Annotated in this window: 53 protein-coding genes and 5 pseudogenes (1 of these 58 running past the window's edge); 40 read left to right on the top strand and 18 right to left on the bottom strand. The window is 45.6% G+C overall.

The window, feature by feature from the left end; genetic code table 11:
- The 16 genes and pseudogenes from MBEAL2_RS16190 to MBEAL2_RS16115 form a co-directional block, all read left to right on the top strand.
- Window positions 1–1,247, top strand: partial view of a methyl-accepting chemotaxis protein gene (locus MBEAL2_RS16190; protein WP_047153310.1) — the 3' portion only. It extends 481 nt beyond the left edge of the window; 1,247 of the gene's 1,728 nt are visible here — the last part of the coding sequence; the start codon falls outside the window, past its left edge; its stop codon occupies window positions 1,245–1,247.
- A 104-nt stretch (window positions 1,248–1,351) separates the two neighbouring features.
- Window positions 1,352–2,458, top strand: a complete 1,107-nt coding sequence (gene ychF, locus MBEAL2_RS16185) for a redox-regulated ATPase YchF (protein WP_047153309.1) — start codon at window positions 1,352–1,354, stop codon at window positions 2,456–2,458.
- Between the two features lie 197 nt (window positions 2,459–2,655).
- The gene (gene rpsF, locus MBEAL2_RS16180) at window positions 2,656–2,946 is read left to right on the top strand and encodes a 30S ribosomal protein S6 (RefSeq protein ID WP_047153308.1); all 291 of its coding nucleotides are present in this window, start codon (window positions 2,656–2,658) and stop codon (window positions 2,944–2,946) included.
- A gap of 26 nt (window positions 2,947–2,972) precedes the next feature.
- Window positions 2,973–3,461: a single-stranded DNA-binding protein gene (locus MBEAL2_RS16175; RefSeq protein WP_047153307.1), complete on the top strand. Its 489-nt coding sequence runs from the start codon at window positions 2,973–2,975 to the stop codon at window positions 3,459–3,461.
- 32 nt (window positions 3,462–3,493) lie between these two features.
- The gene (rpsR, locus tag MBEAL2_RS16170; RefSeq protein ID WP_047153306.1) at window positions 3,494–3,724 is read left to right on the top strand and encodes a 30S ribosomal protein S18; all 231 of its coding nucleotides are present in this window, start codon (window positions 3,494–3,496) and stop codon (window positions 3,722–3,724) included.
- Window positions 3,725–3,944: 220 nt separating this feature from the next.
- Window positions 3,945–4,889, top strand: a complete 945-nt coding sequence (locus MBEAL2_RS16165) for a YybS family protein (RefSeq protein ID WP_161798220.1) — start codon at window positions 3,945–3,947, stop codon at window positions 4,887–4,889.
- 11 nt (window positions 4,890–4,900) lie between these two features.
- Window positions 4,901–6,853, top strand: a pseudogene (locus tag MBEAL2_RS16160) (DHH family phosphoesterase).
- Between the two features lies 1 nt (window position 6,854).
- Window positions 6,855–7,298 carry a 50S ribosomal protein L9 gene (gene rplI / locus MBEAL2_RS16155; protein ID WP_047153304.1) on the top strand — a complete coding sequence of 148 codons (444 nt, stop codon included), beginning with the start codon at window positions 6,855–6,857 and terminating at the stop codon, window positions 7,296–7,298.
- Between the two features lie 15 nt (window positions 7,299–7,313).
- On the top strand, window positions 7,314–8,660 hold the full coding sequence (gene dnaB / locus MBEAL2_RS16150) for a replicative DNA helicase (protein WP_047153303.1): 1,347 nt from the start codon (window positions 7,314–7,316) through the stop codon (window positions 8,658–8,660).
- A 170-nt stretch (window positions 8,661–8,830) separates the two neighbouring features.
- A pseudogene (locus MBEAL2_RS16145) lies at window positions 8,831–10,119 on the top strand (adenylosuccinate synthase).
- Window positions 10,120–10,236: 117 nt separating this feature from the next.
- Window positions 10,237–11,199: a M23 family metallopeptidase gene (locus MBEAL2_RS29360; protein WP_052947762.1), complete on the top strand. Its 963-nt coding sequence runs from the start codon at window positions 10,237–10,239 to the stop codon at window positions 11,197–11,199.
- Between the two features lie 64 nt (window positions 11,200–11,263).
- The gene (gene yycF, locus MBEAL2_RS16135; protein WP_047153302.1) at window positions 11,264–11,977 is read left to right on the top strand and encodes a response regulator YycF; all 714 of its coding nucleotides are present in this window, start codon (window positions 11,264–11,266) and stop codon (window positions 11,975–11,977) included.
- A 4-nt stretch (window positions 11,978–11,981) separates the two neighbouring features.
- A complete protein-coding gene (walK, locus tag MBEAL2_RS16130; RefSeq protein ID WP_047153301.1) occupies window positions 11,982–13,796 on the top strand; it encodes a cell wall metabolism sensor histidine kinase WalK in 1,815 nt (604 codons plus the stop codon).
- On the top strand, window positions 13,789–15,150 hold the full coding sequence (locus tag MBEAL2_RS16125; protein WP_047153300.1) for a YycH family regulatory protein: 1,362 nt from the start codon (window positions 13,789–13,791) through the stop codon (window positions 15,148–15,150). Before walK ends, MBEAL2_RS16125 begins: the two co-directional genes overlap by 8 nt.
- Complete coding sequence (locus MBEAL2_RS16120; RefSeq protein WP_047153299.1) at window positions 15,137–15,928, top strand: two-component system regulatory protein YycI; 792 nt, start codon at window positions 15,137–15,139, stop codon at window positions 15,926–15,928. The genes MBEAL2_RS16125 and MBEAL2_RS16120 overlap by 14 nt, the downstream gene beginning before the upstream one ends.
- Window positions 15,929–15,986: 58 nt before the next feature.
- On the top strand, window positions 15,987–16,784 hold the full coding sequence (locus MBEAL2_RS16115) for an MBL fold metallo-hydrolase (RefSeq protein WP_047153298.1): 798 nt from the start codon (window positions 15,987–15,989) through the stop codon (window positions 16,782–16,784).
- Here MBEAL2_RS16115 and MBEAL2_RS16110 read toward each other — a convergent pair.
- On the bottom strand, window positions 16,771–16,968 hold the full coding sequence (locus MBEAL2_RS16110; RefSeq protein ID WP_047153297.1) for a hypothetical protein: 198 nt from the start codon (window positions 16,966–16,968) through the stop codon (window positions 16,771–16,773). The genes MBEAL2_RS16115 and MBEAL2_RS16110 overlap by 14 nt on opposite strands.
- 187 nt (window positions 16,969–17,155) lie before the next feature.
- Here MBEAL2_RS16110 and MBEAL2_RS16105 point away from each other — a divergent pair, with 187 nt between their 5' ends.
- The 7 genes from MBEAL2_RS16105 to MBEAL2_RS16075 all read left to right on the top strand — a co-directional run bounded on the left by MBEAL2_RS16105 (window position 17,156) and on the right by MBEAL2_RS16075 (window position 23,084).
- A complete protein-coding gene (locus MBEAL2_RS16105; protein ID WP_047153296.1) occupies window positions 17,156–18,400 on the top strand; it encodes a S1C family serine protease in 1,245 nt (414 codons plus the stop codon).
- Between the two features lie 79 nt (window positions 18,401–18,479).
- On the top strand, window positions 18,480–18,692 hold the full coding sequence (locus MBEAL2_RS16100; protein ID WP_047153295.1) for a CxxH/CxxC protein: 213 nt from the start codon (window positions 18,480–18,482) through the stop codon (window positions 18,690–18,692).
- 264 nt (window positions 18,693–18,956) lie between these two features.
- Entirely contained in the window at window positions 18,957–19,436 is a 480-nt protein-coding gene (gene rlmH / locus MBEAL2_RS16095) for a 23S rRNA (pseudouridine(1915)-N(3))-methyltransferase RlmH (RefSeq protein WP_047153294.1), read from the top strand.
- 253 nt (window positions 19,437–19,689) lie between these two features.
- Entirely contained in the window at window positions 19,690–20,553 is an 864-nt protein-coding gene (locus MBEAL2_RS16090; RefSeq protein WP_047153293.1) for a DHH family phosphoesterase, read from the top strand.
- Window positions 20,554–20,557: 4 nt separating this feature from the next.
- Window positions 20,558–21,439: a HipA domain-containing protein gene (locus tag MBEAL2_RS16085; protein WP_047153292.1), complete on the top strand. Its 882-nt coding sequence runs from the start codon at window positions 20,558–20,560 to the stop codon at window positions 21,437–21,439.
- Window positions 21,426–22,166 carry an HIRAN domain-containing protein gene (locus MBEAL2_RS16080; protein ID WP_047153291.1) on the top strand — a complete coding sequence of 247 codons (741 nt, stop codon included), beginning with the start codon at window positions 21,426–21,428 and terminating at the stop codon, window positions 22,164–22,166. Before MBEAL2_RS16085 ends, MBEAL2_RS16080 begins: the two co-directional genes overlap by 14 nt.
- A gap of 318 nt (window positions 22,167–22,484) precedes the next feature.
- Window positions 22,485–23,084 carry an SET domain-containing protein gene (locus MBEAL2_RS16075; RefSeq protein ID WP_047153290.1) on the top strand — a complete coding sequence of 200 codons (600 nt, stop codon included), beginning with the start codon at window positions 22,485–22,487 and terminating at the stop codon, window positions 23,082–23,084.
- 64 nt (window positions 23,085–23,148) lie between these two features.
- On the opposite strand, the gene MBEAL2_RS16070 is transcribed toward MBEAL2_RS16075, so the two are convergent.
- The 10 genes and pseudogenes from MBEAL2_RS16070 to MBEAL2_RS16035 all read right to left on the bottom strand — a co-directional run bounded on the left by MBEAL2_RS16070 (window position 23,149) and on the right by MBEAL2_RS16035 (window position 30,835).
- The gene (locus tag MBEAL2_RS16070) at window positions 23,149–24,315 is read right to left on the bottom strand and encodes an NADH:flavin oxidoreductase (protein ID WP_269082483.1); all 1,167 of its coding nucleotides are present in this window, start codon (window positions 24,313–24,315) and stop codon (window positions 23,149–23,151) included.
- Window positions 24,316–24,321: 6 nt separating this feature from the next.
- Entirely contained in the window at window positions 24,322–24,924 is a 603-nt protein-coding gene (locus MBEAL2_RS16065; protein ID WP_082129971.1) for a DsbA family oxidoreductase, read from the bottom strand.
- A 41-nt stretch (window positions 24,925–24,965) separates the two neighbouring features.
- Complete coding sequence (locus MBEAL2_RS16060; RefSeq protein ID WP_047153289.1) at window positions 24,966–25,637, bottom strand: GNAT family N-acetyltransferase; 672 nt, start codon at window positions 25,635–25,637, stop codon at window positions 24,966–24,968.
- 17 nt (window positions 25,638–25,654) lie between these two features.
- Window positions 25,655–26,329, bottom strand: coding sequence for a GNAT family N-acetyltransferase (locus tag MBEAL2_RS16055; protein ID WP_047153288.1), 675 nt, complete (start codon window positions 26,327–26,329; stop codon window positions 25,655–25,657).
- Window positions 26,330–26,363: 34 nt separating this feature from the next.
- Window positions 26,364–27,221: a carbon-nitrogen hydrolase family protein gene (locus MBEAL2_RS16050; RefSeq protein ID WP_047153287.1), complete on the bottom strand. Its 858-nt coding sequence runs from the start codon at window positions 27,219–27,221 to the stop codon at window positions 26,364–26,366.
- Window positions 27,222–27,472: 251 nt separating this feature from the next.
- Window positions 27,473–28,852 (bottom strand): sugar phosphate nucleotidyltransferase, encoded by a 1,380-nt coding sequence (locus MBEAL2_RS16045; RefSeq protein WP_047153286.1) that lies wholly within the window; start codon window positions 28,850–28,852, stop codon window positions 27,473–27,475.
- Between the two features lie 23 nt (window positions 28,853–28,875).
- A complete protein-coding gene (locus MBEAL2_RS32970; RefSeq protein ID WP_369405507.1) occupies window positions 28,876–29,187 on the bottom strand; it encodes a hypothetical protein in 312 nt (103 codons plus the stop codon).
- 65 nt (window positions 29,188–29,252) lie between these two features.
- Window positions 29,253–29,456 (bottom strand): hypothetical protein, encoded by a 204-nt coding sequence (locus tag MBEAL2_RS32965; RefSeq protein WP_236692907.1) that lies wholly within the window; start codon window positions 29,454–29,456, stop codon window positions 29,253–29,255.
- 41 nt (window positions 29,457–29,497) lie between these two features.
- Window positions 29,498–29,998: a hypothetical protein gene (locus MBEAL2_RS32960; protein WP_236692905.1), complete on the bottom strand. Its 501-nt coding sequence runs from the start codon at window positions 29,996–29,998 to the stop codon at window positions 29,498–29,500.
- A pseudogene (locus tag MBEAL2_RS16035) lies at window positions 29,995–30,835 on the bottom strand (DUF6492 family protein). Before MBEAL2_RS16035 ends, MBEAL2_RS32960 begins: the two are co-directional and overlap by 4 nt.
- A 359-nt stretch (window positions 30,836–31,194) precedes the next feature.
- Between MBEAL2_RS16035 and MBEAL2_RS16030 the strand changes: the two are divergent.
- Window positions 31,195–31,767: a TetR/AcrR family transcriptional regulator gene (locus MBEAL2_RS16030; protein ID WP_047153285.1), complete on the top strand. Its 573-nt coding sequence runs from the start codon at window positions 31,195–31,197 to the stop codon at window positions 31,765–31,767.
- A gap of 48 nt (window positions 31,768–31,815) precedes the next feature.
- Window positions 31,816–32,756, top strand: a pseudogene (locus tag MBEAL2_RS16025) (SDR family NAD(P)-dependent oxidoreductase).
- Window positions 32,757–32,846: 90 nt separating this feature from the next.
- Here MBEAL2_RS16025 and MBEAL2_RS16020 read toward each other — a convergent pair.
- Complete coding sequence (locus tag MBEAL2_RS16020; protein WP_047153284.1) at window positions 32,847–33,044, bottom strand: YwbE family protein; 198 nt, start codon at window positions 33,042–33,044, stop codon at window positions 32,847–32,849.
- 328 nt (window positions 33,045–33,372) lie between these two features.
- Between MBEAL2_RS16020 and MBEAL2_RS16015 the strand changes: the two genes are divergently transcribed.
- The 6 genes from MBEAL2_RS16015 (at window position 33,373) to cyoD (ending at window position 39,834) form a co-directional block, all read left to right on the top strand.
- The gene (locus tag MBEAL2_RS16015; protein ID WP_047153283.1) at window positions 33,373–34,566 is read left to right on the top strand and encodes a glycine C-acetyltransferase; all 1,194 of its coding nucleotides are present in this window, start codon (window positions 33,373–33,375) and stop codon (window positions 34,564–34,566) included.
- Window positions 34,567–34,578: 12 nt separating this feature from the next.
- On the top strand, window positions 34,579–35,541 hold the full coding sequence (locus MBEAL2_RS16010; RefSeq protein WP_047153282.1) for an L-threonine 3-dehydrogenase: 963 nt from the start codon (window positions 34,579–34,581) through the stop codon (window positions 35,539–35,541).
- A gap of 455 nt (window positions 35,542–35,996) precedes the next feature.
- A complete protein-coding gene (locus tag MBEAL2_RS16005) occupies window positions 35,997–36,932 on the top strand; it encodes a COX aromatic rich motif-containing protein (RefSeq protein ID WP_047153337.1) in 936 nt (311 codons plus the stop codon).
- A 22-nt stretch (window positions 36,933–36,954) separates the two neighbouring features.
- Complete coding sequence (gene qoxB, locus MBEAL2_RS16000; protein WP_047153281.1) at window positions 36,955–38,925, top strand: cytochrome aa3 quinol oxidase subunit I; 1,971 nt, start codon at window positions 36,955–36,957, stop codon at window positions 38,923–38,925.
- A complete protein-coding gene (cyoC, locus tag MBEAL2_RS15995; RefSeq protein WP_047153280.1) occupies window positions 38,925–39,518 on the top strand; it encodes a cytochrome o ubiquinol oxidase subunit III in 594 nt (197 codons plus the stop codon). Before qoxB ends, cyoC begins: the two co-directional genes overlap by 1 nt.
- Before the next feature lies 1 nt (window position 39,519).
- Window positions 39,520–39,834: a cytochrome o ubiquinol oxidase subunit IV gene (cyoD, locus tag MBEAL2_RS15990; protein WP_047153279.1), complete on the top strand. Its 315-nt coding sequence runs from the start codon at window positions 39,520–39,522 to the stop codon at window positions 39,832–39,834.
- Window positions 39,835–39,884: 50 nt separating this feature from the next.
- Here cyoD and MBEAL2_RS15985 read toward each other — a convergent pair whose 3' ends face one another.
- Window positions 39,885–40,505, bottom strand: a complete 621-nt coding sequence (locus MBEAL2_RS15985; protein ID WP_047153278.1) for a DUF3298 and DUF4163 domain-containing protein — start codon at window positions 40,503–40,505, stop codon at window positions 39,885–39,887.
- Window positions 40,506–40,703: 198 nt separating this feature from the next.
- Here MBEAL2_RS15985 and MBEAL2_RS15980 point away from each other — a divergent pair, with 198 nt between their 5' ends.
- On the top strand, window positions 40,704–42,158 hold the full coding sequence (locus MBEAL2_RS15980) for an aminotransferase class V-fold PLP-dependent enzyme (protein WP_047153336.1): 1,455 nt from the start codon (window positions 40,704–40,706) through the stop codon (window positions 42,156–42,158).
- A gap of 93 nt (window positions 42,159–42,251) precedes the next feature.
- Here the strand turns inward: MBEAL2_RS15980 and MBEAL2_RS15975 are convergent.
- A pseudogene (locus MBEAL2_RS15975) lies at window positions 42,252–42,770 on the bottom strand (SecY-interacting protein Syd).
- Window positions 42,771–43,136: 366 nt separating this feature from the next.
- On the opposite strand from MBEAL2_RS15975, the gene nfi reads away from it, so the two are divergent.
- Window positions 43,137–43,811: a deoxyribonuclease V gene (nfi, locus tag MBEAL2_RS15970; protein WP_047153277.1), complete on the top strand. Its 675-nt coding sequence runs from the start codon at window positions 43,137–43,139 to the stop codon at window positions 43,809–43,811.
- A gap of 25 nt (window positions 43,812–43,836) precedes the next feature.
- Here nfi and MBEAL2_RS15965 read toward each other — a convergent pair whose 3' ends face one another.
- From MBEAL2_RS15965 to MBEAL2_RS15955, 3 genes are read right to left on the bottom strand one after another with little or no spacing between them, the layout of a single operon-like run.
- Entirely contained in the window at window positions 43,837–44,262 is a 426-nt protein-coding gene (locus tag MBEAL2_RS15965; protein WP_052947761.1) for a toxin-antitoxin system YwqK family antitoxin, read from the bottom strand.
- Window positions 44,252–45,415, bottom strand: coding sequence for a YwqJ-related putative deaminase (locus MBEAL2_RS30305; RefSeq protein ID WP_152667813.1), 1,164 nt, complete (start codon window positions 45,413–45,415; stop codon window positions 44,252–44,254). The genes MBEAL2_RS15965 and MBEAL2_RS30305 overlap by 11 nt, the downstream gene beginning before the upstream one ends.
- A gap of 14 nt (window positions 45,416–45,429) precedes the next feature.
- Window positions 45,430–45,798, bottom strand: a complete 369-nt coding sequence (locus MBEAL2_RS15955) for a hypothetical protein (protein ID WP_047153275.1) — start codon at window positions 45,796–45,798, stop codon at window positions 45,430–45,432.
- Between the two features lie 308 nt (window positions 45,799–46,106).
- Between MBEAL2_RS15955 and MBEAL2_RS15950 the strand changes: the two genes are divergently transcribed.
- The 7 genes from MBEAL2_RS15950 (at window position 46,107) to MBEAL2_RS15920 (ending at window position 57,487) form a co-directional block, all read left to right on the top strand.
- Entirely contained in the window at window positions 46,107–46,871 is a 765-nt protein-coding gene (locus tag MBEAL2_RS15950; RefSeq protein WP_047153274.1) for a vWA domain-containing protein, read from the top strand.
- 17 nt (window positions 46,872–46,888) lie between these two features.
- Window positions 46,889–47,689, top strand: a complete 801-nt coding sequence (locus MBEAL2_RS15945) for a hypothetical protein (RefSeq protein WP_052947760.1) — start codon at window positions 46,889–46,891, stop codon at window positions 47,687–47,689.
- A 19-nt stretch (window positions 47,690–47,708) separates the two neighbouring features.
- Window positions 47,709–48,077, top strand: coding sequence for an EsaB/YukD family protein (locus tag MBEAL2_RS15940; RefSeq protein ID WP_047153273.1), 369 nt, complete (start codon window positions 47,709–47,711; stop codon window positions 48,075–48,077).
- A gap of 25 nt (window positions 48,078–48,102) precedes the next feature.
- Entirely contained in the window at window positions 48,103–52,116 is a 4,014-nt protein-coding gene (gene essC / locus MBEAL2_RS15935; RefSeq protein WP_047153272.1) for a type VII secretion protein EssC, read from the top strand.
- A gap of 144 nt (window positions 52,117–52,260) precedes the next feature.
- Window positions 52,261–52,533 carry a WXG100 family type VII secretion target gene (locus MBEAL2_RS15930; RefSeq protein WP_047153271.1) on the top strand — a complete coding sequence of 91 codons (273 nt, stop codon included), beginning with the start codon at window positions 52,261–52,263 and terminating at the stop codon, window positions 52,531–52,533.
- A 102-nt stretch (window positions 52,534–52,635) separates the two neighbouring features.
- The gene (locus MBEAL2_RS29355; RefSeq protein ID WP_052947759.1) at window positions 52,636–55,299 is read left to right on the top strand and encodes a tetratricopeptide repeat protein; all 2,664 of its coding nucleotides are present in this window, start codon (window positions 52,636–52,638) and stop codon (window positions 55,297–55,299) included.
- 25 nt (window positions 55,300–55,324) lie between these two features.
- Complete coding sequence (locus MBEAL2_RS15920) at window positions 55,325–57,487, top strand: hypothetical protein (protein WP_047153270.1); 2,163 nt, start codon at window positions 55,325–55,327, stop codon at window positions 57,485–57,487.
- On the opposite strand, the gene MBEAL2_RS32955 is transcribed toward MBEAL2_RS15920, so the two are convergent.
- Window positions 57,478–57,671: hypothetical protein (locus MBEAL2_RS32955; RefSeq protein ID WP_047153269.1), on the bottom strand; the 194-nt coding region annotated here is incomplete at its 5' end. The genes MBEAL2_RS15920 and MBEAL2_RS32955 overlap by 10 nt on opposite strands.

The raw sequence follows: 57,671 nt of genomic DNA, 5'->3' as shown, positions 1-57,671 counted from the left end.
GCGCGATTCTTGCGATTGACATGGACGCCGAATTTATTAAAAAGCTGGAACAATTTATATTCGGCGGGTCGGTTTTTCTCATTTTTTTAAACATGGCGATTGGCTGGTTGATTTCTTCTTTTATCGCAAAAAAAATAACAAAGCCGATTGTTTCTTTAGCGGAGCATGCCAGGCAGCTAACGTCCGGTGATTTAACGAATGAAATTACAAATCCGGGCACAGATGAAATTGGGATGCTGGCCGGTGGGTTTGAACAGCTGAGACAAAAGCTTATCAACGTTATCCAGCAAATGAACCAGAGTTCTCATCTGGTCGGTAATGCCGGTAAAGAGTTATTGCTTGCTTCCCAGCAGGTGGCAGACGAATCAAAGCACATTTCGCTTGCTGCCTCGGAGGTGGCTGCCGGCCAGGAAAACAGGACAGGGTACATAAAAGAAGTATCCGATTTGTTCACGAAAACAGCAGAGGCTGTGGCTAAGGTGGATGGGAAAATAAAAGAAATCGCCTTATCCTCTGGACATTCGCGTGAATTATCGCAAAGAGGAAATGAGCAGGTAAAGGAAATTTCTACACAGATGGACAGAATTTTAAGCCGCGGCGCGGAAGCATCCGAGCAGCTGAAACAGCTCGGTGTTCGTTCTCAGGAAATCGCCGAGGTGATTCATATTATCAAACAAATTGCCTCGCAGATTAACCTTCTGTCACTCAATGCATCCATTGAGGCGGCAAGGGCCGGAGACGCGGGAAGAGGATTTGCTGTTGTTGCCCAGGAAATCCAGCGTTTAGCCGGACAGACGAATCATTCGGTTGGAAATATTATAGAAAGTGTTCAGGCTATACAACAAGCATCGAATAACGCAATTCAAAGCAATGAAGTAAGTTTTCAGGAAGTAGTGAGGGGATCTGAGCTCGTTGAAATCAACGGCCAGATTTTTGAAGAAATTTATCAGGCGGTATCCGATGTCGCAAGCGGAACAACAAGCATTGAAAAAGAAGCGGAGGGAATGACGGATCGAACAAACCAGGTTCTTGGCTCGATCCAGCAAATTACCGCCATCTCTGTACAGGAAGTAGCTTCTGTACAGGAAGTTTCCGTATCGGTCGCCCAGCAGAGCCACTCTATCGAGCAGTTAAAAACGTTAAGTGAGAACTTGAACCGCCTTTATGAGAACCTGGAATCTTCGATATTAGTATTTACGCTCCCCCAGGCGGAAAAGATGGATAGTACGAATGAGAACACCGTGTAGCCGCGGTGTTTTTTTATGGAAAATGAATTTATTTTTTCCGTGCTGCTTGTCATGCTATAATGGTGAAAGTGTTTTTGAAATTAATGTAAGGAGTGTTTACATATATGGCTAATTCTTGTGGAATTGTAGGGCTTCCAAACGTAGGGAAATCCACTCTTTTTAACGCGATTACCCAGGCGGGGGCTGAATCAGCGAACTATCCGTTCTGTACAATTGAACCAAATGTAGGGGTCGTAGAAGTCCCGGATTCCCGCCTGGATAAATTAACCGAACTTGTGGTGCCGAAAAAAACCGTACCGACCGCTTTCCAATTCGTTGATATTGCGGGCCTTGTACGTGGCGCCAGCAAGGGTGAAGGGCTCGGAAACCAGTTTCTTTCCCACATCCGTGAAGTCGATGCGATCGCCCATGTAGTGCGCTGCTTCGAAGATGAGAATATCACGCACGTAGAAGGAAAAATCGATCCGATTAACGACATTACAACAATTAACCTTGAATTGATTCTGGCAGATTTGGAATCTGTGGAACGCCGGATTGAGCGTCTCGGAAGAAAGGTGAAATCAGGGGACAAAGAAAGCAAGGCAGAATACGATGTTCTTCTTCGTGTAAAAGAAGCACTGGAAAATGAAAAACCCGCACGCAGCCTGGGGTTTTCAGAAGATGAATTAAAACTTGTAAAGCACTTCCATCTGCTTACGATGAAGCCGGTTTTATATGTTACAAACGTAAGCGAGGATGGAATTCATCAAGCGGAGAACGGGGAAAACCCGTACGTGGAGAAAGTAAAAGGGTTTGCGGCCGGAGAAGGTTCAAGCGTTGTCATTATCTCGGCCAAAGTAGAATCGGAAATCGCTGAAATGGATGCAGAAGATAAGGCCATGTTCCTTGAAGAGCTTGGGCTTGAAGAATCCGGACTCGATAAGCTCATCCGTGCAGCTTATTCGCTGCTTGGCCTTATCACATATTTTACAGCCGGTGTTCAGGAAGTGCGGGCGTGGACCATTCGCCGCGGCACAAAGGCGCCGCAGGCGGCGGCGGTTATTCATAATGATTTTGAGCGTGGATTTATCCGGGCTGAAGTCGTAGCCTACGATGATTTAGTTGAAGCGGGATCAATGGCAATCGCCAAAGAAAATGGAAAGTTTCGTCTGGAAGGTAAAGAGTATGTAGTGGCCGATGGAGACGTTATGCACTTCCGTTTTAATGTGTAAAATAATGGTAGACAACTTCAGTTTTTTAATGGTAATATTTGGTTGTAGCGAATGAACAAGTTCATTTCATTAAAAAGCTTGCGTTCAAATTAATTATTTAGTATTATTATGAAATGCGAGTTTATAAGTGTCATACGTGAGACGGGCTCGCTCCTTGCCCCACATGGGGCCGCTTAGACCAGAAGGAGGTGAAAGGTATGCGCAAATACGAAGTAATGTACATTTTACGCCCAGACCTTCAAGAAGAGGCTACTAAGGCCGATGTTGAACGTTTTTCTACTGTAATCACTGAGAACGGTGGAGAAATGGAAAAGGTTAACGAAGTGGGTAAGAAACGTTTGGCATATGAAATCGATGACCATCGCGAAGGTTTCTATGTACTGATGAATTTCCAATCCGAGCCGCAGGCTGTTAATGAGATGGAACGTCTGATGAAAATTAGCGACGATGTCATTCGTTACTTAGTTGTTCGTGAAGACGAAAAATAAGTCCGATTGATTGGGGAGGGGTTATCGTGCTTAATCGTGCGGTATTGTTAGGTCGTTTAACGAAAGATCCGGAGCTTCGCTATACACAGAGTGGGACAGCTGTTACTACTTTTACGCTGGCAATTGACCGTAGAGTACCGAACCAGCAGGGCGAGCGGGAAGCTGATTTTATTTCCATCGTAGTTTGGAGCAAATTAGCCGAGCTTTGCGCGCAGTACCTGAAGAAGGGACAGCAAGCTGCTGTGGAAGGGCGCATTCAAACTCGTAGTTACGATAATAAAGAAGGGCGCAAGGTATATGTAACGGAAATTGTCGCGGAAAATGTTCAGTTCCTCGGCGGTGGACAGGGACAAGGCCAGGGAGCCGGCGGACATTCCGGCGGATTTGAATCCCAGCAGCCATCTTCCTTCGGTGCCGGTGGCGGTGGACGCTCCCGTGATGCGTTTAATGATGACAACCCCTTTGCCAATGACCAGAAGCCGATTGATATTTCGGATGATGATTTACCATTTTAATTACGCTAACGGTATAAAAGGAGGGGACATTCATGGCACAACGTCGTGGACGCGGCAAACGCCGTAAAGTGTGTTACTTTACTTCCAATAAAATCACACACATTGACTATAAAGACATTGATTTGCTTAAGAAGTTCGTGAGCGAGCGCGGTAAGATTTTACCTCGCCGTGTAACAGGTACTTCTGCGAAATATCAACGTCAATTGACAGTTGCGATTAAACGCGCTCGTCAAATTGCTTTGTTACCATATGTAACTGAGTAATCGATTGGATAATAGGAAGAGATGGAAGGAATTTTCTTTCCATCTCTTTTTTCTTTAGATGAATGGAGATTCGTATTTGCCACTTTATCATTATTTATGATAAATTTAGTTAGATTTAAAGAGTTTGGACGTCTATTTTTTTCTTGTCTATTTATTTAGGAGAAATGAGGTAAATGCTCTTATGCAGAATCGAATAAGGGGAATGGTGGAAGGAGCATTCATGAGTGCAATTTTTCTTGTGCTTTTCCTGCTTGCCTTCTATACACCGCTGGGAGCCCTTGCGGTGTTCGCTCTGCCGGTTCCTTTTACGATATATGGGTACCGCCACAGTATAAGGCTTGGAATCATGGCCCTGGCCGTAGCTGTTCTGCTTGTTTTTATTTTTGCAAATATCACCGGACTGATAGTCGCCTTGCCAAGCGCGGTGCTTGGACTTGCTATGGGAGCCGGCTACCGCCTCCGGAAATCAATCAGGCAGGTTATTGTTAGAGGAACACTCGTGTCCCTTGTTTTTCTTTTTTTGAGTATTGGATTTTCTATTTACGTTTTCCATGTGAACCCGGTTGATGTAATTAATAAGATATTCGTAAGCGTAATTGGACAGGTGCAGTCACAGGTAGATGCGATGATACAACATCCGCCTGCCGGGCAGGGAAGTGCAGAGAGTGTCCAAAAGCTGGAGCAAACACGGCAGATGCTGAGTAAGGCAAAAGAGCAAGTCCCTTTAATGACGGCCGTCATTTTACCGGCATCGCTTATCCTTTCCGCTCTTGTTTCCGCTTTGTTAAACCATGCGATTTCCAGGCGTGTATTAAAAAGAATGGGTACGCAGATCGAGGCGCTGCCTGCTCTCCATCATTTGCGCTTTCCGCGTTCAATTTTGTATTATTATCTTATTGTACTTGTATTAGTAATGATTCCGGATGTTAGCCATTATCGATTCTTATATATGATTGCGATGAATGGCAATGTCCTGCTGCAAACCCTATTATTTATTCAGGGACTTGGGGTTATCGCCTACCTGATTCATGTGCGCGGGTGGAATAAAGCGCTGTTAATCGGGGCGGTAATTTTATTTCTTATTCCGTCGTTTACCTATATACTAATAATAGTCGGGATGGTGGATATAGGGTTTGATTTGCGGAGTCGATTTTTTCAAAAATAGGAGCTGAGTATATGCCCAAGTTCCTGATAAGGCGCTGGTTTGGAGCTCACATTTTCGTATCTTTTGCCTTTATGTTTCTGACAGCCGCACTGCTGGCTTTCTTCTTGCACTGGTCTTTTGCAGTTGCAGGCGTACTTGTTTTGTCTGTGGCCACATATTTAACGATTCGTAATGAACATCTGCTTCGTGATGAACTTGAAGCGTATGTCCAAACACTTACCCATCGGATTAAAAGAGCGAGCGATGAAGTAATCAATGAAATGCCGATCGGTATCATTCTTACGAATGAAGCAAAAACGATAGAATGGCACAATCCGTATCTTCAGACGATCACAAAGAGAGACAATCTCATTGGAGAGGGGCTGCTTGATGTATTCCCCCCTCTTGCTGATATTAAAGAGGATCAGCAAAAAGCTGAAATCACTTATAGAAAGCATATTTATGAGGTTGTTATCCGCCCGGAAGAGCGCTTGCTCTACCTCACCGATATAACGGCATACAAAGAACTCCAAATGCATTACAACCAGGAGAAACTTGTTCTTGCGATTGTCCATCTGGATAACCTTGATGAAATTGCCCAGGGCATGGACGAACAAAGCAGGAGCCTGCTTCTTACAAATGTAGCGGGAGCCATTACAAAATGGGCGAATGAATATGATATTTATTTGCGCCGTTTTACAGGAGACAAGTTTCTGGCTGTATTTGATCAGGGCACACTCCAGCAGCTTGAATCCAATCGTTTTGATATTCTCGACGTCGTGCGTGAGATGACGGGAAAAAACAAAGTTCCTCTTACATTGAGCATCGGTGTCGGTGCGGGCGTCGATTCCTTCATCGAACTTGGTGAAATGGCGCAATCGAGCTTGATATCACGCTTGGACGCGGTGGAGATCAGGCTGCCGTTAAGTTCAAAGAGAAGCTGACATTCTATGGAGGAAAGTCAAACGCCGTAGAGAAGCGGAATCGAGTGCGTGCCCGTGTAATCTCCCATGCGCTTCGCGATTTAATGCTTGAGAGTGATCAAGTCTTGATTATGGGGCATAAAATGCCGGATATGGATGCGATCGGTGCGGCTATCGGGGTACTGAAGGCTGTTCACGCCGCGGAAAAGCAAGGGTATATCGTGCTGGATGACAGCAACCCTGCAATCGAAAGGCTTATGCAGGAAGTGGAAGAGCATGAGTATTTAGGAGACTATTTCATTACAAGTGATGAGGCGACCCAGATGGTGACCCGCAGAACGCTGCTTGTAGTTGTGGATACTCACCGGCCTTCTATGGTGATTGAACCGCGCCTTTTGAACTTAACGAGCAAGGTTGTTCTTATCGACCACCACAGGCGCTCGGAAGAATTTATTGCCGATCCTGTGCTTATTTATCTTGAACCGTATGCTTCTTCTACGTCAGAACTCGTTACCGAACTTCTGCAGTATCAGGGGGATAATCTCTCGATGGACGTTCTGGAGGCAACCGCACTGTTGGCGGGAATCGTTGTTGACACAAAAAGCTTCGCGTTCCGTACCGGTTCACGGACATTTGAGGCTGCCTCCTTCTGCGAAGGAAGGGAGCGGATACGGCACTTGTGCAGATTTTGCTGAAAGAGGATCTGGCGCAGTATATTCGCCGTTCCGAAATTGTTCGCCACACCGAGATTATAGGGGGCTCGATAGCTGTAGCCGCAGGCCGTGAAAACGAACGGTACGGCCAGCTTCTCATCGCACAGGCGGCGGATACGCTTCTTACAATGGCAGAGATTGAGGCCTCGTTCGTTGTTTGTCGCAGACGGATGATGTGGTTGCGATAAGTGCCAGATCGCTCGGAGAATTTAACGTACAGATTATTATGGAAAAAATGGGCGGCGGCGGACACCTTAACAATGCTGCAACGCAGCTGAAAAATACGACGGTCGCTGAAGCGCTTGAACAGTTAAAAGAAGTATTGAAAAATTCCAGGGGAGGGAACTGAGATGAAAGTCATTTTTCAGCAAGATGTAAAAGGACAGGGTAAGAAAGGTGAAATCAAAGAAGTTTCCGAAGGATATGCCCGTAATTTTCTTTTGAAGAAAGGCCTTGCGAAAGTCGCGACAGAAGGAAATGTAAAAATGCAGTCCGCGCATGAACAGAGTGAGCAAAAACGCAAGGAGCAGGAGATTGAAGAGGCTAAGGCACTTGCAAAGGTGATGGAGGAAACCACCATCACGATTAAGGCAAAATCCGGTGAAGGCGGACGGCTGTTTGGCGGCGTAAGCTCTAAGCAAATCGCGGAAGAACTGAAAAAAGCGAATTTCAAGGTGGATAAGCGGAAAATTCAATTGCCTGACCCCATTCGCACACTCGGTTATACGAATGTACCGATTAAATTACATCAGGAAGTCACAGCGACGCTAAAGGTGCACGTCGTTGAAGAATAGAATTGAGGGATAGCTATGAGTGATATTTTCCTCGATCGAGTTCCACCCCAAAATGTCGAGGCCGAACAGGCCGTTTTGGGGGCTATTTTTTTAGAGCGGGAAGCATTGATTACAACGACGGATATTTTGACGCCTGAGGATTTTTATCGGACGTCCCACCAGCGTATTTTTCACGTTATGGTCGATCTGGGTGAGCGGGGTGAGCCGGTAGACCTTGTTACTGTGACGGCGGAGCTGGAGAATCGCAGGCAGCTGGAGGAAGTGGGCGGTGTATCATACCTGACCGACCTGGCAACCTCGGTGCCGACAGCCTCCAATGTGGAGTATTACGCCCGGATTGTCGAAGAGAAAGCGACGCTGCGCCGGCTTATTCGTGCAGCAACCAAAATTGCAGCGGACGGTTACACAGCGGGGGAAGACATTCCCGGTATTCTAAATGACGCGGAAAAAAGCATTATGCAGATTTCGCAGCGCCAGCGCACCTCGAGTTTCCAGCACATTAAAGACGTGTTGGTGGATACGTATGAACATATTGAAGCGCTGGCCTCCAACAAAGGGGAGATTACCGGGGTACCTACCGGGTATCCGGACCTCGACAAGATGACGGCCGGATTGAAGCCGTCTGAGCTCATTATTCTTGCCGCACGTCCGGCGGTAGGGAAAACAGCGTTTGCCTTGAATGTAGCCCAGAATGTGGCGGCTCGTGCCGGAGCGCCTGTTGCTATCTTCAGCCTGGAGATGTCGGCGACACAGCTTGTCCAGCGTATGATTTGTGCAGAAGGGAACATTGACGCCCAACGTATGCGGACAGGCTACTTTGCTGATGATGACTGGCACAAGCTGACGATGGCGATTGGAACGCTATCCAATGCACCGATTTATATTGATGATACGCCGGGAATTACGATTAGTGAGATTCGTTCGAAATGCCGTCGTCTGAAGACGGAAGCGGGTTTGGGTCTCATTATGATTGACTATCTGCAGCTCATCACAGGCCGCAAGGGGGGCGGGGATAACCGCCAACAGGAAATTTCGGAGATTTCCCGTACGCTTAAGCTGATTGCCCGTGAGCTTGAATGCCCGGTTATTGCGCTCTCGCAGCTCAGCCGTGCCGTAGAGTCGCGCCAGGACAAGCGCCCGATGCTTTCAGATATCAGAGAAAGCGGAAGCATTGAGCAGGATGCGGACATGGTAGCGTTCCTGTACCGCGATGATTACTACGATAAAGAGACCGAAAAAAAGAACATCATCGAAGTCATCATCGGGAAACAGCGGAGCGGCCCGACAGGCACTGTCGAACTGGCTTTTCTTAAGGAGTACAACAAGTTTGTGAGCCTAAGCCACCAGCAGGATCCATCGTAATGTATATTATTCGAATAAATCTCTATCCTACAGGATAGGGATTTTTTTATGAAAAAGCCGCATTCTCGAACAAACGATGTGTATACCAGTTAAATGTTCGTGTTTTTATTGACATAGCGAATTGCGGTTGCTACACTTAGTATGTTAAAAAAGTAGGAGGTGCCCAGCCGATGTCAACTGTAGTAGTAGTAGGATCCCAGTGGGGAGATGAAGGTAAAGGAAAGGTTACCGATTTTCTTGCGGAGAAGGCTGAAGTCGTAGCACGCTATCAGGGTGGAAACAATGCCGGTCATACGATCGTGTTTGGCGGGACAAAATATAAATTACATTTAATTCCTTCGGGGATTTTTTACAAAGAAAAAATATGCGTAATCGGGAATGGGATGGTTGTAGACCCGAAAGCACTTCTGACTGAACTTGATTATTTACATAGCCATAACGTAACGACAGATAACCTGCGCATTAGCGATCGTGTCCATCTTATTCTGCCGTATCACATTAGGTTGACAGTGCGGAAGAGGCGAAGAAGGGCGACAACAAGATTGGAACGACACTCAAAGGAATCGGTCCTGCTTACATGGACAAGGCAGCTCGTGTCGGTATCCGCATGGCTGACTTAATGGATAGAGATGAATTTGAGAAGAAGCTTCGCCGCAATGTGGAAGAAAAGAACCGCCTGTTAGAGAAGTTTTATGAAGCCGAAGGGGTAAATGTCGACGAAATTCTTGAGGAGTACCTCTCGTATGTCGAGCGCATCCGCCCTTATGTAACGGATACATCTGTTGTATTGAATGACGCGATTGACAGCGGGCGCCGGGTTCTTTTTGAAGGGGCGCAGGGGGTTATGCTTGATATCGATCAGGGAACTTACCCGTTCGTAACCTCTTCCAACCCGGTTGCCGGCGGTGTTTCTATCGGTTCAGGAGTAGGACCGACGAAAATCCACCACGTAGTAGGGGTAGCCAAAGCGTATACATCACGGGTGGGAGATGGCCCATTCCCGACAGAATTGCACGATGAGATCGGGCACCATATCCGTGAGACAGGAAAAGAATACGGAACAACAACCGGCCGCCCGCGCCGTGTAGGCTGGTTCGACAGCGTGGTTGTGCGCCATGCACGCCGTGTAAGCGGCATTACCGCTCTTTCTCTTAACTCGCTTGACGTATTAACAGGGCTGGAAACAGTGAAGATTTGTTCGGCTTACCGTTATCAGGGGGAAGTCATTGAACATTACCCTGCTAATCTAAACGTCCTGGCTGAGTGTGAACCGATTTATGAAGAGCTTCCAGGCTGGACGGAGGATATTACAGGTATCCGTTCACTCGACGGGCTCCCGGAAAATGCGCGCCACTATGTAGAGCGTGTAACGCAATTAACAGGCATTCCGCTATCCATGTTCTCTGTGGGACCAGACCGAAATCAGACGAATGTTGTACGCAGCGTATACGCACTGTAACATATAGGAAATAAAATGAAAGGTTCCTCTTCCTGCTCAGGAAGGGGGGCCTTCTTTGCTGCAGAGGTATAAAAACTTCCATTTCATTTAAAACTGTAAACATAAAGGGAGGGAATTATGCTAACTGAAAGAATGGCGTCATGGGCGAAGAGAAGAGTTGTACTCGGTATTCTAGTGGGTTTATTTGCTGTGAGTGGGGTAGCGGCCGCTGGTTACTTTCATCAATCTTATAATCAAACGGCCTACCATGTGTACATAAACAATAAAGAAATAGGCATCATACATAATCCGGATACGGTTCGTCAATGGCTTGCTAATAAAATGGACCGGGAAAGGAAGAAATTTCCCGGCCAGTCGCTGCAGCTTAATAAGAAGGTAACCTTTAAGAAGGCGGATGGGGACAGGGCAGCATACAACGAGGAAAAAACGCTGCAGCAGCTTGAGCGTGAAATCAGCATAAAATCGAGCGCAGCCAGGTTAGTCGTTGGCAAAAAAGTAATTGTGTACGGTAAAGATAAACAGTCGATTGAGCAGGCGCTGAAGCAACTAAAAGTAAGGCATGTAAAAGAGACGGTAAAGGTAGAGGCGGCTGTCGTCTCCCCTGCGGCTGTCTTTCCCGATGGGCAACTGGTAAACCTGCTGCGCAAGAGAGTAACGGCTTTGGCTGCTGAAGAAGCGATCAGTGTCATGAAAGGCAAGTCTTCCCGGGGTGACGGACAGTTTGAGATGCCGGCGGCCGGCCAATTAAGCTCCTATTTTGGAGAACGGTGGGGACGTTTGCATGCCGGCATCGACATTGCGGCTGCTGTTGATACGCCTGTCTATTCAGCGGACAATGGCCGGGTTATCTTTGCCGGGCAAAAGGCCGGATATGGAAACTGCATCATCGTTGACCATGGCAATGGCTATGAAACACTGTATGGGCACCTAAACGCTTTTGTTGCCTCAAACGGCGATATAGTAGAAAAAGGAGAGGAAATTGCAAAGACGGGGAATACGGGAAGATCCACCGGGCCACACCTCCACTTTGAAATTCGCAAAGACGGTGAACCGGTGAATCCGCTGTCCTATATACATTAAAGAAACGGTGAGAGGGTAGTCCTCCCACCGTTTTTTCTTTATACTTTGGTAAAGAGGTGGAGCAATGAAATATAAAATACTCGTAGTTGACGATGAACGGCCTATCGCCGATATATTGCAGTTTACCCTTGAGAAAGAAGGATACGAAGTCATTTGTGCCTATGACGGAGAAGAGGCAATCAAACTGGCGGAGAAACAATCGCCGGATTTAATCCTGCTTGATATTATGCTTCCGGGAAAAGACGGAATGGAGGTGTGCCGTACCATTCGAAACACTTCCGAAGTGCCGATTATTATGCTTACCGCCAAGGATAGCGAGCTGGACAAAGTGCTTGGGCTTGAACTTGGTGCGGATGATTACGTAACAAAACCGTTTAGCAGCCGGGAACTGGCCGCACGGGTAAAAGCCAACCTCCGCAGACAGAAGGTAAACCGTTCGGAAACAAGTACAGCAGTTTCGCCTTCCACACAGCTTGTTATCGGCCACCTGATTATCGATACACGTTCCTACAGCGTAGAAAAGAACGGGCAGCAGATTGATATTACGCATCGGGAATTTGCTTTATTGCATTACCTGGCCCAGCACCGGGGGCAGGTAATGACGCGTGACGACCTGCTCCAGGCGGTATGGGGATTTGATTATTTCGGCGACGCGCGTACCGTGGATGTTACAGTACGGCGCCTGCGGGAAAAAATTGAGGACGATCCGGGTGTACCCCAGTATATCATTACGCGCCGCGGCCTGGGATATGTCATGAAAAACCCGCTGGAGGAGTAAGAGAATGAGGGGCCTCCGTATTTTTCAAACGGTTCAGTGGAAGGTCGTGACCTTGTACCTTCTGCTTATCCTCATTGCCATGCAGGTCATCGGTGCTTACTTTATTCGCTCCGCCGAGTCCTATTATGTAAATAACTTCACGGAAACGCTGAACACACAGGCAAACCTTCTGGCGGTCAATCTGGAGAAATACCTGGAGGCGGATACGTTTCCAAAGGAAGATATCGATAATCTAATCCGTAATCTGTTTGCGCTCCGCAATGCAGATGTGCAGCTCATCGACCAGAATGGAGTCGTATTAACGACAACTGAAGAGAATAAAGCGTTTATCGGGCAGAAGAATACCCGGGCTGAGATTAACATGGCGCTTCTTGGTACGCGAAACGAATCGATCCAGTACAATCCGGAGACACACCAGCGGGTCAAGGTACTCGCGGTTCCAATTAAAAAAGGCACAAAAATCCTCGGTGTCCTCTATTTTGTTGCTTCCATGGAAGAGGTGTACCAGACGATGCGCCAGATTAACAGCATCCTTGCTACCGGCACGGGAATTGCCCTCCTGCTAACCGCAGGTCTAGGAATTGTACTGGCACGGACCATTACAACGCCGGTAAAAGAAATTACGCGCCAGGCGACAGCGATGGCCAATGGAGATTTTAGCAGGCAGGTACGCATCTATTCGGAGGACGAAATCGGGCAGCTGGGGGAAACGTTCAATGAACTGGCGCGACGGTTAAAACAAGCGCTGTCCCAGACGGAGAAGGAGAAAGAGAAACTCTCTTCGATCCTTGCCAACATGAGCGATGGCGTGATCGCTTCGGACGGCGAACAGAACATTATCCTGATTAACAGGCCGGCACAACGAATTCTCGGTGTAAGCTACAAAAATGTGCTTGGCAAAAATCTGTATGAGGTGCTCGCCATTCCGGGAAACGGGGAGGAACAGGATTCGTTATTTGAAGGGACAGGCTCCTTGCTTATGGACATGAGCGTAGAGGGGGAAGAGCGGCTCATTCGTTTTACCTTTACCTCGCTTCAGAACCGGGAAGAGGGGAAGAATTCCGGTATTATCGCTGTTCTGCAGGACGTTACAGAACAGGCGGAACTCGACCGGGAACGCCGCGAATTTGTCGCCAACGTTTCCCATGAATTGAGGACGCCCCTTACGACACTGAAAAGCTATCTCGAGGCACTGGAGGAAGGCGTTGTGGACGACCCGGAAACTTCCCGCCGTTTTCTTCGCGTGCTGTCGAATGAAACGGATCGAATGACACGGCTTGTTAACGATTTGTTGCAGCTCTCGCGGTACGATGCCGGGCAGCATATGCTGGACCACCGTGCCGTCAACTTGAACCGGCTGCTCCATGATTTGCTGGAGCGCTTCGCCGTAAAAAGCCGGCAGGAAAAAATTGAACTTGAACTCCAGCTCCCTGAGCCGTCGGATTCTCTTCTGGCCTGGGCGGACCGGGATGCGATCATTCAAGTGCTTGATAACTTGATGTCCAATGCGATGAAATATTCAAATGAAGGAACAACGATAACCGTACAGGCTTATCGCCAGGCCGAATGGATATGTATTGAAGTAATGGATGAAGGAATGGGCATTCGCAAGCGGGATTTAGAGCGGATTTTTGAACGGTTTTACCGGGTTGATAAGGCGCGCAGCCGGAGCATGGGTGGGACAGGGCTCGGCCTTTCCATTGCGCGGCAGATTATTCTGGCCCACGGGGGAACCATTGAAATCGAAAGCGAGTGGCAAAAGGGTACAAAGGTAAGTTTTACCCTCCCTGCCTGTGAGGAGATACAAGCGGATGATTGAGAGGGTAAAAACATTTCTCCTGCTAATTCTTATCATGCTCAGCCTTATTCTTTCAGGCTTTCTCTGGTACAGTACGCCCCGGCTTGAGAACCTGAACTCTTCGGACTATGTGGCTCCCCAGCCGCGCGGTCATAGGTATGAGCTGGCGGACGTAGTGCGCCCGGCGGCTGTATTTCTTCATTCCGGTGATAGCCGCCACTGGGAAATTAAAGCGGATACAGAAGCGTCTAAAAAAATCATGCCTGCGGTTAATAAATGGTATTTTTATGACGTAACGGAACAAGCCTGGGACAAGGAGGATTGGAACCAGCTTGTTAATAAAAGAAAAGGAATTGAGGTTGCATACAATGACGCCGTCCCATGGGATATTTTTAGTGAAATGTTTACCGTCCGCGGGCGGACCAGTGTAGGGTTTTCGTCTGTTGATCGCATATGGGTGTATGTGAACAAAGAAGAGAATACGTGCTACGCCCTTTTGTTGTCAGGGAAGGAGCACCGCGTGCTTCGCGCCCGCGTTTCCGTCTCTCCTATGGAAGTCGATTCCTTCTATCTTGCACCTGCAATGATTGTGCATCTCCCTGAGCAGATAGTAGTCCGCTCCTCCCTTCCGCTCTACTTGCCAAAAAACAGGGGGGATATGATTCGATACCGGTACTTTTACCAGCTGCTTACTGTACAACAGGCAATCGAGACGGTGTTTGTCGATCCGAATCTCACACGACAGGTAACAGAGAGGGACGGAACGATTATTTATACAGATGGCAGCAAGGCGGTATCGATTCCGCCCCACCGGCAATATGTGTCTTATAATAATCCCGTGCATGAGTGGGAGTCCGTAGATTCGGAACGGGCGGATTATGAGTCGGTAAACGCCGCCATTTCCTTCGTTAACCTGCACGGGGGATGGAATGGAACGTACAGCTTAGAATCACTTGAATCCGTCCATCCGGGGCGTCCTGAGCCTGCCACCTATCGTTTTCGCCAGTATATAGGTCCATACCCTTTGTTCGGTGAAAAAGACGGCCAGCATATCGTTTCCGTTCGAATGGCTGGCGGGGCTGTTTCAGGATTCCAGTGCCCGCTGCTTCAATTGGACACGTATTTTGAGCGGACCCCGGTAAAGGTAATGTCGGGGGCAGACCTTATAGGGTGGCTGAAGCGTGAAAATATAAATCTGGCCGGGATTAAAGCCATCCGGATCGGCTTACACAGCCGGATTATTTATGATTTCGTTGAAATGGTCCCTGTTTGGGAGATTCAGCTTGCAGACAGGCCGGTAATGTATATAAATGCTGAAGTAAAGGAAACGGGAAAGACAGCAGGGACAGGGGGACGTACGGTTGGATTGGAGTAGAGCCAAAACGATATTAATTGTGACCTTCTTGCTCCTCGATGTCTTCCTTGGCTATCAAACGATAAGCAGCCGAAACCGTGATGTCGAAATCGTTCCACAGGGGGAATTGATTCCGTCCGGGTTTGAGGAACTGCTGCAGACGAGGCAGATTACGCTGGAGGCGGAAGTGCCGAAAGAAACGCCGGAAATGCACTACATTAACGTGCGCTTCACGAATTTTTCCAATCAACTGGATAAGTTTGCCGGTCAGGCCGTTGAGCAGCGTGGGATGGGAATTATTGTCCAGCTGACAGAACCTGTAGCTGCTTCAGAAAATCGGGGGGATCTGGTGAAAAACATCGAGCGCTATGTGGCTTTTGCCCAGCAGTACGCATTTGATGAGCAGCGGAGCACAGCCGGAATCGGAAGGTATGTTCAGATCTATCAACAGTACCCTCTCTTCAGCGCCCCGCTTGATATTGTAACAAGCGAAAAGAAAATCAGAGGGTACCATCAAATCCATGTGCAGGTCATTAATCAGGGAATCGGACGCAAAGTCATTTCTGCGTTAACCGCGGTGCGAACGCTGCTGGACAACGGCTATATTCGCTATGGGGAGAAAATCTCCGGCATTTCGATCGGCTACTATGGGCACATGTATGATGCAGATATTCAGGTGCTCGCTCCGGTTTGGCGCGTGATCCATACGGGAAGCATCCATTATGTTAATGGAATCACAGGCGCAATTGAACAAGCCGTCCCACTTGATAAAAATAAGAATTTCACTAATAATAAATGATGTGGATAAATGACTTTTCTCTTTTTTAGAGGAAGAAGTAAGGAGCGTAATATAAGGAATGAAATTCAGCGTGCTTGCCAGCGGAAGTACAGGCAATTCGTTTTATATTGAGTCAAAGAACAATAAACTGTTAGTAGACGCAGGCTTAAGTGGTAAACAAGTAGAAAAGCTGCTGGAGGAGGCGGGCCGAACAGCGGCCGACCTCGATGCCATTCTCATTACGCACGAGCACTCCGACCATATTAAAGGAGTGGGCGTGTTAGCCAGGCGCTACCAGCTGCCGGTATATGCCAATGCAAAAACGTGGGAGGAGCTGGACCGCCAGCTCGGTAAAATCACAGAGGAGCAGCGAATGATTATGGAGGCGGGTGATGTCGTCCAGTTTGCGGATATGACGGTAGAATCATATGGAACTTCACATGATGCGGCCGAGCCGATGGGCTTCTGCTTTTATGAAGATGACATGAAGGTGAGCCTCACGACGGATCTCGGATATGTGAGCCAGCGAATTAAGGAGACAGTTAAAGATTCGGATGCATATGTGTTTGAATCGAATCACGATGTAGAAATGCTGCGCATGGGAAGCTATCCGTGGAATACGAAGCGCAGAATTCTGAGTGATGTCGGCCACCTGTCCAACGAAGCGGCAGGAGAAGCGCTCTGCGATATCCTTGGTGGAAAAGGAGAGACCATTTACCTTGCCCATCTCAGTAAAGAAAATAATATGACAGAGCTGGCGCGCCTTACGGTTAAGAACATTTTGCAGGACCACGGGCTGCAGGAAGGGGAAGATATCCACCTCATGGATACTTCACCTGTGCGCCCGACAGAGATGAAAGAGATTATTCGAAAATAGGATAAAGTTCGGTCTCCAGCTCTTTTGTTTTCTCCAGAATTTCTTTTCGTGTGACGAGGCCTTTCTCAACAAGGACCTCTACAATCGCTGTAATGACGAGTGTGTTCTTGTAATCAACTTCTTTCATGCTGGCGATTTGGGCAATGACATTCACATCATCGAATGGGGAAAAGCGGCGGGTCATATTTTTACCATCCTTTCCTGTATTTTTTGTTAGCTTTTCAGAAAATCTAAGAGATAATAGTAGTATTACCGGAATGCTAGAATTTCAGACCGTGGCGGCGGCGAGCCTGCTCCCTCCACTGTGTCCTTTTCTCATGAACAAAGCAAAGAGTTGCAGCTTTTTATTTTGCAAGGAAAGGAGCAATAATATGGGATACTATGATGATGAATATGACGATTCCAGAAATAAAAGAAGAAGAGGCGGCGGGTCGCATTTCCTGACCGCGTTAATCTCAGCCATTATTGGCGGACTTGTTGTGATGATGGCGGTTCCGACCATGCTGAAGTCGGGATACCTGCCCGGATGGTCGAATAATGCTGTTCCAGCAAGCCAGGCAGGACAATTGCAACCGCAGCCATCTGCGAGCGGAGGGCCTACGGCAAACTATTCCGTGGATGTAAATTCAGGGATTGTAAAAGCGGTAAGCAAGGTGGAGAACGCCGTTGTTGGTGTCATTAACATCCAACAGCAGCAGGACTTCTTTGGCGGCGGCAGCGGCCAGATGGGAGAAGTCGGAACAGGTTCCGGTATTGTGTTCCGCAAAGCAGGGGATAAAGCGTATATCGTAACGAACAACCACGTGATTGAAGGAGCACAGGAAGTTGAAGTGTCTCTTACTTCAGGTGAGAAAAATATCAAAGCGAAAGTTGTAGGCGCAGATGCCCTGACCGACCTTGCCGTTCTTGAAATTGATGCAAGCAAGGTAAAGAGCGTTGCCGAGTTTGGAAGTTCTTCCACTCTTAAGGTAGGGGAACCAGCCATTGCGATTGGAAATCCGCTTGGCCTTAATTTTTCCCGTACAGTAACACAGGGAATTATTAGTTCTACGGAAAGAACGATGCCGGTCGATATTAACAACGACGGCCAGGAGGACTATGAAACAACAGTTCTTCAGACCGACGCGGCGATTAACCCGGGGAATAGCGGGGGTGCACTCGTAAACATTGCTGGCCAGGTCATCGGTATTAACAGTTTGAAAATTTCCAAGGAAGGCGTAGAGGGCCTTGGCTTTGCGATTCCGATTGACGACGCAAATAAAGTAATAAACGATTTAATTCAATATAAGTCTGTTCAACGTCCGAAGCTAGGTATTGATCCGGTTGATTTACAGTCTATCTCCACCCGCTACTGGAAGGATCCACTGAACCTGCCGGATAGCGTGACGAGCGGGGTGGTGGTCCGTTCAGCTACAAGCATGGATCCGGCGGACCGGGCAGGCATTAAAAAGTACGATGTCATCGTAAAGCTAGATAACCAAACGATTGAGAATTCCGCGCAGCTGCGGAAATATCTGTATAAGAAGCGTGTTGGTGACACATTACAGGTTACCTTCTACCATACGGGCCAGTTGAAAACAGTGAACGTTGTACTTGCGAAGCAAGATGTGAAATAAAATCTGTGGAAAAGCCGGGGCTGATGCTACCGGCTTTTCCTGTGTGGAATACAATGGATGAATCGGGAGGAAATAAATAATGGATACTACAAAAAAAGAGTACATTGAGAATGGAGGAACGCGCATGCATGTTTGCTGCAGTGAGCACCTTGAGATAGCCATTGATGATTTTGTGGATGAGTTTGAAGACGCGCCGGATTTATACATGCTGCAGAATGTTTCGTTTACCGAGTGGTCGGCGCCTGAACACTGTGAATATTGTGGACTGAAAGCAGAATATCTTGTTGTGTAATTATGTTTTTCACACAGTGGATAACGTTTTCTAAGCAGCAGAGTTGTTGATTGTGAATAACTTGGGGGTAAATGTGGGCAATTACCCCTGTCAATAGGAGCCCGGAAAATTTACATTGTGGACAACCCTTGGTATAACTAAGTTTTTTGCGAAAAAAAAGAAAAATATATTCACAGGATAGTTATCCACAAATTGTGGACAAAATCGAAGAAACCGGGGATAAGTAGACGGAAGAGTGCGAAAAAATAGGAGAGAATCCCAGTTATGCACATTGGTATTGTTGCTGTCGGTAAACTAAAAGAGAAGTATTTGAAGATGGGGATAGATGAATATTCAAAGCGGCTATCCGCTTACGCGAAGATAGATGTGATTGAAATACCGGACGAGAAAGCGCCGGAGAACTTGAGTCCGGCTGATATGCTGCGGGTGAAGGAGAAGGAGGGGGAGCGGATTCTTTCTTCTCTTAAGCCGGATCAGCATGTGGTGGCACTGGCGATTGAAGGGGAGATGTGGTCTTCGGAGAAGCTGGCGAAGCAGCTTGACCAGTGGGCGACGTATGGAAAGAGTTCGATTGCTTTTGTGATTGGCGGGTCGCTCGGGCTGTCGGATGCGGTGATGAGGCGGGCGAATGATAAGCTGTCGTTTTCGAAGATGACGTTTCCGCACCAGTTGATGCGGCTGATGCTGCTGGAGCAGGTGTATCGTGGGTTTCGGATTAACCGGGGGGAACCTTATCACAAATGAACAGGTCAAACAGTAAAATTTTTTAGGAGGTGTAACCCTCCTTTTTTAATTTATATATAAGCATTTACAGCAACTCCCCCTTTTAGGTGGAAGTTTTAATTAATTATCAGTCCAACATTATAATATATACTTCAAAGTTTCGTAACTATTCAGCTTGCTCATGGTTACGTTTTTTCTTGATAAGTTTTAATATCCTTATATTTAGTAAATGATATAATTAAATTAGTCTATATTTTGAATAGGGGGGAGCATAATGGATTATATACTTATCACTCATAATGATTTAGATGGGACGGTACCTGTAATATTAGCTAAAATTGCTATCCCCAATGTTACCTATTTTCAATGTTCATATGAAGAAGTAAATAATACAGTCCAGTCAATTATAGAAAGGGATAAAACAACTTTTCTATTTATTGTTGATATTAGTATTAATGCAATCATTGCTGAGAAGTTGAATAATCGAGGAAATGTAGTTTTACTCGATCATCATAAGACATCTACATGGTTAGCTCAATATAACTGGGCTAGGATAGATATAACGAAATCAGCTTCCTTTATTTTTTATGAATTTTTAAAGAGTAATTTTCCTAATTGTAGTATTGAGAAATATAGTTCTTTGGTTGAAAGAACAAATGATTATGATCTTTGGATACATCAATATAAAGAATCAATGGATTTGAATGAATTTCTTTCTATAGTGGGTCATGATTTATTTATAAAAAGATTTTTGAAAGACAGTTCTATAAACTTTACACAGGAAGAAAAGTTAATACTAGAAACTGAACAAAGAAGAAAAATTAGTTATTTTGAAGAAGTTACAAATAAGACAAAAACCTTTACCGAAAACGGATATAAATATGGAGTTTGTTTTTCGGATAGGTATCATTCGGAATTAGGAAACACTTTACTTGAGAATTTACAAATTGATTATGTTTATATAGTGGATTTTTTGCATAATAAAGTATCTTTGAGAAGCAAAGGTGAAATAGATGTTTCTCAAATTGCACTGAAGCATAATGGTGGCGGTCATAAAAATGCTTCTGGTTTTCCTTTGAAAAAAGAAATTGTTGATGATTTAATTAATAATTTAATTAATCCTTTTAGAAAGAAATGATGGAATGTCAAATTACGATATTATAGATGTTTCCCAATGGGAGAGAGATGTTAATACTGGTAAAGGTACAAAAGAGAAAAGAATGTTAGTTCAACCACATTCAAGAAGGTTAGTTATGTTTAAAGAGCCAGCAGAAGGTTCAGGAGATGTATGGTCGGAAAAAATTGCTTCTGAAATCGGTAAGGCTTGTGGATTTAATGTTCATGAAGTAGAAATTGGGGTTGCTAATGGTGTTTACGGTGCTTTAGCATATTGGTTTTTGGGACGTGGAGATGAACTTCTAGAAGGTGTAGATTTAATTAAAGAGGAAGGACATGAATTTGATGAGTGGAAAAGAACTGGTTATAACCTCCAATTGATACAAGGTGTTTTAACAAACCATATCGAGGATCCGGTAGAGAAATTTCTGGAGATAGTTGTTTTTGATGCCCTGATAGGAAATACGGACAGGCATTCGCAAAATTGGGGCGTAGTTAAGTTAGCCGACGGGACAAAAGTTTTAGCCCCTGCATATGATAATAGTTCTAGTCTTGGCAGAGAATTTAATTCTAATCTCAATAAAGTTACAGCTAGATTAAAAGACAAAAATTTATTTGTTGAATATTGCCATGCAAAAAAGGGATCATATCTAATAGGTTGGAACGAACAACAAAGGATTCCGCATTTAGACTATATCAAATTACTTCACGAGGTTTATCCCGAAGTTGTAAAGAAGCATGTAGATAGATTGATTGTATTAAAACCTAGCACTATTAAGACAATTATAGAAAAGATACCAAATGAAGTAATGTCAGACACACTTAAAGAGTTTGTGAATAAGTTCCTTAATTATAGAGTGGATTATATTTTAAAACTGATAAATAGGAGTAATTATGGTACCGAATAGAAATTATAAACTATGGCTCATTTGGAAAGACATTGTGACTCGTGAAAGATTTGTGGTTGGGATTCTTGAATGGAAACAAGATGCTTATTTTTTTAGATATTTGGATAATGAGGGAAAAAACAATTTGAATGAAGCAATCAAACAAGGGTTTATGCTATTGCCAGCTTTCCCTGAAAGAGATAAGGAATATGTATCAGAAAAGTTATTTCAGACTTTCTTGAACAGATTACCTAACCGTAAGAGAAAAGATGTTCAAAGATTTTTTATTGAACAAAATTTACCTGTGGATTGCAGTGATTTTGATTTTTTAAAGGAAACAGGCGGAAGGTTACCAACAGATACATTAGAATTTGTAGAGCCATTAGTTTTTCAGACAGAAGAAGAGTTTGAAATTGATTTCTACGTAGCTGGAACCAGGTATTATTCTATTGACGAAGCTGAGATGGAATTAACTCCTGGATCAAAGTTATTATTTAGATTAGAACCGGAGAATGAGTTTGACCCGCATGCAATTGAAATTTTCACCTTGAGTAATAAGAAACTAGGCTATGTTCCTGTATTTTATAGTCGATATTTAGATTTATTAGTTAAAAACAAACAATATACAGCTACAGTACTGATGTTTAATTCTGAAGCCGATTATAATGAAAAACTGAAAGTAAGTGTTAAGGGGAAATCTAACCTTTCGGAAATTATTGAAACCCTAAATGGTTTAGTTAATTTGTAGAAAAATATATATTAAATCAATTCAGTAATAAAGTTAGTAGCAAAATAATCCTGTTCTAATATTGAAATCTAAGTTTCTTCTTCAAAAAAGCAGGGGCTATTCCCATGCTTTATATTATGATATAAACCTTGTTTTCAAATAGGATTATGTAGTAGGACAACAATTTTCTCGGCCTCCGGGTTTATAAGGCTAATAGGCTTTAAATAGTTGTAGCATATTTAGTTAGGAACACGAATACACTGATTATTTATCAACTTAACAGGCGCAGCTGCATAATTTAATATGGATACTTCCAATGCAGAATGGGGAATGACCATCATGATACATCCATATACAGAGTTGCGCTATATAGATAAGCAAGTCGGTTTTGGCGTCTTTGCGACTAAATTTATCCCAAAAGGAACCATTATTTGGGTATTGGATGAATTGGATCAAATCCTGGATCCATCCTATGTTGCTGCCCTGGATGAGCACAGACGCAGTTTGGTAACGAAATATTCTTACCGCAACCAGGACGGTAACTATATACTTTGCTGGGACCTTGGACGGTTTGTGAACCACAGTTTTGATGCCAATTGCATTGGCACCGCATATGAACTGGAAATTGCTGTCCGGGATATTTACCCGGGTGAACAGCTAACGGATGATTATGGTTCTTTAAACCTTGATGAACCTTTTGATTGTATTCCCGAGGAAGGAACGAAACGGACGCGTGTGAATCCTGATGATCTGCTTTATTATTATAAGGAATGGGATAAAAAGGTCCTTCAGGCGTTTAAATACTTCAACCAGGTAGAACAGCCTCTGGAGCATCTCATTCGGCCTGAATACAAAGGCAAAGTAAAGATGGCTGCAGAACAGGGAATATTAATTGATTCCATCAAATCGATTTACTACGACCGTTCCTCAAACGAGTAGCTAAACAACAAGAAAAAGGTGCCCGGCGTAAAACCACCGGAACACCCGCATAACAAGCTTACATCTAACAAATACCGTCAACCCCGCAGGCCATACCTTCAGTAAAGTTAATCTCCACCTTGGGAATCTCTTGCTCCTTTATATTGGCCTTCGGCTCCAGAACCTTAGGGTCAAACTCTTGCAAAGGCCCACCTTTCACCACACGCTGAGGCCAATCATGATTGGCAAGGGCTCCCTTACCTAGAGTAATCAAGTCGGCTTCCCCGGATTTCAACAACCGCTCCGCTTTTTCAGGATCCTCAAGATTTCCGTTTGCGATAACAGGAACAGAGCCGTATTTCTTGGCGAGTGCCGCAAGAGTAAGCTCCGTTCCTTCAAACGCTGGCCGGGTCGCATCATACTCCGTTACATGGATATAATCGAGACCGGCTTTTGACAGGCTGGAGAAGATAATCTCGGCATCTTTCTCAGCTCCCGCCCATTTATGCTTGTAATCGCTCACTTTTCCTTGGGAGATGCGGATTCCCACCACAAAATCAGATCCAACGGCCTCGCGGACAGCCTGTGCTACTTCAATCAGGATACGAGCGCGGTTCTCTGTAGATCCTCCGTACTCATCGGTGCGTTGATTTAAGTAATCTGTTAGAAATTCATCAAGCAAATAACCATTGGCCCCGTGAATTTCTACGCCATCAAACCCTGCATCCTTCGCCAGTTTGGCTGCATTAGCGAAACCCCGGATGACATCTTGAATGTCTTCTTTTGTCATCTCTTTTGGCGTGTCAAATGGGCCTTCTCCGCCGTAAGCCGGAACTTTCTCGCCTTTTACACGCACGGCTGAGGGTCCAATCGACCCGTTTTTGTAGGGATTTTCCTGCTGTTGGGCGCCCGCATGCATCAACTGGACAATAATCTTTGACCCTGCTTGATGGACGGCATCGGTTACCCTTTTCCAGGCTGTGGCATGTTTCTCATTCGCAATCCCCGACTGATTGAGATACCCAGGGCTGTATGCTTCATCAGGATAGGCACCTTCCGTAATGAGGAAGCCGAAACCGCCTTTCGCAAAGCTCTCATAGTATCTCAACATCAATTCTGTTGCCTGGCCGTCATCTGATGCGCTTACTCTGGTCATCGGCGCTAAACCGATGCGGTTTTTTAGTTTCATATTGCCAATCTGGATTTCAGACAGGAGGGTTGGGAACTTTTGAGATTCGGCTGGTGTTGTCAATTTTGGTCACTCCTTTATTCTAAGATGCTCGTTAATGACTCGCTCCAGGGTTTCTTTCGAATACAACCCGGGCAGCACTTCATCCTCAATAATAAAAGTAGGGACAGCCGTAATGTTGGCTTCCTCATAGGCGTGTTGTACTGCTCTCTCGTGTGCCTCTTTATATTTCCTCGTTTCCAGTGCTTTTTTAAAGGCTTTGGTATCCAGTCCTATTTGTCCTGCCAATTCCGTTAAAACATCGATATCTCCAATGTCCAGCTCATCCTGAAAGAAAGCCGTAAACATACGATGATTATACTCATCAGCTTTTCCATGTTCTTTCGCAAACTGGAATCCTTCAAAGGCAAGATGGGTATGGGGCTGTGGTGAAACCCTGGGCAGAACCATCTTTACCCCGAATCGTTCAGCCATCGGGTACACCGAACGTTCCCAGGTAGTTTGAAGGTAATCCTCTTCAGGCTTAAGGGTCGGGGTAGGATAAGGACGCAATTCAAACGGCATCCATTCTACCTTTACATCTTTACCCTGTATCGCTTCTTGTAGCGGACCCTCCGCTAAAAAGCAGTAGGGTCAAACATAATCTGAATAAACTTTAATAGTAACCGCCATCTTTTTCTTCTCCTTTCATTTTTCCTTATCGTAGTATTTCCCTAAATAGGCAGCAGCGCTGCATTTTCTTTCGATTCTAGGTTTTCAATCATTTCATACCATGATTTAGGCTTGTTTGATAAAACGGAATAATAGCGCCGCAAAAACTTCACAACCAGATCGGCTTGCAATTGATGCTCGTTGCCATTCATCGGCAGAAAGCAAAGGTCCAGCCCTGTTACGGCTTCTCCATCATTGTTCCAGGACGGGTGAACATAAGGGAAGTCAATCCGCTTATACCCAAGGTGCGACAATACCTCACGGCGAACATACGGATCCATCGGCTTAACCCCGCCAAATTCATAATGATCGACTCGATACGGATCATAAATTTCAGCAAACATACCGTGCAGTTGCTTGCCATTCGCTGCAGCGAGGGAATTTAAATCTTCCAATCTTTTCTGGGCTAGAAACCGGCCGATACCAAGCCCTTCCCGGCCAATAATCGTAAAATCTGTCATGGCGACATTAAAATCTTCATAATAACGGTATTCGGTTGTTCCTACGACCTCTCCATCATGAACAGCCACAAACACGCGAATTCCCGGATCCTCCAGCGGATCTTTCCAGAGATCGAATTCCAATACTTCCTCAGGCGGGAATACGTTTTGCATCAATTGGTGCATTTTTTTAAACAAAGGATCTTCAATGCTGGTAATTCTGCGATATTCCATTTTCCCCATTCTCCTCGCTATGATTTTACTGTACCAAAAGGATTTGTCCATTCCATAAGTGCCCCGTAATTGCACGATTCTTCATCCGCTAAATAATGAGCCACCACCTGAACAGGGGTACGGCCACAGCGCAGCAGAAAGGTGATGACAGGGTCTTTTAGTTCGCCTTTTACTACAGCACCTAGATATTGTTCAGCTGTCATTTCATTCGCTTTTTTATGATAGCCGGGCATTCTGCCTCCGCCGAGCAACCGGTCTAACCCTTTATGAACAACGACGTCATACATCGATAACATCAGCCATTTTCCCAGCCCTAACTTTCGATAGGAAGGACGCACACTGATGTCGACGACATAGAGGGTATTCCCATGGGGATTATGGTTACGGATATATCCGTGATCCGTAACCTCTTCCCACATATGCTCCGCATGATTCGGGTCAAAATCAACAAGTAAACCCGTCATTGAACCTGCGATTTCCCCATCGACCTCAATGCAGAGAGCCCCCTCTGGAAACAGCGTCACATGATTATGCAGTTGTTCCTCGTTCCACCATAATTCAGACGGAAAGGGCGGGGGAAAACTTTCCGTCTGAATACGGATTAAACCGGGAAAGTCCTTTTCTTCATAATTCCGAATGGCGGCCGGTATGGGCCGATCCTGGTCAAAGACGTAAAACTCCTTCCGATACATGCCTTACCTCCTTATAAGACAGCTAAACCTCGCCCTATTCCCAGTCAGGGTATAAGTCTGTGCGCCGATCGCGCCACGTGGTGACAGATCCTCTTTCGCGGACTTGATATAACAATTCTAAATCCAGATCAGCGGTTACAATCATATCCTGGTTCATTTCCCCTTCTACCAGAATGCCGCGGGGAGGGAATGGAATGTCGTTCGGTGTAATGATGGCTGCCTGTCCGAAATTGGCCCGCATAAAGTCAACCGTTGGCAGGGAGCCCACTGTACCTGTACCTACAACATACACCTGGTTTTCTACCGCCCTTGCATGGCTCGTGTAACGGACGCGATGGAATCCGTGGCGATCGTCCGTGCAGGAAGGACAGAAAATGACATCCGCACCCTTCGCCCTGGCCATCCGGACTATTTCCGGAAATTCGATGTCATAGCAGGTCAGCATGGCGATCGTTCCCTTGGCGGTCTCAAACACCTGCAGGCTTTCACCCGGCGTCATTTTCCATTCGTCTACTTCCGTCGGAGTGATATGAAGCTTTGGCTGTTCGGCAATTCTTCCGTCCGGATAGAACAAATGAGCGACGTTATACAATCGGTCATTTTTACGGATGACATGGGTTCCTCCGATAACGTGCATGTTCGTTTGCCGGGCAAAGGACGAAAACAAATCCCGGTATTTTTCCGTGAAATCGGGTAAGTCATTAATCGTTAAGGCATTTCCTTGTTTATCACCAATGGACATTAACTGGGTCGTAAAAAACTCAGGGAATAATACAAACTCAGCGCCGAACTCCTGGGCTGTTTTAATGTAATGCTCCGATTGGTTAGCGAAGTCTTCAAACGAGTGAATCGTATGAAGATCGTATTGTACAGCGGATACTCTTAGTTTCATCTATTACTACCTCCTGCGATTTAAGTTCTTAGCGATCTGCATAAGGCGGATTTATTATAACCATGATGTACGATAGCCATGTAATGAAAGATCATAAGCTAATATTAGATGGTTGTCTATTTATTGCAAGTACAAACTTTTTTGTAACCTAGTATCTAAAAGTATACTGCAAAGTAAAATTCCCCTATACCCGGTACAATCTGCGTTAAAATGCAGTCTTGACCGGGCTATAGGGAAACTGTAAAAGGCATTTATGCACGGTTATCTCCATTGTTACAATATTGAATCGCTTCCTCCCATGTCATAGCTAAACGCGTGATATCTTCCTCAACAAGTTCAGTTCCGATTTGCACTTCGATAAATTCAAGCGGCGTAATGGCTTTTACTCCATGCTTTGCCCCCACGGGAATTTGAAGAACATCACCGGTTTTAATAGAGTACAGTTTATCATTTAAAATAAACTGCCCGAAACCGGAAATGATAATCCAGACTTCACTTCTTTTATGGTGCAATTGATAGCTTATATTTTTGCCTGGCAGCAATTTGATTTTCTTCGTCAGCGTTTCTGTTTCTTTTTCCGTTCTGGAATGATCTAAAACGCTGTACGTTCCCCATCTTTTCTCTTCATATAAGGGTCTCTGGTAAGCGTTATCGATGATTTGTTTAATCCGGTTGGAGTTTTTTTTGCTTGCAACAAGGATTCCATCCATGCTTGCGGCTACGATAATATTCGATACATCAATCACATGAATAGGATGAGAAAGCTCGTTAACTACATGTGTATTTACCGAGTCATTTGAGATGTGGCCTGAACCGATAACATTGGTCTCAAGATTGTTCGTCAGTGCATTCCAGCTGCCTAAATCGTTCCATGTTCCATGATAGGGAACGACAACCGTGTGGCGGGTCTTTTCTACGACTTCATAGTCAAAGCCTAATTCAGGCAGCCGTTCATATCGAGTCACCATTTCCTCATAGGAAAGAGGAAGATCTCTTTTCTCTAACTGGGAAAGCATGAATTTCATAGAAAAAGCAAAAATGCCGCAATTCCACAAGGCGTTCTTTTTAATCAGATTACGGGCTTTCCTTTCGGTAGGTTTTTCGACAAATCGGGCAACAGGGTAGTAGTCCATTGCCCTGTTTGTTTCAGGTACAATATAACCAAATTGACTTGAGGGAGATTTAGGGATGGTTCCGAGAAGGGCAAGCTCAGCCCCGGAATGAGCAAGGATGTCTGGCAGCTTGTTTACTATTGTAAAAAAAGAAGACTCAGCGAATAAATCAACGGGGATCACACAAACGATTTCGTCTGTATTTGCATGGACTTTTGAATGAAGATACGCTGTTGCCAGGGCGACAGCGGTGAACGTTCCTCTTTTATAAGGCTCACTGATAATAGGCATCGCATCACCGATCTGGTTTCTCATGATTTCAATTTGGCTTTGATGCGTAACAATCTGCGTAGATGGAAGCAACCCAGCCGCATCCAGTTGCCTGCAAACCCTCTGGATCATGGATTCCCTGCCGCCGTTCTCTGTCTTTAGCAGCTTAAGAAATATTTTGGATCGGATCTCATTTGACAGCGGCCAGAGCCTTTTGCCAGAACCGCCAGCCAATAATATAATTTTCAAGGCAATTCCTCCTGAAGTTAGAATCAACGCTGGTTTTTTATCCGAATTACCTTTTCTACTGCTCGCTTCAGTGAGCTACCGGCATGATTCCAGGACAGCTTCAGCATATCCTTTCTGCCTTGCTGCCCTTTCCTTCTGCAAAGAGCACGGTTTTTATAGGCAAATCTCATTTGTTTTTTTAAACTGCTACGATTTGGTTCCGCCCAGAGCTGGCCTTTTTGGGCAAACAAATAGCGGAATTTTCGTGCTATAGAGTGCTGGCTGTTCATGCTCACCACCGGGTTTTTTAGCTGGTAGTCTACTAGGAATGAGTTCTCATTATTTAGGAAGTCCATGTGTCCTCCCCACCTGGTAGCGATAACGGGAATACCGCTTGCCAATGCTTCGAGAAACGGTAAGCCTACCCCTTCCCCCTCGTAGGCAAAACAAAGGCGTGGCTGAGCGTATACAGACCTTTAAGCTGTTTCTGGCTTGTAAAACCTGTCATCAGAATAATCGGGGCGGTATTAGCCCCAAACCCGAGCCTTTTCTTATAACGCATGATTTGGTTATGAACCCACTGCTTATTTTCGTGACGGCGGTATCCATTTGTTTTTATGACCAATACGACTTTATCCGTGCGGGAGAATGCTTCCCAATAGGCCCTTAACAAGGTTTCGGGGTTTTTGCGGTGCTGGAAGCCAAATACAGATAGAAAGACAAACTTATTTTTTGTATTTTTTTAAAGGCAATTTTTTTATTTGCCGGGGTAAACTGGCGCGTATGAACCCCATGCGGGACAATAAATATCGGGACCTTAACACCGCTGTTTATCATCGCTTTTTTATTTTGAACAGAGGGGACGCACACGGCATCAAATTTATTGATGTTTGGAAACCAATTCCTCGGTACCTTTGTCGTTTCCCAGACGGTATTGAGAATGATGCGGTGAAACCTTTTTCTTTCCTGGTTCATATCAATCCTATTCGGCGGATGATGATAGATTAAAACCCTGCGTTTGTTTCCTGCATCAGGCTTTTTCACTTCGGTAGTGACTTTGACATCAACACCTTGCTGGCGCAGCGCACGAACATATTCCCTGCTCGCTGTACCAAGGCCACCCGCCCTGTGTGTAGGGCCTTTCCATACCACTTGATACTTTGTCATGCCTTTAGAACCTTTTTCTTTACCGCCGTTTTCTTTTTGAAATACCATTTTCGTGCGTGTAAGGATAGGGATCGGTACTTTTTTGACAATCCTTCTGTGTTTAACCTGGCTAATTGCGTTGTGCTTCTGTTTAAACTTCGGTTTAAAGCTTTCTTTAAAATAAACTGTCCGGGGTAATTCGAGTAAATGTAGTTTCCATACGTTTCAAATTCGGAGAAGGTCACCTGTTTTGATTTGTCGATGCTGCCCAGAATCGCAGAATACCAGCTTGTATTATGCCTTGATTCAATCTTTCTTTTCAGTTCCTTCACTTTTGATTTCTCAAAGAGCATGTAATGGGCAACGAAATACGTTGGGGAGACCGTTTTTCTTCCCATCAGCCTTCTGTACGTTCTAAAATATTCAGCACGGCTCCAGTTTCTGCAGTAGAATACTGTCTTTCCGTTCTGCCTGAATATATGAGGGCGGATTAGCAGTGTATCGGCATCAATGACCAGGTAGAAGTTTTGCGAGGATAATGAATCGCCACTTAGTTTTAACAACTGCTGAAATAGCCAGCCTGATCGATCCCATCTGTTTGTACGGTACTTGATGTTCTTCTTGGTAATTGGCAGGACAGTATTTTCATTCACAAATTTGCATTGTTTTTGGCTGCATACTTTTTTTGATTTTCTCACTTGGAGGGGCAACGATCAGGATATTGCCAATCGGATGCTTTACGTTTTTCCGTACGCCATCGATTACGAAAGGGAGAACCTTCAGATCTTTCTCAATAACAGGGATTAGGACGTCGATTTTTATCTTGCTGGCCACTTGCCTCTTCGCTGTGGGTGGCATGTCTTCACCTCTACGTGTAAGTATCTCCGTTATACTATGTCAATTTAGAGGCGGCTGACTGTACGAAAGCGGATAATGGCAAAAATGCATTGCAAATGCTGCACTGATAAACAGCATATGGATATCGCATTCGTGTTGAAGAAACAGCGCTTGCCTCACAATTTCAAGGGGACTATGAAGAATATCGCAAACGAATATGGCGGCTTATCCCGTTTCTATACTGACGAAAAACCACAATTCAATTTCAACAGGTAGATTTGCAAAGCTGTATGGATTACATATTGACTGCATTGGGGATAACTGGTATTATCATCTTATTAGTAATTGAACAGTGGTTAATTGATGAAGAGGTGTTAGACTTGGCAGCCAGAAAAGCAGTAGAGCAGGAGTTAACCAAAGAAATCATACTGGATGCAGCGAGAGATTTATTCGTGCAGAAAGGCTACCAGCATGTATCGATGAGACAGCTCGCTAACGTGCTGGGATACAGCCATGGCGCCATTTACTACCACTTTAAAAATAAGGCGGAGCTATTCTATACACTCGTTCGCCGGGATTTCTCCCTGTTGGATCAAAAGCTCGAAGGAACCATGGCAGAAGAGGCAATGGCTCAACAGACAAAGTTAGAAAATGTTCTGCTCGGTTTTATTGAGTTTGGATTGGTAAATCAAAGCCATTATGAAATTATGTTTTTGGTGAAAGATAGCGAAGTAAAAAGCTACCTCGCAGAGGGGCCAAACGAAAGCTATGAGAAATTTGCGCAGGCTATTTTTATATTAACTGACAGAAAAACTACGCCTGCGGTAATCTGGTCTATGTTTTTATCCTTACATGGTTTTGTGTCGCATTATTGTAAATCAGGCCAGACATTTAAGGATGTAGAATCATTAGCCAAAGCACACGTGCAATTTATTTTAAAAAGTGTACAGTGAATTTTTTTGTCCATTAATTGAACAGTGGTTAATAAAAGGAGGATGGTTATGAAAAAAGCAGTTGTTCTCGGAGCGTCAGGCGGCATGGGTTGTGCCATTGTAAATGAACTGGTTTCAAGGGGGATTGAGACGGTTGCTTTCGCCCGCACAAAGGACAAATTAAATAGGTTGTTCAGCGGGGTAGAACTTGTCAGCGTATATTCGGGAGATGTTTATCAAGCAGACGATTTACGAAAAGCCTGTGCAGGTGCGGATGTCATTTTCCATTCCGTTGGCATCCCATACCCGGATTGGGAGGAAAGGCATCCTATTTTAATGGACCTTATACTAAAGGTAGCCCGGGAAACAGGCGCTAAGGTGGCGCTCGTTGATAACATATACGCATACGGAAGAAGCAAAGGTCAGAAGGTTAGCGAAGATATGAAAAAGCAGCCGCATACAAAAAAAGGAAAAATCCGCATGCAGCTTGAGGAGACGGTGAAAAGCGCCCACGGGCAGGGAACACCTACATTCATCGCACACTTTCCGGATTTTTACGGCCCGAACGCTGAAAATACGCTGCTTCACCACACCTTTCAGGCGGTTGTACAAAACAAATCAGCGATGTTCATTGGAAAGCAGTCAATCCCGAGAGAATATATTTTTACGCCGGATGGTGCAAGGGCAATTGTAGAGCTGGCGCTCCGAGAGGAAGCTACGGGCAGTGCTGGAATATACCCGGAGCGGGAGTTATTACCGGGGAAGAGATTATATCGATTGTAAGAAAGATAACAGGGTATCAGAAGCGGGTAGGAACGGTTGGCAGAACTATGATGGCTTTGGCAGGGCTCTTTAACCCAATGATGCGGGAAGTTGTAGAAATGATGTACTTAACAGAGGAGCCTGTTGTGTTAAGCGGCGAGAAATACGAGGCTTTGATTGGCCCCCTGCCGAAAACTCCTTATGAAGAGGGAATTAAAAAGACGATTGAGCATTTAAAAGCGGTATAACACCAAAGAACTGAGAACAGCCCGGGTTGCTGGATCCGCAACTCGGGCTGTTCTATGTCCAAAGCCCCTACGCCGTTTTTTGCAAGACAGCTATTGTTTTATAATTTCCTTTACCCTGCCTACCTGGCCATCTTGCAGCCGCACTTTAATGCCGTGGGGGTGAAAGCTTGAATTCGTTAGAATGTCTTTTACAACTCCCCGGGTTGTTGCCCCGGTTCTCTGGTCTTTCTTCAGTACGATATCCACCTGAAGGCCCGGAGAAATGTTGGCGCGATGCTGTCCGTTCATGGATAATCCCCTTTTTCGTGTGATAGCTACCATTATAATACAACGGCTTATCGATTCCAATTTGGGCAGAATGGAGAGTAGAGATAGGATCAGAAAAAGGAGAAGAAGGTTTGGTTTTCATGTCCTCACGGTATGTACATTTTGCAAAAAATGTGCTATTATAAGTAACAAATAATCTTGATTTTAAAGGATTTATTCCGTTTTTCTTTGTTTGTGTGGAATGGACACGTGTTTATATGAGAATTACAATTCTGGCAGGATATACGTGGTTATTATTTTCCTATTAACTAAAACGGACGTTAAACAATACATACAGGGAGGAATCGATATGGCAAGTAAGGTGCTTGAGCGTTTTTTAAGCGAAAATTTGCAGGATTTAAAAAGCAAGGGTTTATACAATGTCATTGATCCGCTGGAAAGTCCGAACGGTCCGATGATTAAAATCGCAGGAAAAGAGCTCGTTAACCTGTCATCCAACAACTATTTGGGGTTGGCGACGGACGAAAGGCTGAAAGAGGCTGCCGCTCAAGCGATTCAGAAATACGGGGTAGGGGCCGGGGCTGTAAGAACGATTAACGGAACGTTAGAACTGCACGTGAAGCTTGAGGAAAAGCTGGCGGCCTTTAAACATACGGAAGCCGCGATTGCCTACCAATCCGGCTTTAACTGCAATATGGCTGCTATTTCTGCTGTTATGAATAAAGAGGATGCTATTCTGTCGGATGAGCTAAACCATGCTTCGATCATTGATGGATGCAGACTATCCGGAGCCAAAATCATCAGATATAACCATTCCGATATGGCTGATTTAAGAGCAAAGGCTAAGGAAGCAAAGGAATCCGGCCTGTATAAAAAAATAATGGTCATTACAGATGGAGTCTTCTCGATGGATGGGGATGTTGCAAAGCTTCCTGAAATCGTAAAAATCGCAGAAGAATTCGACCTTATTACCTATGTAGATGACGCACATGGTTCGGGTGTATTAGGCAAGGGAGCCGGAACCGTGAAACACTTCGGGCTGTCCGATAAAGTCGACTTTCAAATCGGAACGCTGTCCAAAGCCATTGGGGTTGTCGGCGGTTATGTCGCGGGAAGACAGGATTTAATTGATTGGCTGAAAGTGAGAAGCAGGCCCTTCTTATTCTCCACTTCGTTAACGCCGGGTGATGTTGCCGCGTGTATCAAGGCAATTGACATTCTTATGGAAAGCACTGAACTCCACGATAGACTGTGGGATAACGGAAACTACTTGAAGAAAGGCCTGAAAGAACTCGGCTTTAATATCGGCAACAGCGGAACTCCCATTACCCCTTGCATTATAGGTGAGGAAGTAAAAACCCAGGAGTTCAGCAAACGATTATATCAGGAAGGCGTGTACGCAAAAGCGATCGTATTCCCGACAGTAGCGCAGGGAACAGGCCGGGTTCGAAATATGCCGTCAGCAGCACATACGAAAGAAATGCTGAACCGGGCATTATCCATTTATGAAAAAGTGGGGAAAGAGATGGGAATTAGCTACTAGGGAGGCACAGCGATGAAAAAAATTCTGGTTACCGGGTCGTTAGGGCAAATTGGTTCGGAACTCGTTATGAAGATGAGGGACAGCTACGGCGCCGATAACGTTATCGCGACAGACATCCGCAAGAGCGAAAGCGATGTTGTCCATTCTGGTCCGTTTGAAATTCTCGACGTGACTGATGAGAAAGCGATGTTTGAAATCGCGAAAAGACATCAGGTGGATACGGTGGTTCACCTGGCAGCGTTACTATCAGCAACAGCGGAAGCCCGGCCGCTTCTGGCATGGAATCTGAACATGGGCGGGCTCATTAACGCACTTGAAGTAGCAAGAGAGCTCCGGTGCCAGTTTTTTACACCAAGCTCGATTGGTGCGTTTGGCCCGGCCACACCGAAAGACCGCACGCCCCAGGAAACGATCCAGAGACCGACAACAATGTACGGGGTAAATAAAGTATCCGGTGAACTGCTTTGTGATTATTACTACCATAAGTTCGGTGTCGATACGAGAGGGCTTCGCTTCCCAGGGCTTATCTCCTGTATTACGCCTCCAGGAGGCGGAACGACAGATTACGCGGTAGAGATTTATTATGAAGCGATTAAGCAGGGGGAATATACATCCTATATAGCGAAGGGTACGTACATGGATATGATGTATATGCCGGATGCGCTGAATGCGATTATTGCATTGATGGAAGCCGATGCATCGAAGCTGAAGCACCGTAATGCCTTCAATGTAACAGCGATGAGTCTTGAGCCGGAGCAGCTCGCTTCTGAAATCCGGAAACACATTCCGAATTTCAAGATGCATTACAACGTGGATCCTGCACGCCAGGCGATTGCGGAAAGCTGGCCAAATTCGATTGATGCGACAGCGGCCATAGAGGAATGGGGCTTTAAAGCAGAATACAACCTGGAAAAAATGACGCAGGAGATGCTTGTAAAGCTCGGCCAGAATTTAAGCCTTACAGGTGCAAAGTAGGGGAAGGAAAACAACTAAATACATGCCAAGAGAGGTAAAGGGGTTTCCCGGGAGATTATGATCAGCTCTTAGGGGGCCTTCATTTTTTTTGTTGCAGATTCGCCGGTAAAGTGCAAAAATATACGTTATGTGTAGTTTTATGTCGATAGTAACGTGGTTGTAGATAATGATAGCCTATTAATTGAAAAAGATAGCAATTTTGTGGACAAAAAGTGAAAGTTTTATGAATCAAATTGTGACGAAACAGTGAAATTTGTCGTAACCAGTAATTGCACTATGATCATCTTAGATATTTTTGATATTATAGTAACGTTACAAGAACAATTTTATCCTGTTTTTCATTTGTCCACAAATCAAACAGGCCATTATCATTAAATTTTAGGTGGATTGGGTAGGAGAGGAGATGAAACAAGGTGAAGAAACAAGCTCTGCTAAATCGAATCATTGTATTTGCTATGGCAGCCTTGGCAACAGTATTATTGGCCGGATGTGAGAATAGTAAGTATATTGTTCTCGATCCAAAAGGACCCGTTGGTGAAACACAAATGAACCTCATTTGGATTTCCATCATTCTGTGTGCCATTGTCATTATTCCTGTTCTGATTATTTTCGCGTATATTATTTATCGGTTCCGGGATACACCAGGAAACAAAGCACCGTATACCCCCGATTGGGCGGATAGTAAGGTGCTTGAAACTATTTGGTGGGGGATTCCGATTCTCATCATCGCTGTTCTCGGTTATTATACAGCGAGAGATACGTATGCGCTGGAAAAACCGACGGCGGTTGCAGCGCATAGTAAGCCGATAACCGTTCAGGTTACATCCCTGGATTGGAAATGGTTGTTCCAATATCCGGAGCAAGGGATTGCAACAGTGAACCATCTTGAAATCCCAACAGGTGTTCCTGTTAATTTTGTACTAACATCGGATGCTCCAATGAACTCCTTCTGGATTCCACAACTAGGTGGACAGAAGTATACCATGGGTGGAATGGCCATGAAGCTTTGGCTTCAAGCGGACAAGCCGGGTGAATACTTCGGATCGGGTGCCAACTTCTCCGGGAAAGGGTTCGCTGACATGCGATTTAAGGTAGTAGCTAAACCACAAGCTGAGTTTGATGCCTGGGTGAAGCAGGTAAAACATGAAGGAGCAGCCCAGTTGACGAAAGAAGACTACGAAAAATTGGCCAAACCAGCTACTTCTAACGAGATCTTCTTTTCATCTTATCAAAAGGGACTTTTCGAATATATCGTAAACAAAAATAGCCACCACAGCCCTAGCCAGCCAAATCAGCGCATGGAGCATGGTCAAAACCCTGAGATGAAACAGAATGAAAATCAGTCCAATATGTCCGGGCACGATATGCCCGGCATGAACATGAACCACTAGGGAAAGGAAGGAGGAAAACCTCATGTTAGATAGCATCAAATCTTTCGCGTCCACTTTCTTTGTAACGGGCGACCCAATGATCTATGGTGCAGACGTTTCCATCGTGCTGGCCAGCGTTGCCGTTGTTTTTGTTCTCACCTATTTTAAGTTGTGGGGATGGCTGTGGCGCGAATGGATTACAACAGTTGACCATAAAAAAATTGGGATTATGTATTTGCTAGCGTCCCTGCTCATGTTGTTCCGTGGCGGGGTAGACGCCCTTTTAATGCGTATGCAATTAGCATTCCCAAATATGCATTTCTTAGAATCAGAGCACTACAATGAAATTTTTACAACACATGGTACGATCATGATTTTGTTCATGGCGATGCCATTTATGTTTGCTCTGTTTAATATTGTTGTTCCTCTTCAAATCGGAGCACGGGACGTTGCGTATCCGTTCTTGAACTCCGTAAGTTTCTGGCTATTTTTCCTAGGAGCTATGCTCTTTAACTTATCCTTTGTCATCGGCGGTTCTCCGGATGCGGGTTGGCTCAGCTATCCTCCGTTGTCCGAGAACGCTTTTAGCCCGGGACCAGGGCAGAACTTTTACATCTGGGGTGTTCAGATTTCCGGTATCGGTAGTTTGGCTACCGGGATTAACTTCCTCGTGACCATTTTAAAAATGCGTGCACCAGGCATGAAGTTAATGAAGACACCGCTGTTTACATGGTCAGTATTGGCTAGCTGTGTTTTGATTATTTTTGCATTCCCAGTGTTAACAGTAACACTTGCCTTACTATTTATAGACCGTTACTTTGGGGCTCACTTCTTTACCATGACAGGTGGCGGGAACCCGATGATGTATGTGAACCTCATCTGGATGTGGGGTCACCCTGAGGTATATATCGTTATTCTTCCGGCCTTCGGTATTTTCTCCGAAGTTGTAAGTACGTTCTCTAAAAAGACCGTTTTCGGTTACGCATCCATGGTATTCTCCATGATGCTCATTAGTGTCGTTGCTTACTTCACCTGGGTTCACCACTTCTTCACGATGGGTGCGGGAGCCGATGTTAATACGTTCTTTGCGATATCAACGATGGCAATTGGTATCCCTACTGGGGTAAAAATATTTAACTGGATGTTTACGATGTACCGTGGACGGATTCAGATAACACAGCCGATGTTATGGACGCTCGCGTTTATTCCGTGTTTTGCTATCGGTGGCGCGACAGGTGTTATGCTGGCCGTTGCTCCGGCAGACTACCAGTATCATAACAGTTATTTCTTGATTGCCCACTTCCACCAGGTACTGATTGGTGGGGTTGTGTTCGGATATTTGGCCGGCCTGTACTACTGGTGGCCAAAAATGTTTGGATTTAAATTGAATGACCGCCTTGGCAAATGGGCGTTCTGGTTATGGAATATCGGTTTCTATGTATGCTTTATGCCGCAGTATGCATTAGGATTCATGGGAATGACCCGCCGTGTTTATACGTATGGCTGGGACATGGGCTGGGCACCGCTTAACCTTGTGTCTACTGTAGGGGCATTCCTCATGGGTATCGGATTCGTCTTCCAGGTATGGCAGATTCTTTACAGCATTAAATACGGTGAACGTGATTTAACAGGAGATCCTTGGGACGGACGTACACTGGAATGGTCTATTCCATCTCCGGCGCCTCTTTACAACTTCGCTGTGGTTCCTGAAGCGAAGGGCGCGGACGCATGGTGGTTGATGAAGAAGGAAAGACAAAATCAAGGTAACAAGAAAGAAAAAGTGCAATATGCACCGATTCATATGCCGAAGAACTCCGGAATTCCGTTCGTTATGGCTGTATTCTGGTTTATTGCCGGCTTTGGATTTACCTTTACCTGGACTTGGATGGGCGTTATCGGCCTCCTTGGGGTTTTTGGTTGCCTCTTCGCTCGTTCCTTTAGCTATGATACGGATTATTACATTCCTGTTGATGAGATTGAACGTACCGAAGCATCAGTGGGGAGGGTTGTATAATGGAACATGCTGTATCCCATCACGAACATCATGAGCATGATAGTTCTCTAAAAATATTAGGTTTTTGGATTTTCCTTGTAACGGACTGTATTTTGTTCGGTACTCTATTTGCAACGTATGCCGTATTGCACACCCATACAGCGGGTGGACCTACAGCCAAGGAACTGTTCGAGGTTCCTGGGTTTGTGGCAGAAACGTTCATTCTATTAACAAGTAGTTTTACAAGTGGAATTGCCGTTCTGGCCATGCATAAAGGTAAGCTGAAAAGCCTGATTGGCTGGTTAGTGGTTACAGCTGCACTTGGTCTGGCCTTCGTAGGGCTGGAAATTAGCGAGTTTGTGAAGATGGTAGGAGAAGGGGCGACGATGTCAACAAGCGCATTCCTTTCCGCTTTCTTTACGCTCGTTGGAACACACGGTGTGCACGTGACCGTTGGTTTCTTCTGGATGTGTGGCATTATGATTCAGTTGAAGCGATATGGAATTAACGATGTAACCAAGCGTAAAGTGTCCATTATCAGCTTGTACTGGCACTTCCTTGACGCCGTGTGGATTTTCCTCTTCACTGTTGTTTACCTGATGGGGGTGATGTAAGATGTCACAGCACGAAAGCCACGAAAACCATGGTTCATTAAAATCGTACGTCATCGGGTTTGTTCTGTCGATTATCCTTTCCATCATTCCGATCGTGCTTGTATTAAACCATGTCATTAGCCCAATGGCGACGGTGGTTTCGATCTTAGTGATGGCCGTTCTTCAGTTCTTGATCCAGTTGTTCTTCTTCATGCATATCCGTGAAGGGGAAGGTCCGAAGTACAATGTAATGGCGTTAATCCTTGGTGTTATTTTCGTTATTACGATTGTCGGCGGCTCGATCTGGGTTATGTCATTCGGTTATATGGTTCACTGATTGCTTACGTTAAAGTCTCTGTGCGGCTTCTGCTGCATAGGGGCTTTTTTTTATTCACTAGGAAGCATTTTTCCGAGTGGCCCGTTCTCATCTATGATATCTTCCAGTTCGTAAACGGAGATAGGGAACATCGGGAAACCGTAATAATAAGGGGTAATTTCGTAAAGCTTAAAGTAAACAATGAGCGCTTTATCTGCAATATAGAAATCCTGATCCGGGCGTATCCCTTTGAATGGTTCTAATAGAGAGATGTTCCGCCTTTTAATCTGTGCACCAATAATAGCCGACAGCCTTCCTGCATAATCACTGCCAGGTTTAAATAAATCCCTTAATGGATACAATCTGGCTGTTTGAATATCGAATGTCAGCGATGGTAAGAGCGTCATTCCGTGCGCATGATGTGTGATATAAGTATAGTTGCTTAGCGTCAGGCTTAAGATCCCCCGCTCATTCGATTTAATCTCATACTGTCCTGTTACCTGCGTATTTGCGGGATTTTTATAATAACCCTGTTCCTGTATTAACCCATAAACCCGGTGAACAATCGTGTCGTTGATTTTTTGCTGGGCAAGCTTGTTTTTCACCTCTTCCACACGCGGATAATAAACCATCATATTCGGAGCCGTAATGGTTAAAGATTGTATCGAGACGGGAAGCTGAAATGGACTCATGGTGTACCGATTCCTTTCCGGTTTCATTTATTTATTCCAGCCTATTCCGGGCAGGGGCAATTTGATAAAGGCAAAAAGATTCGGTTAACCCCTGCCCGGCCGGAATCATATGCTAAGAGTAAGCGCACGGAATAAAAGGGGGAGCTTACATTGCTTACAGCCTGGATAGGAGATGAGACATACCAATATCTCGGAGACATGGAAACGTATTTTCTTCCGTTTCGAAAAAAAATTATCGGGATTAACCAGTATTTCGATTCTCCCTATGGCAGAAAGCGCATTATTTATGCGGATTGGACGGCGAGCGGGCGCTTGTACCGCCCCATCGAAGCAAAGCTGAGCCACCAAATCGGGTCGTTTTTTGCCAATACACACACGGAGTCAAATGTGACGAGCACTGCGATGACTTATGCATATAAGCAGGCGTGCAGCATTATTAAAAGGCATGTAAATGCCAGTAAGCATGACGTGCTCATTATGGACGGCTTTGGCATGACGTCTGTCGTTAATAAATTACAGCGCATACTTGGCCTGCGTCTGCCGGAATCGTTTAAAGACAAGATAGATATTTCTCCCGAGGATCGCCCTGTTATTTTCATTACGCACATGGAGCATCACTCCAACCATACGTCCTGGCTTGAGACGATAGGGGAAGTCGTCGTTCTTGAGCCGGATACAGACGGCACAGTCAGTTCGGAGCAACTGGAACGGCAGCTTAAAAACTATCAAAACCGAAAGTTTAAAATCGGTTCGTTCACGGCCTGCTCAAATGTAACGGGGGTTCAAACGCCCTATTATCAGCTGGCAAGAAAGATGCATGAACACGGGGGGATTTGCTTTGTTGATTTCTCAGCATCGGCTCCTTATGCAGATATAAACATGCACCCGGCGTCTGCACTTGAGAAGCTGGACGGCATTTTGTTCTCCCCCCACAAATTTCTAGGTGGGCCGGGGTCAAGCGGTGTGCTTATTTTTGATTCGAGGCTTTATGCAAACAGTACGCCCGATAAACCCGGAGGAGGAACTGTCCTTTGGACGAATCCGTGGGGGGATCACAAATATATCCCTAATATTGAGGAGCGGGAAGACGGCGGCACACCGGGCATCCTGCAGGGGATCAAAACGGCTCTTGCGATTAAGCTTAAAGAGCGGATGGGGACAGGAAACATCCTGCGCCGGGAAAAAGAGCTGGTGGACCTTCTGTTTTCCGGCATGAGGGAAGTCCCTGGGCTGCTTATACTGGATGGACATATTACGGAGAGGCTCGGTATTTTTTCTTTTTCTGTAGAGGGGATTCATTATAATTTGATTGCAAAGCTGCTGAATGACAGGTTTGGGTTCCAGGTACGGGGAGGATGCTCCTGTGCGGGCACGTACGGCCATTACCTGTTCGATATTGACCCCATGGAATCGAAGAAGATTATGAGCGAGGTTCTGGGCGATGATTTATCCTCTAAGCCGGGTTGGGTTCGGTTTTCTGTTCACCCGACGATGGTAAACCGGGAAGTGTACGAATTCATTCGAGCGATGAAGCTTCTCGTGGAAAATATTGAGGAATGGAAGAAAGAGTACTGGTATGACAGTAAAACGAATGATTTCTATCATGTGAATGATGAAAGGGCAGATATAGAAGAGCGTTTTGGGCTGGATTGAATGCTTACACTGCTAACCGCCTGAACGGTATAACCGATAATATGCCAGAAGGTGCGTGATAGGCCTTCTGGCTTTCATGTTCCTTAATAATAGCTATCTTTTTAACCTTAACGTAGAAATTAATTCCTCAAGACTTTCTGAAATGATTTCGTATGAACTTCTTTCGTAATCCTCTAGCTTAACCTTACCATCTTCATTGTCAATTACAACTAACAGTCCGTTACCTTCAATTCCTAAGGGAATATTTTTAAGTCTATTGTTATGATTACTCTTGTAACCTTCTAAAGTACTTCTAAATGAATCGAGTTCTACATGGGGTAAGACTGCTTCTAATTTGATATAGTGGTCTTGAAAAAATCCATCTAAATCAGCAAACTAATATGAATTAAAATATTCAATAATGGATGAATGGAAATTAACACCTAATTTTTCTTCCAATTGTGTAAAATCATGTATAGTATTCTTTTCAACTGGTTTCCACGTAATATAATCCTCTTCGTCAATTTCTCCTACATAAATTAGTGAACCAGCATCTTCATTAACAGGTGTTTTGAATAAGAAATCTAAACCGCCATCTGCGAATTCTTTCCTTAATTTAAAATATTGGCTCATCGATTCCTTTATAGACAAGTATATCACCCTCTACTTATTCGAAAATTTTTTGAATAATTCAGTACATTGGCTATCCGCTTGATCACCTCCACTAGTATGATGCTTGACGAATATGTCACAAGTCCATTACGGATTGTTCAAATATGTATTTTAACGCGAATTTTAATTTTTAAGACAGTCTAAATGTAGGGGAGTAAGAAAACGGAGGGATTAAAAAACCTCGATTGAGTTTTGAACACTCCATCAAGGTTATATGTGAGCAAATTAATTCTTTAACAACTCCGTTAACTGGGAAGTCCCCGAAAAATAATTTATAATAAAATCATCCGATATAATAATCATATAATAATATTTGGGGGATAAGGCTTGAAAATCAAAATATCTCATGATTGGACTATTAACGAACATGAAGCTCTAAAACTTCAATCAGCACTCTCCAACAAAGTGATAACACAAGATAAATTCAACGAAATCAAATATGTCGCTGGTGTTGATGTTGCGTACGATGAAAAAAACAATGTCCTTGTTGCCGGAGTTGCTGTTTTAGAAGCCAACTCACTTCAGGAAATTGAAAACACTGTGGTAAAAGATGTCGTACATTTTCCGTATATTCCAGGTTTATTTTCCTTTAGAGAACTCCCGCCTATTACTAAAGCATTAGAAGCGCTAAAAACAACGCCCGATTTAATCGTATGTGACGGACAAGGTCTTGCTCATCCAAGACGCTTTGGGCTAGCCTGTCATTTAGGTGTGCTGTTTGATGTTCCTACAATCGGTTGTGGAAAAACAAAATTAATTGGTGAGGCTGATGCTCCTGGAGAAAAGAGAGGCGATTTCTCATTCCTCTTGGACCAGGGTGAAACTATTGGAATGGTTCTTCGAACGCAAGACAGGGTAAAACCCGTTTATATATCCATTGGTCATCGTATCTCTTTAGAATTAGCCCGTCATTGGATTCTTAAATTATCTCCATCGTATCGTTTACCTGAGACAACCCGTAAGGCTGATCAGCTTGTTCGAAAGACAATTTCTAGTAGGTAACATAGTAATTCATCTTGATTGTTTGTTAATCATTTTTGTTCTCATGATTAATTTCTCTATACTTCAAAAGTAAAAAATAATTGGGTGAGTTAGGATCGATAATTTCACTTTTTATTAAGTTTCCATTTTCATCCCATTCTTTGTTATCAAGCTCTATTCCCCACTCGTAGTTAGCAATCGATTTGATATTGCTATTACGGTGCCACTCTTGACGCTTGGAGTACCGCGAGCCTTTCTTCCAAAAAAATTCACTCTTTATTTCACCTGTTGGATACCATTCTCTGCTTAAACCATGTTGAAATCCGTCTTTATAAAGGGTTTCAGTTTTTAAATTCCCATTCGGATAATTTTCATATCCTATACCGGAAAATGGGCTATCATTATAGCAGCGAAGATCATCATCAAATTCCAATAATTCTTCATCGACCCTTACGTGATTTTTACTTTCCATATTTAAGAACCTCCGGGAAATAGTTAACGTCATTAGTGAGGTATTCACAATGAGGACAACGAGGTATAGGCATACCTCTCGTTGGAGTTTTACCACCTGCATTAATAACATGCAGCATAAAATCAGATGGATCTGCCCCTGGTCGGGCTAAGAAGGCATCGTTTAGGGCATAAATTTCAGCATGCGACCCAGGCGCTTTGGTCTTAATATATCCATCTCTAATATCACTCGGCATCTCAGCAAGTCTAGTTGCAATTTCAGTAGACAGGTTTCTAGGAACATCAGGCCCTTTTGCATTTATACCGAAGTAATATTTACCGGTCTTAGTATCAAGTACACCTGCAAGAGCCGGGCCCATTTCTTTTTTACTTAACCCTGCGGCTTTGAGGCGATTATATTCTTCAGCAACTGCTCCTCGCAAATTAATACGTTGATTGAACTCAACTGAAGTTAGTCTACCATACTTTTCTCGTAATAACTCACCACGCGTCTTATCAATAACTTTCGCTAGCTTTGCTTCCTTTACTTCTGTTCTTACCAGACCACCAATGAGCGGAAGTAGCGAAAGTGCAGTAAGTCCTGCCTCCAATGCATAATCCCCGGATCCAAGCTTCTCCCCGGTCAATGGTTCTGTTCCGGTGGTCAGACGGGTAAACGTATTTATCCCCAGAAGCTCTTTGTATGTATTTATCATGGCCCGGTCGTATTCCTGCTTTTTTTCCTGCTGTGCCTGTAACCCCATTGGGCTCGTGAAGGGGATATTTGTATTATTCGGATCCTCAGCCAGCATTCTTGGTCCGTCTAATCTTGTCATCACAACAAAACGTTCATCATACTTTGCAAGAATTTTTTCAGCCTGTTCGAATGAAAGCGGGGCATTATCGGCATCCGCAGCCATACCGGCAAAATAGGACAGCCAGGCACCCTGGCACTCTAAATATTCAATGATTGCCTGGCACATCGTTTCGATATTGTCACTGTTTGCCCGGATTTCTCCTTCAAACGGCGGCCTGAATTGCGATCCGTATAAAACACTATTAATCTCTTCCCGCTCCCGCTGTAAATCGGATTGTAATCGCCTTGCCCGAACGAGGTGAGAGAGGAGCTGTTTGGATAGAAGGAAAAGTTTATCGGGTTCCACTTTAAATGTCACGAAATCTCCGCCTTTCACTTATTGTTTTGTTTTCTAAGATCCTCCTTAAGCTGCTCCAGCAGGGCAGCGAGCCGGGCTCTTTCTTCCTGAAGATATGCAATCCATTCCTGTAAGGAAGAGGTTTGACGACGGATGGTATCTTGAAATAGAGTGAAGTCTTTCGTGACCTGCGTAAAGGTTTCCTGGAACTTCTGCTGCTGCTTGCCGGACCATTGTTCTTCGTTTGTTCCCGCTGAAATGTCCGTCTTTACATTTTCGGAGATGGTGTAAGCTTCTTTGTGGTACCCTGCCAGGCGCTCACAAATCCGGTTTATCTTTTCTATGTCGGTATCAATAGCATTCATTTGCATTTGAATGGCCGAAGCCAGCCGAAAATCGAACATCGAACCCCCTCCAATTTTATCCAATGATTCTATAGTAAAGTAAAAATTAACCATATTTAAGGTAAAAACTTACTATTATAGCAAGGTAATGAGAACCATTTACATCATTCACCCTTATTTCCATATCTCTACAAATGGCAATAAACACCATGCGTCATTTGTCCCGCTTTCTTCTCATGTGTTTGGATCTATATCCCTTTTTTAAGGATTTATATTAAAATGGAAATAAGATACCGTACTGGTTTTTCATGTATTTTGATAGTGTTAGTTTTTTAAAAATATGAATCGATAAATAGGAGCTATGTCGTATGGAGTACCGAATTCAAGCAACACAGCAAACCCCCGCCTACATCATTTATTTACTCGACATTAGCGCATCCATGAATCAACTCATGGATGCTGGCGGAGAACAGAAACGGAGAATGGACGTCGTCACTACGGCCCTGAGCTCCGCTATCCGGCAGATGGTCTTCCGCTCAACGAAAGGGAGCAGGCTAAGCCCCCGCTATAAAATGTCCATCCTTGCTTACAGCGATAATGTGTTCGACGTTCTCGGAGGCGTGAAAGGAATTGATGAGGTGGCGCGCATGCGGCCTCTGGAAAACATCCAGACCCAGCGGCTAACAAATACGGCGAAAGCGTTCGCTGCAGCGGAAAAAATCCTGCAAAAAGAACTGCCGGCTCTTAAGAATTGCCCGGCTCCCGTCATCTGTCATATGACGGATGGCGCGTTTACAGGAGAGGACCCTGAGCCGATCGTAAAACGAATGATGAATATGAAGGTGCCGGATGGAAACGTGCTGGTTGAGAACATTTTTATCTCAGATGAAATTCTGGCGGCCCCGATTGAGAATTCCAGGAAGTGGCCGGGCATTATGCCGGAGACAGAGCTGAATGAAGAGTACGGCGATAAACTGAAGCGTCTTTCCAGCCCGCTGCCGGAGAGCTACCGGGAGATGATGGTGGAAACGGGATATAGAATTGAGCCAGGTGCGCTGATGATGCTTCCGGGCACGAATGCGGATATCGTATCGCTCGGCTTCCAGATGTCGGCGGCAACACCGGTCCGATAAGTAAAGAGAGGTGTGACATGTTTTCTTTTACAAGCGATCAAAGAATGGAAACACCGATTACATATGCGCATCAGGATCCGTTTTTCTTCCGATACGGGTACGCCCGCGCTGGGGAGACGCGGGAGGTGGATGACGCCGGGCAGGATTCCCTTGCTTTCCGCATTGAGGATCGGACGTTCACTTTCGTGCTTTGTGACGGGGTCAGCTTATCGTTCTGCGGAGATATTGCAGCCCAATTCCTATCCGTAAGGCTGCTCGATTGGCTGCATTCATTCTCAGTCGAAGAAGTCCGGGAAAAAGGAGCCATGGCTGATGCGCTGAATGCATATTTGGAGCAGTTGGTCGATGAAGCGACGGGAATAGTGGAAAAACACCCGCTGCCCGCATCGATCCCTCCACTTGTACGGGACGTCCTGGAGGAAAAAAGGACAGGCGGCAGCGAAGCGATGTTCGTATGCGGAAGGGTAGACATTCTGAACGACTGGTCGAACGAGGCCAACCTTTTTCTGGGGTGGTCGGGTGATTTGCGCATCCGGGCATGGAGCGGGCAGCGGGAAGTTTCCGGGCACTTCCAGGAGCAGGCACACTCGCATGAGCGATGGTCGACAAAGCGCGGCATTGTGAATGGAAACATACATACAGCCGGATTAGTTGATTTCGCGCAGACCATTGATCGCCTGGTTATTTATTCGGATGGCTTCACCGGAATTGATTCCCTGAAGGCAATGCCGTCAACCGCCTGGCTGCAGCAGGAGATGGTGAAGAGCTTCCGCTCACCAACAAGCGATGATATTTCCTTTTTAGATATCGCCTGGTAAGGCTAAGGGAGGGGAAAATGTGGAAGAAGTCGTTATTACGTTCATACATAACCGCCGGGAAAGAGACTTGCGCCTCCCCAATCAGGTTGAAGGAGAGAAGCTGATTATTGCCCTGAATGAATGGCTTGGCCATGAATATGATTGGGCAGGCGGAATTCATGACATTGAATATTCTTTTGACCAGACGCACTGGTTCCGGCTCGAAAAACACCAATCCCTGGAGAGTGCGGGCATCTGGGACGGCGCGTTTCTGCGGCTCAGCGAGGGAGCGAGCTCCAGCCTGAAGACGGAGAAGGAGTACGGAACAGCCCCTTCCGTGAAGGAGAAAACCGAGGCCGAAATTAGCGAACCGGATGCAAGCGGATATGCCTGGAAATTAATTGACTAATACGAATAATCGGAGAGGGAAATTCATGAGAAAATCACCATACTTCAAACGGTCACCGCGGGTAAAGCTGTCATTGCCGACAGGTAAAATTACCGTCCATCGGCCGAAAGGCGAACCGATGGAGCCAACGTTTTCTTTTGAGACAATGATCATTCCCGTTTTCCTGACGGTTGCCACGGTAGGGATTATGTATTACCTTTCAAAAACAATGTACAACAACAGCTCCTATGCGATTTTTATGCTGGCGATGAGCATTCCGATGCTCGGCTCGTACATTGCAACGATCGTTTTATTTTTCAGGAAGAAAAAGAAGTACCGCCTTGAAGTGGCCCAGCTTCATGAGGGGTACCTTGCCCGAATTGAACAGCACAGGGGTGAAATAAAGGGGATTTGGGAGCAGCAGGTACAATTTTTGCGGGAAAAGGACCCGGCTCCTAAAGAATGTGTAGATAGAATTGACGAACGAAAAAGCTCACTTTGGGAACGAGCCCCCCATTCGGAGGACTTTCTGCATCTTCGAATCGGCGTCGGGACCCGGCCTTTTATTATTGAGATTCATACACCCGCACAAGATGGGTATGATGTGAATCCGCTCATTGCCGAAGCCCAGAAGCTCGAGACTGAGTATCAGGACGTAGTTAATGTTCCAGTTTCCATTCCACTGCGCAACAAAAGAGTAGTGGGACTGGTCGGGGAGAGAGAAGAAATTGTAGAATTGGCCCGTCTGCTTATCCTGCAGCTTGTTACACACCATTCGCCGGAAGAGGTGAAAATCGCAGCTGCCTATGACATGCAGGAGAGGGAGGATTGGGGTTGGATGCGCTGGCTGCCGCACGTATGGGATGAGGACCGGGAAGTGCGCTATATAGCCGAAGGACAGCTAATGGTACAGAAGCTGTTTGAGAAGCTGTACCGCACGCTAAACATTCGGAAATTTGAAAAGAGTTCCAAGGACCAGGAGGAGCACCATATTCCTGAGTATGTGTTTTTCCTTCCCGGTTTTTCCATGCTGGAGGATGATGCCCTGCTGCCTTTGATTTTAAGGGATGGAGAAGCTGTCGGAGCATCTGTTTTTCTGATGGCACCGCGTAAAGAAGCGCTTCCGATGGAATGTGAGCTCATTATTGAAGTGAAGGATGGGGCTGCACAGCTATATGAAACGTTCTCAGCCGACGGAAAAACTGATTACTTCTCCGGCGCGGAAAAAATTGCCCTGGATCGTTTTTCTCTAAAAGAAGCAAAAGAGATGGCACGTGCTGCCGCGCCGCTTCGCGTAAAGCAGTCTGCAGCAGGGGTAATGCCGAAGGTTCTTACTCTGCTTGATATGTATGAAGTGAACCGGGTAGAAGAGCTTGATGTTTTATCCAGATGGAACCAGAATCGGTATCCTCTTACGCTGCCTGTTCCTATCGGAGGGCGGGAAGGCGGTAAACTGGTAGAACTGAATATTCACGATAAGATAGAGAAGAAAGGCCACGGTCCTCATGGATTGATGGCGGGCACGACCGGATCCGGGAAGAGTGAAGTGATTCAGTCCCTTATCCTGTCGCTGGCCCTTACATACCACCCCCACGAGATGGCGTTTATGCTGATTGACTATAAAGGGGGAGGAATGTCTAATACCTTCCAGGGGCTCCCGCATGTCGTGGCAACGATTACGAACCTTGAGGATCCCCATCTCATCAACCGCGCGAAAATTTCGCTGCGGGCGGAACTGGAAAGAAGGCAGAAGCTGTTTAATATGGCGGGAAATATACAGCATATTGACGAATATTTCCGTTCGGAATGGCGCTTGAAAGAGCCATTGCCGCACTTGTTAATCGTGATTGACGAGTTCGCGCAATTAAAGAAAGATCAGCCGGAATTTATGGATGAATTAATCAGCATTGCGGCGATCGGCCGTACGCTTGGTGTCCATTTGCTGCTGGCGACACAAAAGCCGGCCGGCGTTGTGGATGAGAAGATATGGAGCAATTCCCGCTTTCGCATTTGCCTTCGGGTGCAGGATGACAGCGATAGCCGCGAGATGATTAAAATCCCGAATGCTTCTATGATTAACGTACCGGGCCGTGCTTATTTTCAGGTCGGCAATAACGAAGTGCTGGAGTATTTTCAGTCAGCCTGGAGCGGCGCCGACTATGCTCCGAAGGAAGAGGATGAATCAGAGAAGATAGTTGTTGCTGAAGTGCTGCTGGACGGATCAGCCGTTCGCTCCGATACCGGAACGAACGACGGGCAGACAAAGCGCAGGCAGATCCAGGTCGTAATTGACTATATTAAAGAAGAAGCCAGAAAGAGCGGGGTCGATCCGCTGCCGGGCCCGTGGCTCCAGCCGCTGCCTGAAAAACTGCCGGTAACAGCAGTGCTTGATGTCGCTAATTGGGCCGGAGGCAGTAAGGCTAAGGTTGAAGCGGACAGGTGGCTCCGGCCAACCGTGGGAATGATTGACGATGTGGAGAATCAATCGCAGTACCCGCTTTCGTTTGATCTAGGCGAAGGCCATCTCATCGCGTATGGCATGCCCGGTACCGGAAAGACAACATTCCTTCAGTCTACCCTGCTGTCGCTGTTCCTTGAACACACCCCCGCCGATTTGCATGCGTATATTGTTGACTTTAGCCGGCAATGGAAGGAGTTTGCCCGCTTTCCCCATGTAGGAGGTGTGGTGCATGAAGAAGAAACGGAGAAGATGTACCGGCTTTTTCGTTTCCTGCTGAAGGAACTGACCGTTCGGAAACAACAGTTCTCCGAGGAAGGGGTAAGCTCTCTGGTCAATTATCGGAGGGTCACAGGGCGCAAGCTTCCCGCCCTTGTGCTCGTTATCGATGGCTACCAGCCGTTCAGGACGGGATTTGCGGCGGAGAATGAACAGTTGGAGACGCTGCTGCGTGAAGGAGCCGCATACGGACTGATTGTCATAACGGCTGTAAACCAGACGAGTGATATGTATGAGCGTTACCGGAATAACTTTGCTTCAGCGGCAGCATTTGAACTGGCGGAACCTACAGACTATTATACGGCAGTAGGCCGGCCCGGCTTTGCCGTGTCTAATCTTCCGGAGGGCCGCGGCTTTGTGAAAGGCCATACCCCTCCCCATATGTTCCAGTGCATGCTCCCGTACGAAGGAGAGAACGAATGGGAAAAGACCGCTTTTCTTCAGCATCTGGCGTCCGGTATGCAGGAGGAATGGACCGGAGCGCCGGCTAAAGCCATCGCCATGCTGCCGGAGAAACTTGGCTTTGAGCAGCTGCTGGAACAATTCCCGCCGCGGGAATCACAGGAGCTGCCGTATGGAATGGATGTGGAGGACCTGGCTCTGCAATCGATTCATCTGGAGGAGGCGGATCACCTGCTTATTACAGGCCGGGTCGAATCCGGGAAAACATCGCTCTTACAAACGCTGCTGTTATCTATCGGATATCAATACACTCCGGATGAAGCAGATGTATTCCTTATCGAGCTGGAGCCAAAGCTCAAGGGAATAATGAATCTGGTTTCCCTGCCCCATGTAAAATCCCACGCGGCCGACCTTTCAGAAGCGAAGCAGCTTTTATTAGAAATCGTGGCGGAAGCGGAGGGCAGAAAGCAGGTGCATCCGTCTTTTGGCTGGCTTGATAAAGAGGAGGAAGAAGGGCCATATCGCCCGATTGTCATTGTCATTGATGACGTCGAAAACTTCATGCAGCAAGCAAGCATGGACTTTGAGATGCAGAATCACCTGGAGAAGCTGACAAGAGAAGCCCGGCAGAAAAACATTCATTTCATCATTGCCGGTTCTCTCGCGGGAATGAACAGCTATTCGCATGAAAAATGGTTTATGAACATTAAGAAAAAATTTGTCGGCTTCCTGCTCGGCTCCACTCTGAGCAATGATTTATATTTCTTTAATATGAGGCTTCCCCATGCGGAGACGGACAAAGAGCTGCCGGCAGGCACGGGCTTCGTAATTAAGGGGAAGCACATCCGGGTGAAAATCGCCATGCCGTATACCGGTGGATCGGGGAGAAAGGAGTGGCTTTCTCGATTAGTAAATAAGTAGCAGGAATGCCTGGTGGAAAAGTATTAAGTTTACCTCCTGTCGAGAAATGTCACAGGGCTAAGGAATGATAATAAACCATAAGGCTATGCAACGTGGAAAACTTGTAATATATTGGGTTTATCAAAGGAAAGGAAGTGGTAATGAATGTCAGTAAGAATTCTTGTTACACCTGAAGAGTTAGAGGCGATTGCCCAGCAGTTTAGAAACGGATCGGATGCGAGCCGCCAGCAAACAGGCCAGCTTTATCAGGCACTTCAATCATTAGAAGGCAAGTGGGACGGTGCGACAAAGAAGCGGTTCTTCGACCAGTTTGAACAGTCACGCCGCCACATGGAAGCGTATGTCCAGCTCTTGGATTCTATCGATCAAGAACTTCGCGCCATTGCTACTCGTTTCCGTCAAGTGGACGCTCAATAATTAAATCGGTAGAAGGTAATCTAAGAGATTGGAAAAAAGACTAGTCATCCTATTTGGCTGGTCTTTTGTGTTATGAAAGTCTGTAGATAGGGGTCTATCAGTATGAGTTTTCAGCCGGAAGTTGGAGAGAAGATTCAATTGTTCGGAAGGAAGTATTCCTTTTCCAGCCATCCAGCCGTAGAAGGAATGGAGATTCCGTATGGACAGGAAGGGAGGCAGGGAATTGTATACCAGCTCGCCAGCCAGCAGGCAATAGGGACAGACCGCTATGCTGCGTTTAAAGTGTTTCGAAATCGCTTTAAAAATGAGCACCAGGCTGAGCTGGCAAACAATCTGCAGAAATATGCTGCACATTGCGGTCTTTCCAGCTGCTCCCGTTCGGTTGTTGAGCAGAAAAATCACGAAAAATTAGTAAGCAAGCATGAAGACCTTGAGTACTCCGTTATTATGCCCTGGATTGAAGGGCCTACCTGGGCGGATATTCTCCTTGAGGACAGAGCACTAACGAAGGAAGAGTCCATACATATCGCCTGTGCCTTTGTCTGTACAATGAAAGAAATGGAGGCATCCCGGCTTGCGCATTGTGATTTGTCCTCCAGCAATATCCTCATTCCTTATCTCAGCGAGCATAACGGGCGAAAAGCATTTGCTGATGTTGAATTGGTAGATATTGAGGAATTGTATGCGCCGGATTTACAGGAACCCCCGGCTTTGCCGGGCGGCTCACCCGGATATGCGCCGGAATACGTGAGAAATGGTGTCTGGTCGCCTGATGCGGATCGTTTTGCCGGTGCGATTCTGCTTGCGGAAATGGCTACCTGGTATGATGCAGGCATACGGGAACAAAAAGCGGACGACGTAAGTTATTTTGACGCCGCAGAAATACAAGGGGATTCCGAACGCTGCAAGCAAATGGCCCGAACCCTTCGGAATACCCTGGGCAGAGAAGCGGAATCGCTGTTTATGCGAGCGTGGAGAAGCAGCAGCCTGAGCGAATGCCCGTCTTTTTTTGAGTGGTTCTCCGTTTTCCCGGAGGAAGTAAAAGAGGCTGTTACGGCGCGTATGCACGCTTTTCTTCAAACGAAAAAGCGAACCACTGCGATTTCACCCTTGATGAGCGTGGAAGCTTTGCTGGAAATCGCCTCCGCGTTTGAAAGCCTTGGAAATAAAACGGCTGCCCATAGAGAATACGCCTATATCGTCTCGCAATTTCCTCAAAATAAGGCGGTTGCTGAAGAGATCAGCATGCTTCTTCCCCACGATAAAACGGCAATCGGGGAAGATGAGTGGGATCTACATGATTATCTGGAGGCTGCCAGCCAATTTGAGCGAGCGGAAGATTGGGAGAAGGCGCTTTTATTTTACGAAAGAAGCAGCCAGCTGCCGCACCTTGATTTTTCAACAAAACAGGAAGTAGAAATTATCACACAGGAAATCAGGGGGAAAATCCAGACCAGCCGGGAGGGAGCCTCTACAGAGGAAGTACTGCAGAAAATACTTGATGAAAACTCCCGCAGCCGGGAAGGAACAGTACATGTCCCCCCTTATGCCGGGAGAGCCAAAAAACAGGGGGGTTCTTTCACCCAATCATTGTGGAACTTCGCTGTAAAGAGGTGGAAGCTGATTGCGGCCGCCGCTTCCATCCTTGCGGCGATCGGGCTGGGCATTTGGTATTATAATTATTCCGCCGAAAAGAAATGGGAAGAATTAATCCGCCAGGGAACGGAAGCGTTCGCCAACCGAAATTACATACAGGCTGAGCAATTCATCAACCAGGCAATTGGAAGAAAGCCGACTGAGGATTTATATACGAAGCTGGCAACGATCGATATTAGCCGGGGATTCTATGAGGAAGCCATCCAGTACCTGGAGGATTTGCTGTTTAAAAAGCAGTTATCGGATAACAATCAGGAAGCCCACTATTTAATTGGCCGTTCTTATTTTCTTATGGATGATTTTTCAAATGCCACGATTCATTTCGAGAAAGCAAAGAAGGGGCAGAAGAGCGTTTACGAACAGGATGTCATTCGGGATCTGGTTGTCTGCTACGGACGTACGAATCAATATGAGAAGGCGAATCAGCTTGTAAAACAGCTCAAAGGCTCGGACGCTGTATCGAAAGCTTTCATTTCCAACTTAAAGGGAGAACTGTTTGAACTGCAGGGAAAGGATAGCGAAGCCGTTGAAGAGTTTCAGAAGGCGGTCGCGCTGGAAAAAGGAAATGAACGGTATGTCCAGAACCTGGTTGATTTATATATCAAGAAGAACAGAACGAACCAAATCGACGACGCAACGAAAGCGAAAACATATGAGGAAGCGATTGCCTTAATCAATGGACTGTTGAAGAATGATTTTACAAATGTAAACTACTTGAATCGTTTGGGCCAGGCATACTATGATTTCGGTCTGTATTATGAAGCAAAGGCAGATTCAAAGAGCCGGAATCTTTATGAGCAATCGCTTATTTCTTATAACCAGTTAATCGGATTAGGCATCCAAAACGAGGATGTCCTCCTGAATACCGGCATTCTCTATGATAAGCTCAACCAGAAGGGGAAAGCGGAAGCGATGTATAAAAGAGTGTTGGCCGCCTACCCGAGGAGCGGGCACGTGCATTTCGTCTATGGCCTGTTTTATTTAAAAGAGAAGAAGTACAAGGATGCGGTAGTAATGCTGCAAAAAGTTGTCCAATTGAACCAAAATCCTTCAGAAACAGCGATTGCAAAAGAGCGGATGAAAGAGATGAAGGATAAAAAGCTGATTTAGGAAACAGTACGAAGGAGGAACTTACGTGGCACCTGAAAATCAGGAGAAAAAAACCGCAAGAAAAGCGCAGCGCATTATTTTACCTGTTTCGCTCAGCCTGCTTGTCGCTGCCGGTGGTGTCGCCGCTTATCAATGGAAACAAAGCAGCGCCCCGGTGAGCAGCGGGCAGGATAAAAAAACGGAAATGAGTAAAAAACCAAAGGAAGAAATTCGATTAAATACGGATGACAATCAAGCGGAAGCCCAGACGGTTCAACAGGCAAAAAAGGTTGAGGAGAAAGCAAATCCAAAGAAAGAAGCCGCTCCTCTATTAAAGGGAGAAGGGGAGCAGCACACGGCCTTTGCCCTTGAAGATGGGAATCTTGATGACATGTTTCTTGTCCCCCCTTCTGATGAAGAGAATCCAATTTCAGAACTGGCTTTTGACCAGAGCGATATTTTACTGCCGGAACCGCCGCTGCCTGATGTGTTAATTCCGGATTTCCCAATATCTGATGTTCTGCTGCCGGATACGCAGGTTATACCGGAGGAAATACCGCCGGGAGAAATTGTGGAACAGCCGAAGCCAGAGGAGAGCGGGAACACTGAGGCTCCAGTTATTGTTGATCCGGAAGCAAACTTTACGGTGATCCCCTTGCTGATTCCTGAGTCAGCGTACAATCGCGCCTCCGATTATTTTAAAATGAAAGATTTCTATAATGTGGTCTATTATGGAAGGGATATGGGGGCAGATGAGGAACACCGCGATGAAGTGACGAAGTGGGTTGCTGAAGCGGTCACAGGCCTTAAAACAGAAACAAAGGATGAGCGTTCGTTCCTGACTGGGGGCCAGGCAAATTTACAGCTGATCAATTCGCTCCAGTTGAACGATCCAAAAATCCAGGCACTCCAGGAGGAAAACAGGCAGTCTCTCTTTAAGACATATGTGCAGGACGAAGTGCGTTCTTTTGCCGGGAAGTCAGGTGGCAATGAAGAAGACATAAAACAGGCGAAACGAATCGTTTACTATGTTGGCAAATACAATGAAAAAACGAATAATCCTATCAATCCATCGGAATACGGGGAGGCAATCCGCAGGGTAGTGGAAGCTGCTGATACAGAGGTAAAGGATAGCGGGAAGCTGGTGGAGGCATTAAACAAATACCAGGTTATCGGAAAGTATGCGCCGGATGCTGCCCAGCATGCGAAGGATAAACAATCAGAAATCGCGAAGAAAATTTTTGACTCGCCGGTTAAATCGAAGGAAGAAAAGAAAGAAAACCTCTCCGCCTCTCAGCCGCGTGTTGCTTCGATTGTAGATGATATAACCAAACCTTTGCTCGAAGAAACAAAGGAGAAGGTATCAGAACTGAGCACGCCGGCAGGGCCTGAGCCTGGTTCTCAACCGGATTCTAAAACCTTTGATTCACCTGTGCTCCAGCAAGCGGCAGAAGTAGCGTCAACAGATATAAATAGAGCCGTGATTCTAGCTTCTGACGCTGTTGAAAATGGAAATAGCACTGAGGAAGCGAAGGCATTATTAAATGATTTATCCCGCCGTCTGCTTGCGGAGGCCGAGCAGTTTAATTATGATGAGCAGGAGCAGGCCTATGAGATGCTCAGCACCAACCCCGTCATCAGTGGAGAAATTTCAGATGCCGCCGGCAAACGTAAGGACGCCTTCTCTTATGCCAGAAAAGCAGAAGAGCTGGCAGCTTCTAAAAAATATGCGGAAGCCCTTTATTACGCCAGCGAATCAAATCAACTGTACAACAAAGGACAGAATGATGGGGTAATGAGGCAGATAGCGGAGCAGTTGTTAAAAGAGACAGAAAAAGCTGAGCTTAAGGAACAGCTCGCTGTTTACCGGATGCTCGCAAGTGTGAACGGCCTGCCCCAGGAATATGCGGATGAAGCGAAATCCCGCCAGGAAGCTATCGATAATTACCGGAGAGGAATGGAGCACCCGAATCTTGAAAAGTCGGTGTATTATTTAGGGCTGGCTTCACAAAATTCCGCTATGCAGACTCTCGTACAGCCTGCGCTCCAGGAAAAAAGCGGGCTTCTCTTTGAAAGTGCAAAGAGTGAGAAGGAGCGTTTCCCTGTATCGGCGGCCCGTTACTATAAAACACTTGTGGAAACACCGGGTGTGGATGAAGAAATAAAACAGCAGTCCCGCCAGGTGCTTCACGAAATGTCCTACAAATAAACGGAAAAAAGGAAGTTCATTCCACTTGCCTTTCCCTTCCGCGAGGAAGGAAGGACTGTCCGCTCCACCTCCCTGCGAGCAGCGTCCACCAAACATCTGGGTAGCTCGGGGCGGGAGACACTGGTGGGCTTGTTCTGCTCTCCGGCAGGTTCCGCTGGGTCAGGAAGGCCGGTCTGCGTGGACT

This window comes from Aneurinibacillus tyrosinisolvens (genome assembly GCF_001015055.1).
GTDB classification, from domain to species: domain Bacteria; phylum Bacillota; class Bacilli; order Aneurinibacillales; family Aneurinibacillaceae; genus Aneurinibacillus_A; species Aneurinibacillus_A tyrosinisolvens.
This window is presented reverse-complemented; position numbering and strand designations above follow the sequence as displayed.

Bases quoted from the DNA above. Each gene is read 5' to 3' on its own strand.
- MBEAL2_RS16080 (WP_047153291.1), top strand. From the start codon at position 21,426: ATGGTACCGAATAGAAATTATAAACTATGGCTCATTTGGAAAGACATT.
- MBEAL2_RS32970 (WP_369405507.1), bottom strand. From the start codon at position 29,187: ATGGACTTCCTAAATAATGAGAACTCATTCCTAGTAGACTACCAGCTA.
- MBEAL2_RS16015 (WP_047153283.1), top strand. From the start codon at position 33,373: ATGGCAAGTAAGGTGCTTGAGCGTTTTTTAAGCGAAAATTTGCAGGAT.
- essC (WP_047153272.1), top strand. From the start codon at position 48,103: ATGAGAAAATCACCATACTTCAAACGGTCACCGCGGGTAAAGCTGTCA.
- MBEAL2_RS16125 (WP_047153300.1), top strand. From the start codon at position 13,789: ATGATTGAGAGGGTAAAAACATTTCTCCTGCTAATTCTTATCATGCTC.
- MBEAL2_RS15980 (WP_047153336.1), top strand. From the start codon at position 40,704: ATGGAAACGTATTTTCTTCCGTTTCGAAAAAAAATTATCGGGATTAAC.
- MBEAL2_RS16075 (WP_047153290.1), top strand. From the start codon at position 22,485: ATGATACATCCATATACAGAGTTGCGCTATATAGATAAGCAAGTCGGT.
- MBEAL2_RS16105 (WP_047153296.1), top strand. From the start codon at position 17,156: ATGGGATACTATGATGATGAATATGACGATTCCAGAAATAAAAGAAGA.
- MBEAL2_RS15985 (WP_047153278.1), bottom strand. From the start codon at position 40,505: ATGAGTCCATTTCAGCTTCCCGTCTCGATACAATCTTTAACCATTACG.
- yycF (WP_047153302.1), top strand. From the start codon at position 11,264: ATGAAATATAAAATACTCGTAGTTGACGATGAACGGCCTATCGCCGAT.
- MBEAL2_RS29355 (WP_052947759.1), top strand. From the start codon at position 52,636: ATGAGTTTTCAGCCGGAAGTTGGAGAGAAGATTCAATTGTTCGGAAGG.
- MBEAL2_RS15965 (WP_052947761.1), bottom strand. From the start codon at position 44,262: ATGGAAAGTAAAAATCACGTAAGGGTCGATGAAGAATTATTGGAATTT.
- MBEAL2_RS16060 (WP_047153289.1), bottom strand. From the start codon at position 25,637: ATGGAATATCGCAGAATTACCAGCATTGAAGATCCTTTGTTTAAAAAA.
- MBEAL2_RS16165 (WP_161798220.1), top strand. From the start codon at position 3,945: ATGAGTGCAATTTTTCTTGTGCTTTTCCTGCTTGCCTTCTATACACCG.
- MBEAL2_RS16020 (WP_047153284.1), bottom strand. From the start codon at position 33,044: ATGAACGGACAGCATCGCGCCAACATTTCTCCGGGCCTTCAGGTGGAT.
- MBEAL2_RS16090 (WP_047153293.1), top strand. From the start codon at position 19,690: ATGGATTATATACTTATCACTCATAATGATTTAGATGGGACGGTACCT.
- MBEAL2_RS32960 (WP_236692905.1), bottom strand. From the start codon at position 29,998: ATGACAAAGTATCAAGTGGTATGGAAAGGCCCTACACACAGGGCGGGT.
- MBEAL2_RS16010 (WP_047153282.1), top strand. From the start codon at position 34,579: ATGAAAAAAATTCTGGTTACCGGGTCGTTAGGGCAAATTGGTTCGGAA.
- cyoC (WP_047153280.1), top strand. From the start codon at position 38,925: ATGGAACATGCTGTATCCCATCACGAACATCATGAGCATGATAGTTCT.
- MBEAL2_RS16110 (WP_047153297.1), bottom strand. From the start codon at position 16,968: ATGACCCGCCGCTTTTCCCCATTCGATGATGTGAATGTCATTGCCCAA.
- MBEAL2_RS16055 (WP_047153288.1), bottom strand. From the start codon at position 26,329: ATGTATCGGAAGGAGTTTTACGTCTTTGACCAGGATCGGCCCATACCG.
- MBEAL2_RS15950 (WP_047153274.1), top strand. From the start codon at position 46,107: ATGGAGTACCGAATTCAAGCAACACAGCAAACCCCCGCCTACATCATT.
- MBEAL2_RS15930 (WP_047153271.1), top strand. From the start codon at position 52,261: ATGTCAGTAAGAATTCTTGTTACACCTGAAGAGTTAGAGGCGATTGCC.
- rlmH (WP_047153294.1), top strand. From the start codon at position 18,957: ATGCACATTGGTATTGTTGCTGTCGGTAAACTAAAAGAGAAGTATTTG.
- walK (WP_047153301.1), top strand. From the start codon at position 11,982: ATGAGGGGCCTCCGTATTTTTCAAACGGTTCAGTGGAAGGTCGTGACC.
- rpsR (WP_047153306.1), top strand. From the start codon at position 3,494: ATGGCACAACGTCGTGGACGCGGCAAACGCCGTAAAGTGTGTTACTTT.
- rplI (WP_047153304.1), top strand. From the start codon at position 6,855: ATGAAAGTCATTTTTCAGCAAGATGTAAAAGGACAGGGTAAGAAAGGT.
- rpsF (WP_047153308.1), top strand. From the start codon at position 2,656: ATGCGCAAATACGAAGTAATGTACATTTTACGCCCAGACCTTCAAGAA.
- MBEAL2_RS16100 (WP_047153295.1), top strand. From the start codon at position 18,480: ATGGATACTACAAAAAAAGAGTACATTGAGAATGGAGGAACGCGCATG.
- ychF (WP_047153309.1), top strand. From the start codon at position 1,352: ATGGCTAATTCTTGTGGAATTGTAGGGCTTCCAAACGTAGGGAAATCC.
- MBEAL2_RS29360 (WP_052947762.1), top strand. From the start codon at position 10,237: ATGCTAACTGAAAGAATGGCGTCATGGGCGAAGAGAAGAGTTGTACTC.
- MBEAL2_RS16005 (WP_047153337.1), top strand. From the start codon at position 35,997: ATGGCAGCCTTGGCAACAGTATTATTGGCCGGATGTGAGAATAGTAAG.
- MBEAL2_RS15945 (WP_052947760.1), top strand. From the start codon at position 46,889: ATGTTTTCTTTTACAAGCGATCAAAGAATGGAAACACCGATTACATAT.
- MBEAL2_RS15955 (WP_047153275.1), bottom strand. From the start codon at position 45,798: ATGTTCGATTTTCGGCTGGCTTCGGCCATTCAAATGCAAATGAATGCT.
- dnaB (WP_047153303.1), top strand. From the start codon at position 7,314: ATGAGTGATATTTTCCTCGATCGAGTTCCACCCCAAAATGTCGAGGCC.
- MBEAL2_RS16085 (WP_047153292.1), top strand. From the start codon at position 20,558: ATGTCAAATTACGATATTATAGATGTTTCCCAATGGGAGAGAGATGTT.
- MBEAL2_RS16115 (WP_047153298.1), top strand. From the start codon at position 15,987: ATGAAATTCAGCGTGCTTGCCAGCGGAAGTACAGGCAATTCGTTTTAT.
- qoxB (WP_047153281.1), top strand. From the start codon at position 36,955: ATGTTAGATAGCATCAAATCTTTCGCGTCCACTTTCTTTGTAACGGGC.
- cyoD (WP_047153279.1), top strand. From the start codon at position 39,520: ATGTCACAGCACGAAAGCCACGAAAACCATGGTTCATTAAAATCGTAC.
- MBEAL2_RS16050 (WP_047153287.1), bottom strand. From the start codon at position 27,221: ATGAAACTAAGAGTATCCGCTGTACAATACGATCTTCATACGATTCAC.